Here is a 57,671-nt window from a genome sequence, read left to right as displayed (position 1 = left end):
TCCAAAACCTTAGTCGCTGGAAGTCCATACTCAGGGTCCAAGAGCATAGAAGATGCGAATGGTGTCAATTCTTCAGCCACCAAGACCTTCAATTCTTCCATTTGAGCCACTGTTGGTTCTGTGTCTTGGTACTGAGCCATGAGGCGTTTCAAAGCGCCGCGTTGGTCAAAGGCCAAGGCTGAGATCACACCATCTTTGGTGCTCAATTTTTCTAAATAGTTGCGTTTTTGTTCTGTTAATACCATCTTATACCTCTTTTACATTTATCTGTTGATACAAATCATCATAGCGATGAATATTGATATGGCCTGTCGTTGCTTCTTGAGCATTCAACATGCCAAGGACATTGGCTTTGGTTAAAAGTGCTTGGTCGTCTTCCTGATGATAGAGAGCTGAGGCAATCCCAGCAACTGTCGAATCACCAGATCCCACTGGATTAACCACTTCAATTTTTGGAATATCCACTTTATAGAAGACATCACCATGTTTGGCAAAGGCACCGTCAGCTCCTAGGGAGACGATGACCCAGTCAATCCCTTTAAACAAGTTAGATTGAAGGACCTCTTTTAATTGATCCAGATCCTTGGTCACCTCGTAGCCCAAGAGTTGAGACAATTCTTCATTATTGGGCTTGATAACCGTTGGTTTAATAGGAGCTGCTAGAGCTTTTTCCAAGGAAACACCTGAACAATCAAGAACAACTGGTTTTCCTGCCTTCTTAGCACGCTCGACTAATTTCACATAATAATCAACTGGTAAACCAGCTGGTAAACTTCCTGAGATAGCAACAACTGCTACATCTGGAAGCAAAGCTTCAAAGTGAGCCAGAAAGGCTTGCCCTTCTTCTTCAGAAACAGACGGACCTTTTTCCAGGATTTCAGTTTGTTGACCTTCGTGAAGAATCGCAATACAATTCCGGGTCTCCCCTTGAATTTCAAAGAATTCTTTGCCGATTTCCTGATCCAGATGGTCCAAGATAAATTGGCCTGTTGAACCACCAATCAGACCAGTCGCTGAGACAGGATCTCCAATCTCTGCTAGGACCCGTGTGACATTGAGTCCCTTACCACCTGCGGTTTTGCTTACCTTGTCAACTCGATTGACCGTATCCAAGTGTAAAGTTTCTAATGGATAGGAAATGTCGATTGAAGGGTTCATGGTTACCGTTAGTATCATAGACTCACCTCTTAGTCGTGGTATTCCCCACGGTCCCATTTTTCAAGGAATTCTGTGAAGAAATCCTCATCTTCTTGATGGTCGTTGTGGGTTTCCAAATGTTGAATCTTGGCAATCAATTTCTTGTTTTCTTCACTTGGTTTGTATTCCGCATGGATGAAGGCTTCAATGATATCACACATGAGCAACTCACCAGTTACTTTCCCACCAAAACCAATCACATTGGCATTGAGTTCTTCTTTAGCATAAAGTGCAGAGGTCATATCGCGGACCAAGGCTGAACGGACACCCGGAACCTTGTTAACCGCGTTGTTAATTCCAACGCCAGTTCCACAGATACATACACCAAGATCTGCTTGACCACTCACTACTGCTTCCCCAACCTTCTTCCCAAAAATTGGATAGTGGGTCCGAGCATGGTCATAGGTTCCGAAGTCAAGGACTTCAAAGCCTTTTGATTTCAAAAATTCAGAAACAGCCATTTTTTCATTTGTGACAATATGGTCACATCCAATTGCAATTTTCATTCGTTTACTCCTCCCCTTAGCACATCTTGTTAAGCATATCGACACGGATTTGGTGGCGACCGCCGTCATACTTACCGTTTACAAAACCTTTGGCAATATTTTTGGCCAATTGATCGCCCACGATTTGAGCCCCCATGGTGATCATGCGAGAATTGTTGTGGCCACGAGTCATGTAAGCGGAACGCTCATCTGAAACTTCTGCGGCAACCATTCCTTTAATTTTAGTCGCTACCATAAATGGACCTGCACCATAAGCATCAATGACAATGCCCAGATTATCTTCTGCTTGTTTGACTTCTTTGGCAACAGCTAAGGTTACATCGACAAAGTCTTGCCCTTCTTCTGTCACGTCCACGACTTGGAAACCTTCCGATTCCAAATATTCTTTGACTACTTCTTTTAAGCGAATACCTGCTGCATCCGCACCAACTACAATTGCCATATGCTTCTCCTTTTTGCATTTCCGTCAACAAAGAAAGTTCTCCTCTTTCTTCATTCGACTTCGTTTTGTTATTCACAAACACAGTATAGCGCTATTTTTGTTTGTTGTCAACCATTTTTGTTTATTTTTTTCATTTTTCTTTATTTTTTATTATTTTTTAGCCCTAAAATGTTTGTAATAAACAAAAAAGAGAGAATCGCTCTCTCTTTTCAGTTTATTATTTATACAATCACACGTGTATATTCCTCTAATTCTTCATGTGCTTTCTCAGATGCATCGTCCGTTATCACCGCAGTTACTTTTTTCAAGGAACAGATAGAGGTAAAGTCTTCCTTGCCAATCTTGGAGGAGTCAATCAGTAGATAGGCTTCGGAAGAACGTTCTAAGGCTAACTTTTGCGTATAGGCTTCTTCAAAAGAAGAGGTCAGAACGCGTCCATCCACAATGCCATTCCCACTAAAAAACATCTTGTGGAAGTACATTCTTTCCATGATAGTGTTCGTTATCTCGCCGACAAAAGCTTGACTGGTTTCTCGAAGCTCCCCTCCTAAGAGGATTACCTTAAAGGTATCACTTTTCTTCTTTAACAACTCTTGGAAAATCGGCAGACAGTTGGTCACCACACGCAATTCCTTATTATTAATGGCTTCGGAAAGAACCTCAACAGAGGTCCCCGGCCCAAGGAAGATACTCTCACCTTCTTTTATCAGTTCGCTAGCTTTCTTCGCTACCTCACGCTTAGCCAGAATATTCTTGAGTAACTTCTCTTCATGGGGAAGCTCTCGTGAAGGGAGGAATTGGTTACTTTTGGCTCCATTTCGAACACGAATAAGGAGCCCTTGCTTTTCCAATTCAATCAAATCCCGACGGACCGTCATATCCGACACCTGCATACTTTCCATGATGTCTTGAACATAAACGGTTCCAGCCTTATTGACCAGATTGATAATCTCATTCAGTCTTTCCTGTTTTTTCATTTCCTACCTACTTGCTTCGTTTTTGTTTATTATAACCTTAAACTGTCAGAATCGCAATCATTTTTTGTTTACAATAAACACTTTTCCAAATAAGAGAACCAAAAAAGGCTTATCCTTACGGATAAACCTCTGGTTAATAACGTTTCAAGCAAGATTAAGCTTTGTTTTCGCTACCAAATACGTCGATACGTTCTTCAACTGAAGCTGTGATTGCTTCGAATCCTGGTTTCAAGAATTTACGTGGGTCGAAGAGTTTCTTCTTGTCGTATTCTGCTTCGTTTGCATCGTATTCACGTACGAATTGACGAGTTGCGTTAGCAAATGCGATTTGGCACTCAGTGTTAACGTTAACTTTCGCAACACCAAGTTTGATAGCTTCTTGGATTTGCTCATCAGGGATACCTGAACCACCGTGCAATACGATTGGGAATCCTGGAAGAGCTTCTGTCAATTTCTTCAAGTGATCAAGGTCAAGACCTTCCCAGTTTGCTGGGTATGGACCGTGGATGTTACCAATACCTGCTGCCAAGAAGTCGATTCCTGTAGCAACCATTGCTTTAGCATCTTCGATTGGTGCTAATTCACCTTTACCAACGATACCGTCTTCTTCACCACCGATTGTACCAACTTCAGCTTCAACTGAGATACCTTTAGCGTGAGCTTTTTCTACAACTTCTTTCGCCAATTTAAGGTTTTCTTCAACTGGAAGGTGTGATCCGTCGAACATGATTGAAGTGTAGCCAACTTCGATACACTCAAGAGCATCTTCATAGTGACCATGGTCCAAGTGGATTGCAACTGGTACAGTGATACCCATTGCTTCAACAAGGTTAGCGATCATGTTGCGAGCTACTTTGTAACCACCCATGTATTTAGCAGCACCCATAGAAGTTTGGATCAAAACTGGAGCTTTTTTAGCTTCTGCTGCACGCAAGATAGCTTGAGTCCACTCAAGGTTGTTTGTGTTAAATCCACCAACTGCGTAACCATTGTCACGAGCTGCTTGGACAAATTTTTCTGCTGAAACGATTGCCATTAGTTGTAGGCCTCCTCTTATTTTTTGTGGTTAAACCACTTACATTGTTTATTTTATCACTTTTTCATTGAAAATGCTAGCTTTTCCTGAACCTTTAAAGCGTTTTCTTCTCTTTCAAGCATTCTTTCTGCTAAATGAACAAGAAAAAAGACAGCCGAAGCTGCCTTGATCATCCGATGCGGAGAGAGGGACTTGAACCCTCACGACCTAAAGCGGTCACAGGATCCTTAGTCCTGCGCGTCTGCCAATTCCGCCATCCCCGCGATTGAGTACCTTACTAGTATATCAATCTTCTACTTTCTTGTCAAGATTTTTTTCAAACTTTTTTCAAACTTTGAACTTTATTAGAGGACAAGAAGAGCATTGGCTCCTTCACTTCACTCGCCTGTTCAGATGTTGACAAATCTTCCTTACTGAAGGGCTTCTTTATGGGACTAGATTTGCCTCACTGGTGGTAACCAGATATTTTTCAAATTCTAAATCAGGCATGCAAGAGGCCAAATCTTCCCTGATTCGATCGAGTGCTTCCAAGCGCATCTCTAAAGAGGTCGCTCGATTCCCCTGGATGATAAAGAGGGCATTGCGGCTAGTCTCCTCCATCTTATAGCCCTCACCATCTCTCACATCTAGCCAGGCCATAATACCCTCTTGATCTCGGTAGACCGGATCGGTTTCACTAACATGCTTTTCTGTTGATAAGATGGGCAAAAAGGTATCCTCTCTTTGACTAATCGTAAACTCGATTGGTCCCTGTATCTTATCCAAATCATGCCCTCCGATGGCTAGAAAGGAACGAAGACATTCAACATTATAGATATCAATCACACTATTGATTGTCGGAAGGAAGCCACGACTTTGGATATTCTTAATCAAAGCAAGAATAGTCGGCGGGTTCTTCTTGACACTTCGCCCCACTTCCTTCAACAATTCCATATAGCCTTGTACAACTGCCTCCTCTTTCACCGAGCTGAGATCACAATTCAAGGCCCAAGCTTCCATCTCCTTCTTTTTAGATAAAAAATCTGCAGATAGGGGAGCTTGCGGATCCACCTGTTTGGCCACTCCAATCACGACCGTCTCAATCCCCAAATCCACCAAACTTTGATCAAGTATCCAGTCCATATGCCCTTCCTCCTTCTACGCTACATCAGTCTTACACCCTTATTATACTCCTCCTTGAAGCGTTCTTCAAGTAAAGAAAGAGAGTGGGACAGAAATCGGTAATTCGTTAGAATTCGATTTCGTCGTCCCACCCCCGCACAGTTGAGTAGGGCTATAAAAGCTGATGAAATCAGCGTAGTAGAGCCCACTCAACCACTGCGTTCGACAATCCAAATAAACATAGAAAGAGGCTAGGAATTTTGTCCCAGCCTCTTTGGATTATTCTTCTTCTTCGTAAGACTCTTCTTCGTCTTCTTCGTCACTTAACTCAACTTCCTCATCCAACTCATCTGGTGAGATTTCATTAATTTCAGCATCATAGGCTTCCACTTCATCCTTCTCATCTTCTGGGTTTTCATCATCGTAAGTAAGCGCTGGATCTGCTTCGTAGACATCTTCGTCTTCTGGATCATCCGCATTGTAATCGATCGCGTCTTCGTCGCCATCCATAAAGGCATTGACACGTTTTTTCTTACGTTTTTTAGGTTCTTCGTCTTCATCTGTTTCTTCAAGAGCGATGATTTCTTCATCTACCTCATCGATCGCATACCATGAGCGAAGTCCCCATTTGTTATCCCCTAGTGGGATAAAGCTTCCATCCACATTCAATTCCGTATAGAATAATGGAAGAGCTTCACGAATTTCACTGTTTGATTTTTCGAGGTAGTTTTGAATTTCATTGACCAGGTCATTGAAATACATTTCATGATCACGGCCACGTGACTCTAAGATCGCACGAGCTACTTCAATCATTGAAAGTTCACTTTTTTCTTGTCCAGCAAATACTTCTAATTCCAAGGTAGATCTCCTTCATTTTTATCTCAAGGCAACACTCTTTTTCATTAAAAAAGAGGATACCCCTAGAATACATCATTTATCGTTACACTCTATTGTACGATAATTTTCCCCTTTCGTCAAAGGAAAATTCCGCGCCAATAAGAAGAGAAAAGCCGGGACACATGGCCTCAGCTTTTCCTCTTATGACTTCTTTCCATCAAGATGGAAGATCATCTTTTTATTTTACTTTCGCAGTGCTTGTGATCACTTCAACAGCTTTCTTCACAGCGATATCGTGTTTCAACATTTCTGGTGAAAGCAAGCTACGAACTTGTTCAACTGGCATGTTGTAGTCTGCTGCCAATTGTTCGATTTCAGCAGTTACTTCTTCGTCAGTTGCTTCGAAACCTTCTGCTTTGGCAACTGCTTCTACGACAAGGTTTGTCTTAGTACGTGCTGCTGCGTCTGCTTCATATTGTTTGTGAAGATCTTCTTGAGTTGTACCAGTGATTTGGAAATACATGTCTGGAGAGATTCCTTGACGTTGCATGTTTCCAAGGAATTCATTTACAGCACGGTGTACTTCTTCATGAATCATTTCTTCTGGAAGGTCAACGATTTCTGCGTTTTCTACTGCAAGGTCAATCGCTGCTGACTCAACTGCATCTTTGTAAGCTTCTTCTTTCGCTTCAGCCAACTCTTTGCGGTATTTTTCTTTCAATTCAGCAAGAGTTTCAACTTCTTCATCGATGTCTTTTGCCAATTCATCGTCAAGAGCTGGTACTTCTTTTGCTTTTACTTCGTGGATCGTTGTCACGAATTTTGCTTCTTTACCTGCAAGGTCAGTTGCTTGGTAGTTTTCTGGGAAAGTTACGATGACATCAACTGTTTCACCAGCTGAGTGTCCAACCAATTGGTCTTCGAAACCTGGGATGAATTGACCTGAACCAAGTCCAAGTGAGAAGTTATCTCCTTTTCCTCCGTCAAACTCAACACCGTCAACAGAACCTACAAAGTCGATCACCACTGTATCACCTTCAGCTGCTGGTCCTTCTTTGATGACCAATTCAGCCAAGTTGTTGCGTTCGCGTTCGATACGTGCATCTACATCTTCATCTGTTACTTCTTTAGAAACTTCTACAGATACTTCAAGGTCTTTGTAAGCACCCAATTTTACTTCTGGTTTTGTAACAACATTTGCTGTCAATGTCCAATCTTGACCTTTTTCCATTGATACAACGTCAAAAGTTGGTTGAGCAACTACTTCAAGTCCTGCTTCTTTTACTGCTGCTTCATAAGCTGCTGGAAGAAGATCGTTCAAAGCATCTTGATAAAGTGATTCTTCACCAAAACGTTGGTTGAAGATCGGACGTGGAAGGTGACCTTTACGGAATCCTGGTACGTTCAAGTTTTTCTTAACAGACTCAAACACGCGGTCTAAAGCTGGTTTAATTTGGTCTTGACTGATGGTAAAAGTCAATACTCCGCGGTTTGTTTCTTTGTTTTCAAATGATACAGACATTCTGTCTCTCCTTAAAATAATATAGTCATTCCTAATAATTTTACCATAAAACTTCGAAAATGCAAGTTTTTGGGCATCCTGGTTTTGTGAAAACTGCTTCTTTTTAGAGAAATATTATAGTGGTTTCTGGAGACCAAAAGATTTTCAATCCCTTTCCAATCTCAAAATTTGTCCCGGAACAAAAAAACCAGTCCATGCCTTGAACTAGTTTCCTTCCTATTAGGATTTTCGAAGTGGATCTTCTTGGTAAGAAGCACGCGCCCCACCGATTAACTTCGGACGACTCGCTAGAGCCGTTACATGAGCACCACCCAGTTCTTTCAAGACTGGACGAACGGGTACTTGCACATGCTTGACATGCATGCCGATAGAGGTATCTCCAATATCCAAACCAGCCTGAGCTGTGATAAATTCAACTTCGACTGGGTCTTTCATATAACCGAAGGCTGCCAACTGTCCGGCACCACCCGCATGGAGGCTCGGTAGTACATTGACGATTTCTAAGTCTTTCTTTTCTGCTAGTTCACGTTCGACCACCAGAGCGCGGTTAAGATGCTCACATCCTTGGACAGCTAAGTAAATCCCTTTGGGAGTTAGGGTATCTAGGATGGTTTTCACAATGACTTGTCCAATCTCTAGGCTTGAGTTCTTCCCGATACTTGCGCCAGCGACTTCACTGGTGGACAGGCCTAATACGAGGATTTGTCCCTGATGCAGATTGGCCTTGGATAAAAGATCCAGCAAAATCTCCTGGGTTTCTCTTTTTATTTGCTCTAACTCCATCCTCTAATTCCCCTTCTTTGGCAAGAAATGGTACAGAGCATATCCCAGAGCCATCCCAACGAAGTTTTGAACCAGATTATGAGGAACCTCTTCAATGGCCGCTACCCAGGTATTTCCTAAAAAGAGCGCTGATGATAGGGCATAGCCGCCTACCATGATAACCGTTCCTAGAAGCAGACCGATGTAACGGGCTTTTCCTTTAAAGCCAGCAAAGTAGCCTTGAGCTCCGTGGAACAAGAGACTAAAGAACATCCATTGAGGATAGCCAGAGAGGAGGTCTAAGAGAAAGGCTCCAAGACCACCGACCACTGCTCCTTCTTTGCGCCCCAGATAAAAGGCGGTAAAATAAACGCCTAAATCCAGCAAGGTCACCATCCCGGTTGGAGTTGGCAACTTGGTGTAATAGCCCAGCACAACTGTCAAGGCGGTTAAAATGGCTAAATGCGCGATTACTTGGGTACGGTTATTGGTCATATTGAACTACTCCATATTGATCTGATTTTTGAATGGCTTGGTAGACGAACGCTTTTGAAGCCTTAACAGCTTCTAACGTTGCCTTCCCTTGAACTAACTGGCTTGCAATGCTAGAGGCAAAGGTACAACCAGCTCCTGTATTATTCTTTTCTAAAACGTCTTCTTCGAAGACCGTAAAGTCTTGGCCATCATAAAAGACATCGATGGCTTTTTCCTTGTTGAGGCGATTGCCCCCTTTGACCACGACAGTCGCTGCTCCCAATTCATGGAGCTTACGAGCAGCCTCCTTCATATCATCGAGCGATTGAATCTTTCTTTGGGTCAAGATCTCAGCCTCTGGTAAATTTGGTGTGATGATGGTCACATAAGGGAAGAACTTGATCAATTCGTCTCGAAGGGCTGACACTTCCACATCATGGGTTTCCTTGCAGACCAAGACAGGATCCAGCACCACAGGGATACCTGCATGGGCTTTGACATAGGTCAGGGCTAAATCTGCCACTTCAACATTTGGCAAGAGGCCGAGTTTAATAGCAGAAAAAGGAACGTCTTTGAGAGAGCTGAGCTGTTGAGCAAAGGTCGTCGGATCCACTGGAATCACTTCAAAACCATGCTCGGTCATAGCGGTCAAACAAGTCACTGCTACAAAACCATGCTGTTTGTTGGTCGTATAGGTCGCAAGGTCTGCGTGAAGACCTCCTCCACTAAAAATATCATTTCCTGAAATAGCTAGAATCAATTCATTACTCATACCGAATCTCCTTTAAATATAAGCCATTTGGCGCTGCTGTCGGACCTGCTAGATTGCGGTCCTTTTTTTCTAAAATCAAGTCAATTTGCTCTACCGGCATTCGTCCATTGCCAATCTTTAGCAAGGTTCCCACCATATTGCGGATTTGCTTGTAGAGAAAGCCATTACCTGAAAAGGTAAAGAGAAGGCGATGATTTGCCCTATCCTCAACCAAGCGAGCCTCTGTAATCGTGCGAACCTTGTCTTCCACACTGGTACCCGAAGCAGTAAATCCAGTGAAATCATGGGTCCCCTCCAACTTTTGGATGGCTGCTTGCATCTTGGCCACATCCAAGGGGTAGGGATAGTGGGTGGCATAGTGGCGCATCATGGGGTTCTTGGGGCGACCATAATCCACGATGAATTCGTAAGTCTTGCTGTGCTTCTTGTAACGTGAGTGAAAGTCATCTGCTACTTGCTCCACCCGGATGAAATCAATATCCTCTGGGGTCTGGGTATCGAGGGCAAAGCGGAGCTTCTCCTCATCCCGTGGCTGAGGGAGATCAAAATGGATGACCTGCCCAAGGGCATGGACGCCTGCATCCGTCCGGCCCGCGCCATGGATGGTCACGGGATTTCCTTGATTCAGACGCATTAAGGTCTTCTCGATTTCTTCTTGTACACTACGGGCAAGCGGTTGGCGTTGGAAACCTGCAAATAGCGTTCCATCGTAAGAAATAGTTGCTTTGTATCGTGTCATGTTTTTATTTTATCAAGTTCATCAAAGCTGAACAAGGCAGAAAAGCTATGACTGTCCGGGTACAGTTTTGAAGTCAAAAAAAGAACCAAGTCTTTCCTTTTCCATCTCTGGAAAATAGAAAAACTTAGTTCAATCGGGGGGCTGATTAGTCTTCTTTCCGTCCTTTGAGACCCATACCTGTTGCACCAAGAACAGCTCCAAGTAAGGCCAAACCTAAGATAGACTCTTGTCCAGTCTCAGGAAGTTGATGGCTAGACGGTGTTTGGTCTTGCACCGGTGCTGGCTTAGCCTCTTCCACTGGTTTTTGTTCTGAAGAGACTGGAGCTGGTTGAGCATTCACAAGTGGCTTCACTTCAGGAGCTACTGGTCTTACTTGATGATGACTTCCTAGATCGACTTGAGGTAAGTCTGGTTGAGGACTTGGACCATCCTGTAAACCTGGAGTCGGAGTGATCACTTCTGCCTCCTTGGTGCCCACTTCCACAATCTCAGAAACAGCTTCTTTCGAAACTTCTGTTCCTACCACTTGGCGGCTCTTATCAAGAGCAGAGACCGCAACAAATTCACGATTCTGGCCTTTGACACCTGCTTGAACCACTTTTCGTTCACCCTTGGCCAAGTCTGGATTCGTACGTTCGACGACTTCAAAATCTAGTTCTTTTTCAACGATTTCCAAGCTTGGTTTGTCTTCTACCAAGGCTCTGACATCATTTTCTTCTTGACTTCCCACTTGGGTGATTGGTTTCAACTGGCTGAGAGCTTGCGTTAGGCTTGTCACTTGCTCATCTACCTTTTCTTGATGGGCACGACTGACAGTCCAGTTCAATGTATCCAAGACTTTTGCAAGAGCTGAACGAGATTCCTCTGTATAGATGGAAAGATCTGTTGGAACGCTTGCAAGGGCCGCACGAAGGGCTGTATAGTTAGCTTTGAAATAGTCTTTGTTATGGTTGGCAAATGCTTCCATGACCTGGAAGACTTCTTCTTCCTTGTATTCATTGGCCGGTTCATCTGCCCAGATTCCCAACATACTTCCGGACACCGGTAATTTCACATCAGGGTATTTGGTTGAAGCTAATTGTTCAAATGGAACAGTTTCTGAATGTTGGATAGCTTTATCGAGTGGATAGCTTTGATCTCCCCTGTGGCCCAAAACATAGTACCAGTCACCGTTGGTATTGAGGAATTTGTAGCCCTTGTCTGCTAGGTACTGTGGTGATGCGAGGTTATAGCCCCACCATCCTTTAGACCAGTAAGAAATCAAGACATCCTTGTCAAAGGCAACATCATCTTCGTCTCCATAGTAGAAGCCATCGTTAAAGGCCATTGGTTGCAGACCTTTTTCGCGAGCCATAGCTGCGAGACTATTGGAATAGTCCGCAAACTTACCATAGAGCTCATACCATTTGAGATAGTACCAGCCTTGGGCATTGGTGGCATCATTGGCATATTCGTCTGTTCCATAGTTAAAGATCTTAGACTTGCCTTTGAAATTGTCCATGTACTTGCCAATTAGAGCCTTGGTAAAGTTGACGGCTTCTTCGTTGGTTAGATCCATGGTTGTCTTGGAAACTGTATCAAAGGTTGCTTGTGGATGTTCGATACCCAGTTTTTCCATCGCTACCAAGATGGCATCCATATGACCTGGACTATTGACTGCCGGGATTAAGCCAATCCCTTTTGAGCTAGCATAAGCCAGTAACTCATCCATTTCTGCTTGGGTCAAAGCTTGACCATTTGGATCGTCATAGTAGGCCTTGGTACCTTCGAGAAGCGCCTGTTTTACGTCATCGCTGGCATAAGTCTTGCCATTGGCTTCAACCGTCATATCATCGAGTACGAAGCGCATGCCATCATTTCCGACAAGGAGGTGCAAGTCAGAATATCCCAGCTCACTGGCCTTATCCACGATTCGTTTCAACTGATCCAGCGAGAAGTATTTGCGTCCTGCGTCAATGGAAATTACCTTGCTCTTGGCTAGTTTTTCAGCAGCTTCCTTGTCTGCCAACTCTTTGGCATAGCTTTCTGTATGGACTAAGGCCTCTTGAGCGGCTTTGAGAGAAGCAATCAGTTCTTTAGCTTCTGCTCGTGTCGTTTCTGCTCCCACTCCTTCTAGTGCCTCTTTTGCTGCTGTAAAGGCTACTAGCGATTCTGGAGTGTAATGGTCCAAATCAGTTGGAGCTTCCGCAAGAGCTTTTTCGACGATTTCAGGGTCCGCTACAAAGTAGTCTGCGTTCTTATCCGCAAAAGCCTGCATGAGCTTGAAGAGAAGCTCTTTTTTGTAGGTTGCAGATGGCGTATCTGCCCAGGCAGCTACCATCCCACCGATAAATGGAACCTTAGCCCCATCATTCTTTTGAACAACATCAATCGCTGATTTAGAAATCCCTTCGAGACCTTGATCGAGATTGTACCAACCTGATCCAGCCTTATCCCGACCGAGAACATAGTACCAAGCATCATTGGTATTTAGGATTTGATGGCCTAGTTCAGACAAGAATTTTGAAGAAGCCACATCATAGCCGTTCCAACCACCTGTCCAGTAGGAAACAATGATATCTTTATCAAAGGTTCCGTAGGAGGTGTCGCCATTGTAGTAGATACCGTCGTTGAAGGCCATTGGTTTCATCTTGTGTTTTTTCACAATAGCCGCTAGATCATTGGCATATTGGATGAATTTTTCGTAGCCTTTATCTGGATAGCCTTCATCTGGCCAATGCTTGCTAGCTTGGAGAACCTGCCAACCATGAGCATCCGTTGCATCATTGGCATATTCGTCCAAACCTATGTTAAAGATGTCTGTCTTGCCACTGAAATAAGCCGCATACTTGTCCACCAAGGCTTTGGTGAAATCTAAGGCTTTTTGGTTGTCTAAATCAACGGTCCGTTCTGACTTTTTCGTGCCAAAGTAATTAAAGTGAGGGTTTTCGATCCCTAATTGCTCCATAGCGGTTAGGATTGCATCCATGTGCCCTGGGCTATTAATTGTTGGAATCACGCCTATATTCTTGGATTTGGCATAAGCCAAAATGTCATCCATTTGAGCCTGCGTCAAGGCTGTTCCATTAGGATCGTCATAGTAAGCTTTGGTTCCTTTTTCAACTGCCTCTTTGACCGCTTGACTTGAGTAGGATGCATCTCCTGCTTGCAAGGACATGTCATCAAGGACAAAGCGCAAACCATCATTTCCCACTAAGAGATGTAAATCGGTATAACCTGTCTTGCTGGCTTCATCAATGATTTCCTTGATTTGATCAGGTGAGAAGTACTTGCGACCCGCATCGATAGAGATGACCTTTTTCTTGGCCAATTTTTCTTCTTGCTCTGGATCTTTAGCGGGTGTTTCAGTCGTTGCTGTTACTGGTTGAGCTGCTCCATCAGCTTCTGTGACAGAGATCGCTTCTTCACGAATCAAGCGATCAAGATCAGATGCGCGCAATTCTCGATCAGGTAAGGTCGGTTGACTTTGATCAACGATTGGAGCAGGAACAATTGGTTTTTCTACTACCGGCTGAGCAGCTTCCTCCGTAGCGGAGAGAGGCAAGTCTCCTTCACTTGGCTGTGTCGGTAGAGTCGTTGCAGAGCTTTCTGTAACGCTTGGCGTATCTGCTGCTACAACTTGACCGCTAGCAAAAAAGCCAACTAGTACCGAAGCAACTCCTACAGCATACTTGCGAATAGCATAACGTGGTTGATGTGATTTCATCAGGACCTCCTAAAATTTGTTGTGTGTAAACGCTTACTTCCAGTCTATCTAGAAAGCAGGCCCTCGTCAAGCCTTCTTTGAAAGGTTCTTTAATTAAGAGAAGAAGCTATAAAATTTTATCCCTATATTTCATTAAAACTAGCGGACAAAAAAGAGCTTGGCTCTTAAAACCAAACTCTTTATTGATGTATTCTAAAAACAAAGGCTCTGAGTACCTGATTTCTGTCTCTCGGAGCAGTGGTTGATTGCTCAAAACACTATTTTGAGCTGGCAGATAGGGATTGCGTAGCAAGGCCCTTCCTCATAAACTGTGCGGGGGGACTAAAAAGGTCCTGTGGACCTTTTTTGCCTGAGCCTTAAAACCGAAAAGCGAAGTAGAAATCAAACTCTTCGAGTTACTGATTTCTGTCCTGCTCCCTATATTGCCCAATCTCCGTTGCGGAAGACTGGGACGCGGGTGCCGTCTTCTCGGATACCGTCGATATCCATTTGGCTTGAGCCAATCATGAAGTCAACGTGGACGTCTGAGCGGTTGAGCCCGGCTGCTTCGAGTTCTTCTTCTGTGAATTCTGCACCACCTTCTACGCTGGTGGCATAGGCTGCCCCGATGGCCAAGTGGTTAGAGGCATTTTCATCAAAGAGAGTGTTAAAGAAGGTAATGCCTGATTGGGAAATTGGGCTTGGGTCTGGTACGAGGGCACATTCACCCAAGGCACGCGCTCCCTTGTTTTTGAAGACCAAATCTTTCATGACTTGATCGCCCTTTTCAGCTGTGATATCCACAATTTCTCCATTTTCAAAGGTCACTTTGATGCCTTCAATGATGTTCCCATTGTAGCTAAGCGGTTTTGTAGAAGTGACATATCCTTCTGCACGACGGAAGTCAGGAGCTGTGAAGACCTCTTCTGTCGGCATGTTTGGCAAGAAACCTTCGCCTTGGGCATTGATGGCTCCAGCAGATTCCCAGACGTGGTTTTTTGGCAAGCCAAGGGTCAAATCGGTTCCTGGTGCCGTGTAATGAAGGGCTGAGAATTGTTCTTTATTAAGTGTATCTGCCTTGCTCTTCAAAATAGCAGCGTGCTCTTCCCAAGCCTTGACTGGATCTTCTTCGTACACCCGGCAGGTCTTGAAGATTTGATCCCAAAGGAGATCCACTGCTTCTTCGTCGCTCGCCGCATTTGGGAAGACCTTTTTCGCCCATTCTAAACCAGCTGCTGCAGCAACGGTCCAGCTAACCTTGTTGGATTGAGTAGCGATGCGCATTGGTTTCATGGCCATTCCCAAAGCCTTGGCAGAAGCAGAAAGTTTCTCTGCATCAACGCCGTTCAAGGCACCTGGATCAGAAGAACGGACACCCAAACGACTCGCCTTGTGTTCCAAGAGGTAGTTCATCTCTGCAATCTTGTAGTCAGGCACGTTGTCCAAGCGATCCATCGGTGCATGGAGGAATTTTTCCCGGGTAGTAAAATCATCTGCCCATTGGACAATGACTTCGTGTGCCCCCAAGGCATAAGCTTCCTTCACGATTAGGTGGGCCAATTCTCTTTGTTCCACATCGATGTTCAAAGCCAAGGTATGGCCAGGTTGCACATTGATGCCGTTCGCCACCAACAATTTCGCGTATTTTTCTAAGTTTTCTTTAAAATTTGGTAAAACCATGTTCAATCCTTTTCTATATTAATCCTTTAAGAGTGACAAGAGGTTTGCTACCACGACAGTGGCGCAGACCAGGCCAGTTACTTTTAAAATGGTATCAGTATCTAGCTCTAATTGATAATTAAATGTTTTTTGAGCAGGTTTATCCTCTGCAAATATTTTTACTCTCATCGTTCTATTCCTTGCTTAGCATCCTCCTCACCTAGATAAAGCCCTCGTGCCTCTGGACTATTGGTAAGAATATCGAGATAAGTTTCATAATCATCAGACAGAGGCTTTCCCAAAGAGATATCTAGCTCTGGATTCACATTTTTCCCGTAGAGAAAGCAGAGATAAAGACGTTCATTGAGCGTCGGAAAGACTTCAAGTGACATGAGCTCAGCCTGACCGACCCGCTCCCAATCTTGCTCTTGGATGTCTGGTAGGATATAGGCTTGGAAGAGGCCCATTAGAGGATTATCCTCTGGTAGGCCACTTTCCTTATCCGCCCGAACCAAGGAAAGCCGTTGGCCAAAACCAGCTACTTGGCGCTCCCGTCCCTTCACCGAAACCGTAATCGGATGCCCTCCCATATGGCTATAAATCCATTCTTTAGGCAGCCGATAATCTAAGAGAGGGTCAAGATCTTTGACAATCGTTACAGGACTAGAGCGTAGAAACTGACGAGTGACTGCTTTACAAAAGAGAATATTCTCCTCTTTCAAGGTCACTCCCTTCCAGCTATTTTCCTGCTTGAAATGGTTAAAAAACACCAGATAGGGCTCTCGCACCATTTGCGCTAAGACATAGACACCATTTCGTAAGCGAATGGAAATGACTTTCCCTGACTTCCAAGGCGTTGCTCTTTTTTTCTTTTCTATCATTAGCCAACCTCAAACCGAGCGAGGATCGTTGAATCCATCAGAACAAATCACTATGACTTCCTGTCCTCAGCAAGTTTAAAATCAATTCATCCTTGTCCACTTTATACACCAAAAGCCAATCCGGCTGAATATGACACTCACGAACATCTTGAAAATGCTTGGAGTTTGTCAGTTGATGGTCACGATATCTGACAGGAAGTTCTTTTTCTTGAATCAGAAAATGCAAGACTTCTTCTAACAAATCTTCCTTCAATCCACGCTTCATTGCCAACTTAAAATCTTTTTTAAACTGTTTATGATAGCGAATCTTAAGCACGCAAGTCCTCCATCAAGTCTGAGACAGATTCAAAAGACCGACTCATATTCCGGTTTTGTTCTACATCCGTGACCACTTGAAGCAATTTCCTGTTTTCATCTATCTTAACATCAAACGGTAGACCCTGATATTGAATAGCCTGACGGAGGAAAATGTTGATGGCTGTAGTCATATCCATCCCTAAATGGTTAAAAACCTGTTGAGCCTGCTCCTTGACCTCACTATCCAAACGAATACTCATACTCGTCTTTGACATATTCTCACCTTCTTTCTATTGATTATTGTAACAAAAAAGAAGGTTATTGTAAATCTATTGGATATACAATAGCCTTTTGAAATTAATGATCGAGGCAATTCTTATGACTTACTTTCTATGAATCTTTTGACCATAGGTAAAATTTCTTTTTCAAGTCCTTTTATTTGATATGATTCCCATTTAGTTTTTTCTGTTATATTAGCCATTATTTGTAACTTTAGACTCTGACGATCAAAAATTCCTTCCCACTGTTTATATTTTGCACTCGGGACTAAATTTCCAAATTTTGAATTTTGACTATCTGTAATGATACAAAGGTTCCCAAAAGAGTGTAAGAATTGATCATCCATTTTCTCAACTTTTTCATCACTATTTGGATGTTGTGGGAACCAATGCTCTATGGAACGACGATAAGCAAATTTGAAATGATCAAATTTAACACCTTTATACTTCCTTCCTAACTCTTCACGATTTTTCCATAAGATGTAATCAATAAAATTAAATGCATAAACAGGAATGTCACCATATTTCTTAATAATATCTTCCTCGGTGAACAATCTTCCCTCAGCATATCTCACAGCCATTTTTTCAAGAAAATCCTTAAATCGAATAGCAAATTCTTGATCATTTAGTTCCTCAATATTCTCGAAGAGGAATTGCAAAATTTCATATAACCAACGACTATCACGATTGGCTGTGAAAGTCACAGCAAACATAGATTGAAGAAGAATAATGTTTTGGTTAATTTCCGAATCTGAAAATGTATTCTTAGTAAAGCGTTCTTCAACTATGTAATGCTCTTTCGCTTTTCCGTTAGGTTGATATTCATAATAAGTTCCCTTCTGCAAAAACCATTCATCCTTATTTCTGCTTGAAGAATCCATATTTGAATTTCTAACGATGTAATTATCAAAAATATGTTTTATTTTAAGAAGAAATTCACTGAATTCAATAATCCAAGTCTTATTTTTATTTTTTATATCAAATAGAGTTAAGAGTTTCTTATCATCTAACTGAACCTCACTGGTATCCTTACCTTCCCAAATTGCCAATACATGGAGTAAAAACGTCGGAAAATCAATAACTTGGGTATAGTCACCAAAATCTTTTTCTGATTCTGTAATTTTTTCATTGACCTTTATTCCTAATATATCTGATAACTTTCTTCTTTCATTTTGATAAAAATCAATGTCATCATAAATATTATGAAAGGAGTAATTTGAAAAGTGCCATCCGAAAATACGTTCACGCTCCTGAAAATTATCTGCCCTCTTCCGCCTCATCTTAAATTGACTTGCTACTGGCTTATCAAACTCTGCGCAAGCATCCCAGATTCTTGCAAACTTTTGAGCCATTTCTTGATCTATACCGAACTTAGCCATCATTTGCGCCTTAAGAATCTCATGAGCCTCTAGTTGTTCTCCTCGAGAATTGAAACGTTCGAAATAAAGATTCAAATCTAAATCTTTAGGAAGAATACTACGAAAAATGATGACTTTATTAAAAAGATAATCAACGAAGGGCTGAGGTTCAAGTTGGCGCTCTCCTAGCACTTTTTTCAAGGCATCTTTAGCATGTCTGTAACCTCTAGTTAATTCATTTTCATCGTCCTCAGAAATTTTTTCATTGATAAATAGTTTTTGAATATTATCGTTTGATTTCTTCCGAGCTGGGAAGGTAAGATTGACAGCTTTCAATCTATCAAAACCAAACTCATGCTTCAAAGCTAAGGCAATCAAATTAAGTGCTGTTGTCCGTTGTTGCCCATCTATTATTTTGAAAAGATCATTCTCTTCATTAACAACTAATGTTCCAATATAATAATTGTCTCTCTTTTCTTGAAAAGCATCTGCCACATCGTTCAATAATTGTTCAATTTCATCATAAGTCCAAGCAAAATTTCTCTGATAAAGAGGAATAGCATAGGTATCTTCATTTAACAAACGGTTAACGGATAAGCTTATATGTGTTTCTACCATTTATCTTTTTCCTCTTCTATAATTTGTTCCATCGTATAATTTTCAAATAATTCTCTATCTATCTTAACCATGAAATCATTCGGAGTCACAGCATGGGCTAAAACTTGAAATAGTTTTTGAACTTCTCTTTGTCTGAACTTCCCGCCTGCAGCGTAGTTTCCTACAGTAGCGTCATATATGGCTCGAGACTTCACACGGGGGTAGTAAGCCCAAATAAACAAGGTTTCTACTATTTCCTTTGATAGCTTATCTTTTCCAAATCTCTCCGCAAAGAGAGAACAAATGTTTAGAAACAGATTGTGGCACTTGCGATAGCGCCCCTTTGAACTATTGTAAATTTTTAACATACCTTCAGGGTAATCTGAACCATTTTCTTCACTCTTAGGATCATTAAAAATTCCTAACTGTTTATTTAAAACATCTATATGATCTTTAATCATTTGATGAACAGATTCAATATATTCAAAAAATTTGCTTCCATCTATGATTGGCATAGTAATTGACATAGGGAAGTTTTCAATATGACGATATAATTCTAGGTATGGAAAATTCTGATTTAAATCAACACCTTTAAAATCGTCAATAAAATCTTCTGTAAAACGCAGATAAGAACCATAACGCTTGTTAGTTAGTCCTGTTTCTCCCCTAGACCAACGTCTCATACGGAAAAGATGCTTATCAAATAAATCTTTCAGACTTAAATCGTCATCTTCCACAAACTGCTCCCATTTCTCAACAATTTTTTCATCTTCTGAGTCTTGTTGACGCAGATGATAGGCTTTGAGTAAATCATGAGGTTCTAAAGATTTTCCACGATTATTCTGAGAATCAAATAATTGAAAGGCTTCTGCCAAACGTTCCTCTGGCATGATGATACAAGAAATAGAACAATTTTCCAATAAAAATTCGCAAATATCTTTTGCCTGGCTTGTACCAACCAATTGAGTTAAATTTTCCCACTCGTTATAATTTTCGCTTGCATGATAGCAGGATATCTCTCCAAATTCAGCACCTAAAAGTTGATTAGCACCTTCATAATTCTCTAATTTCTCTAATAAATGAAGAAATAAAGAAATAGAAATTAGCCGTTGTTGCCCATCTACAATATCTAAGTATCCATTATTATCATGCAAGATAACAGAGCCAACTTGATATTCCTTTTTTTCCATAGCATCTCGTAAATCATAAAAAAGATTACGGATATGCTTTCTGTTCCACTTATAAGGTCTTTGATAAGAAGGAATCCGCAAATTACCTTCTTTCAATAGTTCTCCAACCTTTTTAGAAGTAAATTGAATACCCATTTCATCCGCCTTTATTGTATTTTAAAAAAACTACAAATTCATATGAATCTATAGTTAAGAGTAGCTAATTCTTTGGAATAACACTTGTATTAGGAATATTTTTTGAATACTGCTCTGCTGCTTCCTTTGTCCAAAATCCTTGTGCAATCATATTACCAAACTGATCAATAACAATCCATTCAGTCATATCTACGCCTCCTTCCAACTTTTTTAATCATATATTAATCATTTATTATCAGAGATAGTATAGCATGTACAAACTATGAAATCAATATTATATAGAAAGAACATAATATTATTTTTCTCAATTTAAAATCAACTGCAATAAACTCTCTCTATTTGAGCATACAAGTATAGAAAAATAGGAGTAAGGCAGTACGATTTTTAGTAAATTTCGTTCTGTCCTACTCCTGAAAAGATAATGTAACATTCTTCCAAACTTAGAAAATGAACAATTCAATAAATTAGTTACTTCATCATGTAATTATGACTTTTGTTCATCTAAGATTGATAACTTTTGAATAAAAATCATTTATCTATCAAAACAAATCATCAAAGAGACTGAGCTGGTTGTCTTCTGGCATATTACCAAGGATTCCCATCTCGTCCATCTTTTCTACCAAGGTTGAGGAGACGCCTCCACGTTTGCGCAACTCTGTTTTAGAAAGGAATTCTCCTTCTTTGCGAGCTCGTACAATCTGCTTGGCTACGTTCTCTCCCAATCCATCCATGGCGACAAATGGTGGGATAAGGGTGTCTCCATCGATGATGAATTCCGTCGCATCACTGCGGTAGAGGTCTAGCTTCCCAAACTTGAAGCCACGCTCCCACATCTCATTGACAATTTCAAGAGTGGTGTAGAGGTCGATTTCCACATTGGAAGCTTCGTTGTTCTTACGTTTTTCAGCAATCTCCTTCATCCGCGCTTTCACGGCTTCTAGGCCTGCACCCATGGTCTTGATATCAAAAGCCTTAGCCCGAATAGAGAAGTAAGCACAGTAATAGTAGAGAGGATGGTGCACTTTGAAGTAAGCTACCCGTAAGGCCATCATAACGTAGGCTGCCGCATGGGCTTTGGGGAACATATACTTGATTTTTCCACAAGACTCGATGTACCATTCAGGGACGTTGTTAGCCTTCATAGCCTCGATATAGCCATTGCGCTCCTCTTCAGGAATCTTGAGCCACATGCCTTTCCGCACCCGCTCCATGATGGTAAAGGCCATTTTTGGATCTAGGCCAGCGTGCATGAGGTAAACCATGATGTCATCCCGACATCCGATAACGGTCGATAGGTCGGCAATTCCCGCCTTGATCAAGTCTTGGGCATTTCCCAACCATACATCGGTACCGTGAGACAAACCAGAAAGCTGGAGCAACTCGGCAAAGGTCGTCGGATGGGTTTCATCCACCATTCCCCGAACAAAGTTGGTCCCAAACTCTGGGATACCCAGCATACCGGTTGAGGTACCAATTTGCTCTGGTGTGACTCCTAAGATATCAGTTCCTGAGAAGAGAGCCATGACACCAGGATCATCCATAGGAATATCGTTTGGATCAATGCCTGATAAGTCCTGAAGTTTGCGAATCATGGTCGGATCATCGTGTCCCAGGACATCGAGCTTGAGGACGTTCTCATCGATATCGTGGAAGTTAAAGTGAGTGGTTTGCCATTCGGCTGTCACATCATCTGCTGGATACTGAACAGGGGTGAAGTCATAGACATCCATGTAGTTAGGAATAACAACGATTCCCCCTGGGTGCTGACCGGTCGTCCGTTTGACCCCAGCGGCACCTTGGGCCAGACGTTCTACCTCTGCATCCCGGTAGTACTTGCCAAAATCACGCTCATAGCCCTTGACAAACCCATAGGCTGTCTTGGCCGCAACCGTACCTACTGTTCCTGCCCGGAAGGCGTATTCTTCCCCAAAAATATCACGGACATCCAAGTGGGCACTCGGCTGGTCTTCCCCTGAGAAGTTCAAATCGATATCGGGTACCTTGTCCCCATCAAAACCAAGGAAGGTCTCGAACGGAATATCTTGGCCGTTTTTGCTAAGCTGGTGTCCACAGTTTGGACAGTCCTTATTGGGCATATCAAAGCCTGAACCATAAGAACCATCCGTGATAAACTCACTGTACTGACACTGACCACAGACATAGTGAGGCGAGAGCGGATTGACCTCGGTAATCCCAATCATGGTCGCTACGAAACTGGATCCGACGGATCCCCGTGAACCCACCAAGTAACCCCGTTCATTGGAGCGATGCACCAAGAGTTGGGAAGCCAGATAGATCACGGCGAAGCCATTCCCCAGGATAGAGGTCAATTCTTTTTCAATCCGTAAATCAACAATATCAGGTAGCGGATTGCCATAGATTTCAAATGCCTTCTGATAAGTCAATTCGGCAACTGTTTCTTCGGCCTTGTCAATAAATGGGGTATACAAGTCTCCTTTAACCACTTCAACGGGTTCAAAGATTTCTGCCAGAGCATTGGTATTTTCAATGACCAATTTTCGTGCTAAATCTTCTCCTAGAAAGGCAAATTCATCCAGCATTTCATTGGTTGTGCGGAAATGGGCTTTTGGCAGGGGTGCTGGTTGAGCGTTTTCTCCATGGCCGATAGTCCGGTTGATGATAGCCCCTTGCCCGAGACTGCGGACAATGATTTCTCGATAGATCTCATCCTCGGGCTCAAGGTAGTGGACATTTCCTGTCGCTAGGACTGGCTTGCCAAGGCGATCTCCCACCTCAATCAAACTCTTGATGATGGTCTGGAGCTCATCCATATCCTTAACCTGCTCTTTGGCAATGAGGGGCGCATAAATGGCTGGAGGCATCACCTCAATAAAGTCATAATACTTGGCTACTTCTACTGCGGCGTCAACTCCTTGAGAGACGACCGCATCAAAGACCTCTCCTTCAGAACAAGCCGATCCCAGGATCAACCCTTCCCGATGGGCATCTAAAACTGTCCGGGGAATCCGAGGAACGCCCTCAAAATATTGAGTATTGGAAAGAGAGACCAATTTGAACATATTTTTCAAGCCGTTTTGGTTCTTGACATAGATGGTTGCGTGTTTGACCCGTGCCTTTTTGTAGGAATCCGGACTAATTAGATCCAAATTCAGCTTAGCTAAATTAGTCACGCCATGTTTTTCGGCTACATCCTTGATAAAGATGAAGAGCAAGCGGCCCGTCGCTTCCGCATCATAGTTGGCCATGTGGTGGTGTTCCAAGGCAACCCCAAACCGCTTGGTCAAAGGCCCCAAACCATGACGCTTGTACTCTGGATAGAGGTTCCGAGCAAACTCTAGTGTATCAATTACTGGCTGAGTGATTTTGGGAAGGCCATGACGCTCATAGTTGGCATTCATGAAGCCCACGTCAAAAGTGGCATTATGGGCAACCAAAACCGCATCCTGACAGAATTCCTGGAACTCCTCCAAGACCTGTTTCAAAGGTTTGGCATTGCGAACATGATCATCGGTAATACCTGTCAGGTCCGTTGTAAAGGCGGAAATGGGATGCCCTGGATTGATGAACTCATCGAATTCGGCAATAATATTGCCCTTGTGCATTTTAGAAGCGGCAACCTGAATCAGGTCATTGTAAATCGCTGAGAGTCCTGTCGTTTCCACGTCAAAAACCACATAGGTTGCTTCATGAAGGTCTAAATCAACTTCATTGTAAGTAATCGGCACGCGGTCTTCGACAATATTGGCTTCCATCCCATAGATAAGTTGGATACCAGCCTTTTTAGCCGCCTTATAACCATGAGGGAAGGACTGCACATTGCCGTGATCGGTAATGGCAAGAGCCTTGTGGCCCCATTTGGCTGCTTTTGCGACTAACTCCTCTACCTCAGGTAGGGCATCCATGGTCGACATATTGGTATGGGCATGGAACTCGACCCGACGCTCACCTTCTGGCATCAGATCCTTGCGCTCATAGTGGACCACTTCTTGAACATCCTGGACATTCATGGTCAAATCTCGTGTAAAGTTATTGACCTCGATATTCCCACGGACCCGTAACCAAGAGTTTTTCTTGATCATGTCAAACTTCTGAGCTTCTTCTTCGTTTTTAGCCCATTTTTGAAGCGAAAAACTGGAAGTATAGTCGGTCATCTTGAAATTGATCAAGACCCGACCTGTCCGAGTCACCTTTTGCTCAACATCAAAGACCACTCCTTCAAAGACAATGCGGTTCTCTTCTGTCGTGATATCGATCATAGGAGTGACCTCTGCCTTATCCAGCTTGGGCTTAGCCGCAGCCTTTTTGGCCTTGAAATCAAAGGCTGGTTTTTCCTCTGCGGGTGGTGGGGCCATTTGAGACAAGGACTCCATGGCCCGCAGAGTTTCTTCGTTAGCTGCTTGGAAGATTTGATCCTTCTCAGCCTCGAAGGCTTGCTGGAGTTCTTCTGTCAACTGGTCATCCGACTCGACCCGACACTGGAAATGAGGAAAACCAAACTTGGTCAATTGACTCGAAAGATTAGGCAGATGGTTTTTCCGGTGGTGCTCCGTATCCACAGATGAAGGGCCACTAATGATCAACTCTTCTCCTTGAGAGCGGACTTGTAGGTGCTGATACATGCTCTTAAAGCCCTGACTCGCACAGGGACCATCTTCAAAAGCCTCCTGATAATAGGCTTGCAAGAGCTCCTCACTAAAAGTTGGATTCTTTACCTGAATCTCAAACACCGCTCGATTTCCTGTCTTTGAAAACTCCTCAGCCAAGCGGTTTTTGAGCTCCTGAAAAATCGTGATGGGAAGAATTTCGGCAAAAACAAAACGAAATTCCCAAACACGACTGAGCTTATGGACGATGACCTCTTGGATTTCAGCCCCTTCAAAAGCGTCTGATTCACGCATTTCCAAAGGCATTCCCAACTGATTCATTAAGATTTCAAACTTGTTTGACATGATATTTCCTCGTACAGTAGTGACCCTATTTTACCATAAATCGGCCTGTTTTTCGACAGAAAAAGAATGGAGCCAGATGCGAGCTCCTACACAATTAGCGAGTCATTTTTCACGGGGCTCAGTTATGATATAATAGAACAGAATATTTATTAAAAGGAGCCCTCACTGTGAAGAAAATTTTACTAACCGGTGCCTGTCTGCTGACCCTGACTGCCTGTAGCACGCCTAGTCAGAATCAGCTAGAAAACAAACTCAAGCAAACTCAGAGTCAACAGAAAGCCAAAGAAGAAAAGGTGAAGACGAAAACTTTTTCAAGGGCAGTAAGTGCTGATGTCGTCACTAAAATCAAAGTCTACTATCTAAAAGATAAGGTGACTGCTTTTTCTTTCATTCATGAAAAAGAGATCCCTGAAGAGGAACAAGATAAAAGCCGCGAAGAGTTAGCTGACTATTATCAAGAAGACATGGAAAGCAGTCCCTACTTTGAAGCAATGAACAAAGCCAAAGGGATTGAGTTAAAAGTTCTAATTTCTGCAGATAAAAAAACGGTTCGACAATTTGTCACTTTTGATTTGGCCAAGATGGATGTAGATGAAGTGGCCGCGGCTTTGGGCGTGACAAACAAAAAGGGGACCCTCTTTGAAAAACTAAAAGATAAACCTGAAGACTTTTTTAAAGCTATCGAAGAACAAGGTTTGACAGAAGAAGAATAAAGCTTTCTAATTCATTTTTGAACGTTTACCTATTCGCAATTTTCGTCTATTTTTAATCCGAGTTCCTTACTCTAGTTCTATTTGCTATAAATTTAAAGGAGTTTTTATGCGCCTCACTAAAAAAACAGTTCTGATTGCTATCGCTTCTCTTGCCGTTTTAGGCCTATGTCTATGGGGAGGAAGTTTGTATCTCACTAGGCAAAATGCCCTGAAACGATTCGATGAAAATTTTATTCACTATCAAGCAAAAAGTGATGACCATCAAACCTTTATTGCACAAGACATCAACAGAAAAGAAGTCTATAATTTATCCTATTCTCCTACTAAAGAAACTGTTGCCATAACGAAAACAATTAAAAAAGGGGATATCTATTCTTCTGATTACCTTTACGGACCAACGACAGTCTATGATATCAAACAAACCGCTGATCACTATACCATCATCACTTCAGGACATCCCATCCTCGTCGACTTTGGAACGACTTCAGTCAAGGTAACTTATAACAAAGACAGTTTTGAAATACCTTACTCTGAGTTGTCTTTTGGAGAGTCTTTCCCTAGCGAAGAGAACTAGATCGCTACTTCTCTAGATTACCACTCTTGAACACTGAACTAACCAAGCTATTCGCTATGGTTAGTTTTTTTTGCAAAAAATTGTTTTTAACCTATTCAGTTCGAAGGTAAATTATTCCGAATAGCAATAATTCTCTTAGCGCTTCGAAAAGTCAGGATTACAGCTGTTTCTTCAGCAAAAGAAAACTGCCAGGTAAAACTGGCAGTTTAGCTTATTTATTTAAAATTGAAAGGGTTTCAAGCAGGTTGTCTGCATGCACTTCAATCGTGTCGCCTGAAGCTTTGATTTTCACTTCTACGACACCGTCAGCTGCTTTCTTCCCAACAGTGATGCGGATTGGCAAGCCAATCAAGTCACTATCGCTAAATTTAACACCGGCACGTTCGTTACGATCGTCCACCAAGACTTCGTAGCCAGCCTTGACCAATTGGTCTTCGATCTTGCTAGTCAATTCAAGACTTGCTTCGTCCTTGACATTGACTGGAATCAAGTGCACATCAAATGGCGCCAATTCTTTAGGGAAATTGATCCCCCAAGCGTAACGGTATTCCCCTTTAGGCGTTTTGTTAACAAAGAGGCGAGCGTGTTGTTCCATGACTGCTGAAAGGAGACGGCTGACACCAATACCGTAACAGCCCATGATGATTGGTACAGCACGGCCATTTTCGTCCAAGACATCTGCCCCCATACTTGCTGAGTAACGAGTTCCAAGTTTGAAGATGTGACCGATTTCGATCCCACGCGCAAAGTTGAGAACGCCTTGTCCATCAGGAGAAATTTCACCTTCACGAACTTCACGGATATCCACATACTCAGCAGTGAAGTCACGACCTGGGTTGACACCCATCAAGTGGTAGCCATCTTCGTTGGCACCAACAACCGCATTGCGGCTATCTTGCACCTTGCGGTCAGCAATAATCTTAACATTTTCCGGAAGATTGACTGGGCCAAGAGAACCAAAGTCCGCTCCCAACAATTCTTTCACTTCGGCTTCGGTTGCAGGTTCCAAGAAGTCTGCTCCAAGGTGATTTTTCAATTTGACTTCATTGAGTTGGTCATTGCCGACGAGTAGGGCTACAACTGGCTCCTCGTCTGCGATATAAACCAAGGTCTTGATGGTTTGCTCTTCAGAGATGTTCAAGAAGGCTGCGACTTCATCAATTGATTTAACACCTGGTGTTTCCACACGAGCCACTTCTTCTTCAGTCACAACACGGTTGCTTGGTTTGTAGGCGTTGGTTGCCATTTCCAAGTTGGCTGCATAGCTTGACTCACTTGAGTAAGCAATCGTATCTTCACCAGAAACCATCCATTTGAGCAATTCTGCCTTGATTTCTTCTTGCACTTCTGCAGGAATCTCGTCAAATGATGCAACAGACTTGTCTAACACCACCCAACGGTCAAGGTCTGTACGAGAAGGAGTAATGGCCATAAATTCTTGGCTATCCTTACCACCCATAGCTCCACCGTCACCAATGATGGCTTTGAAGTCCAAGCCACTGCGAGTGAAAATGCGTTCGTAGGCTGCCTTGTACTCATCATAAGTTACATCCAAGCTATCGTAGTTAGCGTGGAAGCTATAGCCATCTTTCATGATGAATTCACGGGTACGAAGAAGGCCATTACGTGGACGTTTTTCATCACGATACTTAGGCTGGATTTGGTACAAGTTCAGTGGCAATTGCTTGTAAGACTTGACAGAATCACGGACAATTGCTGTGAACGTTTCTTCGTGAGTTGGACCCAAGATAAAGTCTGACTTCTCACGATTTTTCAATTTGTACAAGTCTTCCCCGTAAGTTTCATAACGGCCAGATTCGCGCCAAAGATCCGCACTGAGAAGGGCTGGAGCCAACATCTCAACGGCACCAATCTTATCAAATTCCTGGCGCATGATCTTCTTAGCTTTTTCAATCACACGATTTGCAAGTGGCAGATATGAATAAACACCTGCTGATACTTGACGAACATAACCAGCACGGAGCATCAAAGCGTGGCTAATGACCTGCGCATCACTTGGCATTTCGCGAAGTGTTGGAATAAGCATTTTACTTTGTTTCATTCAGATTCATTCCTTTTCTATTTCAAAAATAATTTCATTATATCGTTCCAAGTCACGGCAATCATCAAGATAACCATGACCGCTACTCCAGCAAGGGTCAAGTAGGTCTCTACCTCCTGCTTAAGTGGTTTCCGACGAACCAGCTCGATCAGATTGATCAAGATTTTTCCACCATCCAAGGCCGGAATGGGGATCAAGTTAAAGATTCCGATATTGATGGACAACATGGCCATCAGGGACAGGATAGCTGGAAGTCCTAGCTCCGCTGCTTGCGAACTCGCTTTGTAGATCGCTACCGGACCACCCAACTTGTTCAAACTAAAGTGGAAGATAATATCCTTCAAGGCCGTTAAGATACGACTTGCTGTGTACCAAGTATCTGTCACACCTGAGAGAAGCTTATCGAAAAAGCCGGTCTTAACGGCATTAATCACACCGATATAATAGCGTCCACCATCTTCTTCTGGTTGGACCGTCACTTTTTGAGTCTTCCCGTCTCGTTCATAGGTGATCGTTACTTCTGGATTTTTTCCTTGGTTACGGGTTGCCTTCTGGACTGAATCTGTCAATTCATCCCAGTTGGAAACCTTGTATTCATTGATCTGAACAATCTGGTCATTGTCTTTTAGACCAGCCTTAGCCACTACTCCTTGAGGAACAACTCGAACATGGTTGCTGTAGTAGTCCACTGCTCCTCCCTGCATAAAGGCCAGGAGCGAGTACACAACAATACTCAGGATAAAGTTGTTCATCGGACCAGCAAAGTTGGTAATCAGTCGTCCCCAGATACTAGCGTTTTGATACTGCACATCCAGAGGGGCAATCCGTACTTCTGTCCCATCTTCCTCAACGATGGTTGCATCATGGTGGACAGGATAGGTTTTGGTCTCTTCGATGACGATTCCTGTAATCTGAAGTTTATTCTCAAAATCAAAATCTGTGACATTCATGGGGAGAGCTGTCTGGTCGATATTTTTTCCAGAAAGGTTGATCCGAACAACAGTTCCCTCAGGGTTCAAAGTCAGACTGACAGGCGTTCCTGTCTTAATCTCTGTCGTATCTTCGCCCCATCCTGCCATACGAACATAGCCGCCCAGCGGAAGGATTCGAATGGTATAGGCTGTTCCGTCCTTGCCCACATGCGCAAAAATCTTTGGCCCCATCCCAATCGCAAACTCACGGACCAAGATGCCTGATTTCTTTGCAAAATAGAAATGGCCAAACTCATGCACCAGAACAATGACGCCAAAAATGATAATAAAGGCAATAAATTGCATATACGCTCCTTCGTTTTATCTGATGATTATACGATTATTGTTTAAAATAGACCAAAGAATAGCATCAGTGGGAAAACAAAAATCAAGCTATCAAATCGATCCAAGACACCACCGTGACCAGGGATAAAACGGCCAGAGTCTTTCACTCCAAAATGGCGCTTGATGGCACTTTCGACGAGGTCACCAAACTGAGCTGCTATACTGAAAAGAATGGTAAAGAGAATCATGGTTACCCAACCGTAAGATCCCGCAACAGTACGATCTAGGATCATAAAGATCATCGTCACAACGACTGCACAAGCAATCCCGCCTAGACTTCCTTCAACAGTCTTATTAGGTGACACTCTTGGCAAGAGTTTTTTCTTACCGAACTGGCTCCCAATAAAGTAGGCCCCTGAATCCGTAGCCCAAACAATAAAGAGGGCCAAAAGAATTTTATCCACACCTGCTAAGCGCGCCTGAATCAAGGCGTGGAATCCAAAGCCGACATAAAAGCTAGAGGCGATTGGATAGACAACCTCATCATAGGTATAGCCTTGTGCTAAGACAGTTGTCCCCATCAATAGCAAGACCAAGAGCCCGTAGGCGATGAAATTGCCACCTGCTGGCAAGAAAGGAAGGTAACTCTCTAAAGGCAGGGCTAACACAAGAGCTGCTAGCATAGCCAAGGCTCCTTCGATGGTTTCGGTCTGCAAGCCTTTCATCTTCAACAATTCATGAACACCCAACATAGCGATGAGTCCCACTACAATCTGAAAAACAACTCCTCCAACAAGGACGACTGGAATAAAGAAAGCTAAGGCGATTCCTCCAAAAATCACTCGCTTCTGTAAATCTTTTCTCATCTATTTCTCTCCTATACACCACCAAAGCGTCGATGACGATGGCTGTATTCTTCTATTGCATCATGCAAGGCCTTTTCTCCAAAATCTGGCCACATCACATCGGTAAAGTAAAGCTCACTATAGGCCGCTTGCCAAGGCAAAAAGTTACTCAAGCGAAGCTCCCCACTAGTCCGAATAATCAGGTCAGGATCTCGCAAGTCCTTGGGTAGACTATTGGTATACAAATAATTGGCAATGGTCTCTTCTGAAATATCGCCTGGATTCAAGTGCGCATCGAGAACTTCCTGGGCGATTTGTTTGACTGCTTGGGTCAGTTCCGCCCGTCCTCCATAGTTCAAGGCAAAATTCAAAATCAAGCCTGTATTGGAGTGGGTTAACGCCTCTGCCTTTTCCAGAGCCTCTAAGGTTTCCTTAGGAAGACGAGAAACCTCACCAATCATCTGGATCTTCACATTATTTCTATGAAGTTCTGGAACAAAGCGATCGTAAAATTCAACTGGAAGATTCATGATAAAACTCACTTCCTGTTGAGGACGCGTCCAGTTTTCAGTTGAGAAAGCATAGACCGTTAGAGCTTTCACTCCCATCTCCTTGGCTGCGATGGTTACTTCTTGCAGAGCCTCCATGCCTGCCTTGTGGCCAAAGACACGAGGTTGCATCCGTTTTTTGGCCCAACGACCGTTCCCATCCATAATGATTCCAATGTGCTTGGGCACTTCTAGGGGAACACTTAACTTTTCTTTCTTTTTAAAACGAAACATGTTTTTCTACCTATTTCACTGTTTTTATCGCTTCATTATATCATAAATCCGCTTAAAATGGCAGTCTAGCCCCTTTTCTAGAGGGTATATATCTAAAAATGAAAAAAGCGACCTTTTGATCGCTCTTTCTTATTATTCACCGTCGATGATAGAATCTGAGTCACCAGCGCCTTCAACTGCACCAGCTGTCACCCCTTCTGAAACTGGCAAAACTGTTTTAATAGCTGTCAATTCAAATGTGAGGTATACGCCATCCACATCCAAGACAACGGTTTTCCGTTCAGTGTCTACTTCATCAACTGTTCCATACAAACCACCGATGGTAATCACTTCATACCCTTTTTGAAGCTTGTTCAAGCTTTCCATCCGTTTTTGGTATTGTTTCTTTTGGCTACGGCTCATGAAGAACATCATTCCGACCATTAGCGCAAGCATAAATAGCAAGGTTGTACCACTTTGCATACCATTTCTCCTTTTTAAATCATATATGCTCTACTATAGCAAATTTTATAGGCATTTTCAATACGAACCCTTGATTTTCAAAAAATAAGTCGGTAGATTGAGGTGGTCTGCCCTCTATTCGATTCGAACATCTTTTCTAGTAATTCCTTTTTTAGAAAAAGAAAAAACCATAAAAAATAGGTTTTTGCTAATCGATTGCAATTCCATATTTTTCATGATTTTTATCATACCATTCAATCAACAACATGGCTGTTTGATAGGTAATGTTTTTAATTTTACTGGTTCCTTTTGTCAAGGTAGCTAGACTCATCTTACTAATATCTGTCTCAGTCGCTACTCTATAACTTGTCACCTTTCCATCCACCATCAATTGAACGACAGCTTCAACTTTCTTATAATCTTTTGTCGAATAAATATCAATTGGATTTTTCATAAAATCATCCTATCCCCTTAAATTTAGTCTTTTATATATTATATAATTTATTTGTTCATTTATAAGAAAATCTTGCTTACAGACGCTTTCTAAGGCATTTTCATACTGTATTTTGCACCAATTTATGAAAAATCATACCTATTTTTTATCATTTTTCACTTTCTGGGAAAAAAAACGATAAAACTATACCTTATATATTTTTCTTTTGTTGACATAAAAAAAGGCTAAGAATTTTTTCTTAGCCTCCTTTTTCAAACTGATTTTCTCTCGTTTATGGTGCTAGATGCCCTAGTTATTCTTCTGAGTTTCCACTCTCTTTAATAACCAATTCTCCATCTTCCATATCTGCTAGCAAGTGTTTAGCATCAAGATTATCCAAGTGGAAGTCTGTCACTTTATCTCGGATTTGTTGTTCAACCACACGACGGAGTGGACGAACACCCATAACTTCATCATATCCTTCTTCAGTCATGTATTCTTTGGCAGCATCGCTCACTGTCAAGTCGATGTCTTTCTTAGCAAGAGTTTTGTTCACTTCTACTAACATCAAGTCAACAATCTTAGAAAGGTCTTCCTTGCTCAAGTGTGAAAATTCAATCACAGCGTTGAAACGGTTCAAGAATTCTGGACGGAAGAATGGTTTCAAACGATCCATGAGTTCTGGCTTGTCCGCATCTTCTGTCAAGTTCGCTTCGTAACCAAAGCCAGCGTTTGAAGTGGCGATAATCACTGTATTCTTGAAGTTGACCGTGTTCCCTTGACCGTCTGTCAAACGACCATCATCCAAGACTTGAAGAAGAAGGGTGATCACTTGAGGATCCGCCTTTTCAATCTCATCAAGAAGGACGATAGAGTATGGATTACGACGGACGCGTTCAGTTAATGTATTGTTGTTGTCATCGTAACCTACATAACCTGCAGTTGTACCGATCAATTTAGATACGGCTGTACGGTCGCTATATTCTGACATGTCCAAACGGATGATGGCATCTTTGGTACCAAACATATCAAGGGCCAATTGTTTAGCCAACTCTGTTTTACCAACACCAGTAGGTCCGACGAAGAGGAAGCTACCGATTGGACGGTTACCTTCATCAAACCCTGCACGGTTCCGACGGATCGCTTTTGAAACAGCTTCAACGGCTTTGTCTTGACCGATAACTTTCGTTTGCAAACGGTGACCCATATCTTTCAAACGTTCGATGTCCGTAGCCCCCATTTGAGAAACAGGAATACCAGTCATCCGTTCGACAGACTCAGCTACGTCATTGACAGTTGCAGTCACCTTGTGATCTTCTGTATGGTTAGCAATTTGTTTTTCCAATTCTTCGATCCGAATTTTTGCATTAAGGGCTGCTTCGTAATCTTCTTTTGCAGCAGCTTCTTCTTGTTTAGTTTTTTCCGCTTGGATTTCGTGCTCAACCGCATGTACATCTGTCACTGGGTGTTGTGCTGCCAAGTGAGCAGCTGTCACATCGACCAAGTCAATGGCCTTATCCGGCAAGCTACGTTGTGGAATGTATTGAACAGAGTAATCAACAGCAGCTTTCAAGACTTCATCTGGCAAGACCACATTGTGGTGTTGTTGATACAGTTCACGGATTCCTTGGAGGATCTTGAAGGTATCTTCAGCAGATGGAGCATTGACCTTGACTTCGTTGAAACGACGTGCAAGAGCTGCATTTTTCAAGATAGTGTTGCGGTATTCATCTTGAGTCGTTGCCCCAATCACGGTCAATTCACCACGTGAAAGAGCTGGTTTCAAGATATCCGCAAGACCTTTAGATCCACTATCACCACCGATTGAGCCAGCACCAAGGATTTGGTGAATTTCATCAAAGAAGAGAATGACATTTCCCATGGCTTTGACTTCTTGGATCATATTTTGGATATTTTCTTCAAAGCTACCACGGTATTGCGTACCAGCTTCTAGACCAGAAATATCGATGGAAATAATTTCTTTGTTCTTGATGGCTGCTGGAACGTCACCATTCACGATAGCTTGGGCCAAGCCTTCTACAACGGCTGTTTTACCAACACCCGCATCCCCTACAAGAACAGGATTGTTCTTAGTACGGCGAGAAAGAATTTCAGAAGTTTCTTGAATTTCTTTATTACGTCCAATAACTGGATCTAGCTTACCTTCACGAGCTTCTTCGGTCAAGTTACGACCAAGCTTCGCAAGGATCCCATCTTGTTTCATGCCTTTGCCTTGTTGGTGTTGCACGGGCTCACTTCCTTCAGTTGGAAGTTGACCAGTTTGACGGTAAATGGCGAATTCTTCAGGTGTTACTTCACGACCATTGATCATGTAGCGACGGCTTTCAGAACGAAAACCACCCATGTTTCCCATTAGTTGATTGAAAAGATCATCCATATTGTTAAAGTTGTTGTTCATAGTTATTACCTCGTTTTACATAATTTTAATTTATTCTTGAAAATGAGTAGCCGATTTGGCTACTTTATGTTTTTTACATAATTTTATTTTACTTTTAAATGAATAGCCTCGAGGGCTAGGATCTTGTATTTCTTCTTTTATCAATTAGTTTTCTATATTTTGGAAATAGCATATTACCATCTCCTTTCCACTATTGATCTTGTAAACTCTTGAGATTTTCCAACCTCTTTTTGTTTACATAAATTATTATAACTCAGACTGATTTTTTTGTCAACACTTTTTACATAATTTTTTTGCATTTTTTAAAAAAATTTTCCGAATCAAAAAAACACACCCTTACCAGGGTGTGCCTCTTATCAAATCATGTATTCGACGCTGTAGGTGGCATCGGATAGAATCCGTGAAAGGAATTGTTTGGTTCGTTCTTCTTTTGGACTGTTGAAGAATTCATGGGGTTCGTTTTCTTCGATGATGTGTCCACCATCCATAAAGATGACATGATTGGCCACATCACGCGCAAAGCTCATCTCATGGGTTACGACAACCATGGTCACTCCTTCTTGGGCTAGTTGCTTCATAACAGCTAGTACATCCCCGACCAACTCTGGGTCCAGCGCTGAGGTCGGCTCATCCAGCAAGATCACGTCGGGTTTCACTGCGATGGCACGCGCAATCCCGATCCGTTGCTGCTGACCACCTGACAATTGAGAAGGATAGTAATCCTTATAAGCGAGGAGGCCGACTTTTTCAAGGGCGGATTCTGCCCGTTGGATGGCTTCTTCTTTTGGAATCTTCTGAGCCACAATCAGGCCCTCTAAGATATTTTCAATCGCTGTTTTATTAGCAAAGAGATTGTAATGCTGGAAGACAAAGGCTGTCTTTTGGCGGATTTCTAGAATTTCTTTTTTGCTGAGCTTTGAGAGATCATACTCTTTTCCACCCAAAGTCAAACGGCCTGTGTCTGCCTTTTCCAAGTGATTGAGGCAGCGAAGGAAGGTTGTTTTTCCTGATCCAGATGGACCCAAAATAACGACGACATCCCCTTGGTTGACCTTGAGATTAACATCTACCAAGACTTGGTGGTCCTTAAATTTTTTCGATACGTGTTCTACTTCTAACATCTTCTCATTTCTCCTTCTTCTATGCGAGTGTCAGGCGTTTTTCTAAGAGGTTGAATCCCCACTGAATCACCCCACAAATGACAATATAAAGAATAAAAATCACTAAATAGGATTCAAAATATTGATAGCCATAAGAGGCTTCGACCTTGGCAATGGCGGTGATATCCTTGATGGTCATGACAAAGACAAGGGAGGTTCCTTTGACCAAGTTGATGACCAGGTTACACAGATTAGGCAGGGCCGCACGCAAGGCTTGTGGAAAAACAATGCGGATATAGGCTTGGCGGTTGGTCAAGCCAATGGCTTGCGCTGCTTCTAGCTGGCCCTTATCCACCGTCAGAATGGCTGACCGTAAAATTTCAGCTAGACTTCCTGTCGTCATCAAGCTAAAGATGATAAAGGCATAGTAAATGGGATTGATCTCAAAGACATTAAAGTGACTGCCTATGCTCTTAAAAAAGCTATTTAAGAGACTGGGAAAGAGACTATAAAAGAAGAGAATCAAGAGAATTGGAGGTGTCGCGCGGATAAAGGCTAAGTAAACCACTGAGAAACTGCGAACCCCTTTGACCTTATAGATCTGGCCGAGTGCCAAAAAGAGGGCTGGAAAAAAACTCAAGAGAATCGATACGACCATGATCAGAAGGGTCACTGGAACGCCACCCAAGGTGGCTAGAAACGTTTTACTAATAAAATTGAAATCCATAAGCTACCTTTCTGTTACACTGAGTCGTTTTTCAAGCAATTGAGCGGAGAAGGAAATCACAAGGGCAATAGCCCAGTAGATCACTGCTACGGCTGTATAGGTCTCGAGGGAATAATTTCCAAGATTGCGACTGATCAAGTTGTTTCCTGCTCCCATGATATCGATAAAGCCAATGGTATAAGCCAATGCCGCATCGCGCATGAGGTTCAAGATGGCAGTCGTCATATTTGGAAGAGCCACGCGAAAGGCTTGTGGAAGGACAATCCGCCAAATAGTCTGAGCTGGTGTCAAACCAATACTCAAGCCCGCTTCCATCTGACCTTTTGGAATGGCCAAATAGGCTGCCTTAAAGACCTCAGAAATCATTGCCGCAAAGAGAAGAAACATGGCAATCAGGACAAAGACAAACTTGGACCAGTGGTCAATGTCAATGCCCAACCACCAGTTCAAAAATTGGGGCAGTCCATAAAAGACCAAAAAGAGCAAGACAATCGGAGGGGTACAACGCAAGGTAAAGACATAGCCTTTGGCCAGACCTGCTCCTACCTTCTCTTCTGATACTTGTGCCCAGGTCAAAACCAAGCCAAATGCCGAACCTAGAAGCGTCGTTAACACCATCAAAGCTAGGGTCGCTGGTAGGGCTTGGACCAAGGTTGGGAGAAAAGTCCAGACCTTGGAAATGTCGTATGAGACCATGTTTCTTTTCCTTTCTGTATCCGTATAGAAATAAGGAAGCTGGGGCTATGCGCACCCAGTTTCTTCTTATTTTTCTTTATCTACATAACTGAAGACATCTTCACCGAAATATTTTTCGGATAGTTTAGCAAGCGTCCCATCTTCTTCCAATTCTTTGATGGCCTTGCTGTAGGCTTCCGCAAATTTTTCGTTTTTCTTATCCTTATGAATCAATGGGTAAGTTGGAATTCCTTTGTAGGCAAACCAGCTCAGTTTGTCTGCATATTGGTGGTAAGAACCATCTTTATCTGTGACAGCTTTTTCAAAGGAAAGTTTGATGTCAAAGAAGCCGTCGTAACGTCCTTCCAGAACCCAAGCATAGGCATCTGCGACTTTGAAAGATTCTGCAGCTGTTAATTCGATTGGTTGGTCCTTATGCTTTTCATTGTATTCTTTGATGACATTCCATTGGGCATTTTGTGGTGAAATTGGAACCAATTTTCCTTTTTCTTTAGCAAAATCATCGATGTTCTTGTATTTATCCGCATCTTCTTTCCGTACGGTAAATCCGATGATACTGGCTCCGATTGGTTCTTTTGGAATGATAAATTTCTTGGCGCGTTCTTCGGTATACCAAGCTCCTTTGGTTCCAATATCGTATTTACCAGATTCTAGACCAATCAAGAGGTCGTCGTCACTCGTTCCAGTATACTCAAACTTGTAGTCTGGTAGCTTTTCGTCAATAGCTTTGAGCACAGCTACTTCATAGCCATCTGATTCCCCTTTTTCATCAACGAAATCATACGGCACGTAGTTTTGCGTGTGGGCCACTTTCAAGGTTGTTACTTTATTAGATCCTGTTGATTCTTTGCTGTCGTTTGCGTGGTTCAAGCTTCGACCAATAATCGTTGCACCTGCAAGGGCAAGAACAGCCACCCCACCGATAATCCATGTTTTTTTACTCATATTCTCTTTTCTCGCTTTCTATTTTCCTTATTCTGCTGCAGCTTCACGAACCCATTCGATTCGTTCTTCATCAATGTCACTTGGGATAGTACAATCCGCACCGATGACCAAGCCTGTGGTTCCTGTCTCTGCTATGATGCGTTTGGTTTCTGCTTGGATGGCAGCCTTGTCTCCTGTGTAGAGAAGACCAGTTTTGCCATTTTCAAAACCACCGAGAACCGTGCGTCCACCGAAGATTTCGCGTCCTTCTGCTAGGCTAATCCCTTCGGGTCCGACTGCCCAGTTAATGACTGGGGCTGGATAGTCTGTGAAGAGATGGATATCATTGCGAGCTCCTTCGTAGCCACAGATATGAAGAATATTTACGCCACCGGCTTCCTTAGCTGTCTCTAAGACATGGAGTTCACTAGGCGCGATGACTTGTTTGTAAACTTCCTGACTGACACGCGCATCTTGGATGCTTTGAACACTGAGGTAGATCCCGTCTGCTCCAGCTTCTTTAATGATTCGTTGGCTCAAACTTGCAATATCTTGGCCAATGGTATCCAATACTTTTTTAAGAGTGGCTGCATCTTGATCGATAAAGTTGGCGATCAAGTCATCTCCACCTGACACTTCTCCGACCAACCATTTGAAGTAGGTCACTGGAGCAAAGATGTTGTAGATTGCTACAATGTCCTCTTCAAAACCAGCGCGAATTTTTTTGACCAATTCTACCTGCTCTGTGATCCATGGATGATCTGCTCCAAGGGGTTCAATCCCTGCTAAATCCGAGATGTTTTCAAGGCCCTTGTAAATAGCTGGGTTTGGATAAGCAAAGTAGCCATCACTCATGAGTTTGACAAAGTCTGGTTTGACCTTGTGTAGGAAGTTTTTATGACCATTGAGGTTTTTTTCAATAATTTCAGGATTGGAAAAACCTTTCAACCATTCTTCTTCCCTTGTAAAGTGATGCCAAAAGCCAACTGGCACACGGTCAACCGCTTCCCCTCTGAAAGCTTTTAAAACTAATTCTCTTTTTGTGGACATGTTCTTACCTCGTTCTATTCTTTTCTTGCTAGTTATCTTAACACTTGGACTTTTATTTGACTAATATATATTTTTTATCAAGCCCTTCATCTTTTTTTATCACTGATCTTCTAGGAGCAGGACTCCTGCTAGATCAGACGGGCGAATGAGGGAGAGACTATGAGCTGGAATTTTCTCCAGTCTTTCCACATCCGGATCCGTTTTGCTTTCCTCTTGACTGCTAGCGGCAGCAACTTTTGCGAGTCCTAGGACTAGGAATAAAGCTACCAGCATCAGACACCAAATATTGATTTTTTTCATCTCCCTCTCCTTTCTCTTTTATAAGACAGCTGCTTGGCGCACCCAATCAAGACGTTCCAATTGGAAATCGTCTGGCACGGTGCAGTCTGCTCCAAGGATCAAACCGCGACTTCCAGCTTCTGCCACCAAGCGACGGGTTTCTTGCTCGATAGTTGCTCGTTCCCCTTGGTAGAGCAAGCCTTTCTTACCATTGACAAAGCCACCCAAGACGGCGCGATTGCCAAAGAGCTTGCGCCCCTCTGCTAAGCTGATCCCTTCATGATGGGTCGCCCAGTTGATAACCTGAGCTGGATAATCCTTGAAGAGTTCCACTTCATTGCTAGCTCCTTCAAAGCCACAGATATGAAGGATATTGATGCCACCCGCTTCATTGGCCGCTTCTAGGACAGCGATACTGCTCGGTTCAATAATCTTGCGGTATTCTTCATCTGTCACGCGCTCATCTTGGATCTGCTGAGTTGAGAAGTAAATCCCTTCCACTCCCGCTTCTTGGATCAAGCGGCGACTAAGAATAGCGATATCTTCAGCAATGACATCAAGTACATGGGCCAAGGTTTCTGGATCTTCCTTGATAAAGTCCGCAATCACTTGATCCCCGCGAGAATGATCTGTCCGGAACCAGCGTTTCAAATAAGAAATGGGCGAGAAGATGTTGTAGAAAGAAGCAATCTCCTCATGAAAATGAGAACGAATTTCCTTGACCACTTCAATTTGTTTTTCAATCCAAGGATGATGCTCTCCGATGGGCTGAATATCCTTTAATTCTTGGATTGATGTGATCTCTCTCGAATAAAGAGCACTCGGATAGCGGAAGAAGCCATCGCTCATAATCTTGACAAAATCAGGGGAAATTTCTTCAACATAGTGTTGGTGTCCTTTGATACTCTTTTCAAGTACGGCTGGATTGTCTAGCCCCAATTCTTTTTCTTCTTGGGTCACATAATGGAGCCAAAATCCTACAGGAATTCGCTCTACTGCTTCGCCTCGAATGGCACGAAGAACCAATTCTTTTTTACTCATACCGTGAAACCTCCTCAATCTCTTCTCCAAAAGGAAGACTGATTGCTGCCCTTCTGAAATTTGTAACCATGATATCACCTCGAAAAGTAGCTGACTAATATATTTTCCCTATCAAGGCCTTAAAATTTCTTTATTGAGGTAGGTATCAAAAAAAGCGCAAGCCCTTGAAAATAAAGCCTTGCGCGCATTCTGATCTATTATTTTATTTTTGAAGAAAGGAACCTACTTTGAAAATTACTTGACCCCGTTATAAGAATCAACTATACCCCTCCTTTTCATTCTCCTAAAATATGGTATACTAAAGAAAAAGGAGGTGCCTATGTCTTCCATTCGTTTAATTGTCAGTGATATTGACGGAACCATTCTGGACCAGCAGCATCAGGTCGATCCCGACCTCATCGAACTCATCCCCAAGCTCCAAGAAAAAAAGATTCCTTTTATCTTGGCATCGGCTCGTTCTCCTATCGGGATTGCTCCTATCGCAAGAAGATTGGGCGTCCACCAGGAACCAATCGCTTGCTATAATGGAGCTCTCATCGTCAAGGGAGAAGAGATTCTATTTGAACACAGCCTGAACAAAGATGAGATCCGCACCTTCCTCCATCGTGTGGAAGAACTAGATTCCAGCATTTCGATTAATTGTTATAGTGGGTCAGTCTGGTTTAACTCCAGAGAGGACCAGTGGACCCAAGTTGAGGCTTCGATTACTGGTGAGACGCCACAGATACAGCCCCTTTCTCAGACCCTCTCTGACGATGCTCTCCATCTACATAAATTGCTCTTGATCGGCGATACTCAGAACATTCAAGAACTCTATCAGAAGCTGGATCCACAAGAATTTCCTCAGACTGCTTTCTACCTTTCAAAGGAAAACTACCTAGAAGTCACCGCCAAGTCCGTCTCAAAAAGAGATGCTGTCCTTGAACTGGCTGCTTATTACCAGGTCCCTTTAGAACAGGTCATGACCATCGGGGATCACTTCAATGACCTCCCCATGATTCGTCTGGCTGGACTTGGAGTTGCCATGGGAAATGCTCCTGAAGCCGTCCAAAAGGAAGCTCAAGTTGTCACCAGTAGCAACCAAGAGCACGGCGTAGCACAAGCTATCCAAGAGTATGTCTTACCACCATCAAACAAATAACCTATGAAGTTTCTTCCTTCATGGGTTTTTATTACCCTTCTTTCATGACAAAGTAAGCACGCACTTTTGGTGCGACTTGCGTTCCAAAAAGTTCAATAGCTCGAAGAACTTGATCATGTGGCATAGAACCAAGCGGTAAGTGCAACATAAAGCGATCCAAGCCTAAATCCTCAATCATACGGATCATTTTTTCTGCTACTTGATCTGGATTTCCCACAAACATAGCGCCATTTGGCCCCACCTGCTCAAGATATTGCTCATAACGCAATTCCTGCCAGTGCGGACGGTCTTTAGAAATCGCATCCACCACTTGCTTGGTCGGATGGAAATAATCTTTCACTGCCTGCTCGCCATCTTCAGCAATCCACCCCCAAGAATGGGCTCCCACTTTCAAGTCTTTGTCAGCATGACCCGCTTCGCTTCCAATCTCACGATAAGCTTGAATCAACTTTTTAAAATAGCGAGGATTGCCACCGATAATCGCATAGACAATCGGCAAACCAGCACGGGCAATCTTGATGGTTGACTCAACGTTCCCTCCTGTCGCTACCCACAGAGGCAATTTTTCCTGAACTGGACGTGGATAGACTTCTTTTCCAGCAATGCTTTGGGTCAATTGTCCACGCCAGTTCACTTTGGTGCTTTCATTTGCCAGCTGAAGCAGGTCCAATTTTTCATCAAAGAGGGCTTCATAGTCTTTCAGGTCATAGCCAAACAGAGGAAAGGACTCGGTGAATGAACCACGCCCAGCCATAATCTCCGCACGTCCGTTTGAAAGGGCATCGATGGTGGCATATTGTTGGAACAAACGGATGGGATCCATACTCGAGAGGATGCTGACAGCACTGGTCAAACGAATCTTCTTGGTATTCACCGCACCAGCTGCAAGGACAATCTCTGGCGCTGATACCGCAAAGTCCTCCCGATGATGCTCCCCAATGCCATACACATCCAAACCAACCTTATCAGCCAACTCTATCTCTGCCACCAACTGACGGATTCGTTCATCATGACTGTATACTTGTCCAGTCCCATTTAAGGCTGTTGTTTCACCAAATGTTGAAATTCCTAATTCTACCATACTGATTTACTCGTTTCATTATTAGTTATTTTGGGATTTTATCACTAATTAGTTATAATTGCAAAAAATTTGCTTATTAAAAAAAGGCTGGGACAAAAGTCCTAGCCTCTCAATTGTTTTTGGATTGTCGAGCAAGACGCAGTGGTTGAGTGGGCTCTACTACGCTGATTTCATCAGCTTTTACAGCCCTACTCAACTGTGCGGAGGTGGGACGACGAAATCGAATTCTATCGAATTACCGATTTCTGTCCCGCTCTCTCTTAGATTATTCTACTGTTACGGATTTAGCAAGGTTCCGTGGTTTGTCTACATCAAGTCCACGGTGGAGGGTTGCAAAGTAAGCGACTAATTGTGTTGGTACGACCATTGAGATTGGTGAGAGGTAAGGGTGTACGGTCGTAAGAACGATATCGTCTGTATCTTTGGCAACATTTTCTTCTGCGATGGTGAGGACCTTAGCACCACGCGCTGCCACTTCTTGGATATTTCCACGAGTGTGGTTAGCAAGAACTGGGTCTGACAAGAGGGCCAAAACAGGTGTTCCATCCTCAATCAAGGCAATGGTTCCGTGCTTGAGCTCTCCAGCCGCAAAACCTTCACATTGGATGTAAGAAATCTCTTTGAGCTTGAGACTGGCTTCCATGGCTACATAATAATCTTGACCACGTCCGATGTAAAAGGCGTTGCGTGTTGTTTCAAGAAGGTCACGAACCTTAGCATCAATCAATTCTTTTTCTGAAAGGGTTGACTCGATAGACTGAGCCACGATAGACAACTCATGAACCAGGTCAAAAGCTTTGGCTTTTTCATTGCCATTTGCTTCACCAACCGCTTTTGCAAGGAAAGCAAGGGCTGCGATTTGGGCTGTATAAGCCTTAGTTGATGCTACAGCAATTTCAGGACCTGCATGAAGCAACATAGTATGGTTGGCTTCACGTGAAAGGGTTGATCCTGGCACGTTTGTCACTGTCAAGCTTGGGATTCCCATTTCATTGGCCTTAACCAAAACCTGACGGCTATCAGCTGTTTCACCAGATTGACTGATAAAGATGAAAAGTGGTTTCTGGCTGAGAAGTGGCATCCCATAACCCCACTCAGAGGAGATACCCAGTTCAACTGGTGTATCCGTCAATTCTTCCAACATCTTCTTAGAAGCAAATCCTGCGTGGTAAGATGTTCCAGCTGCAAGGATGTAGATGCGGTCTGCCTCTTGAACAGCCTTGATGATAGCTGGGTCTACGACTACTTGACCAGCCTCATCTGTATAAGCTTGGATGAGTTTACGCATTACCGTAGGCTGTTCATCGATTTCCTTGAGCATGTAGTAAGGGTAAGTTCCTTTACCGATATCTGATAAGTCAAGTTCAGCAGTGTAGCTAACACGCTCACGGCTGTTACCATCATAGTCTTGTACTTGGACGCTATCAGCTTTCACAATTACCAACTCTTGGTCATGGATTTCCATATATTGGTTGGTCTCACGAATCATAGCCATAGCATCTGAGCAGACCATGTTGTAGCCATCTCCAAGACCAATCAAGAGTGGTGATTTATTCTTGGCTACATAGATGACATCTGGATTTTCAGAGTCAATCAAGGCAAAGGCATAAGAACCACGGATGATATGAAGAGCTTTTTTGAAGGCTTCAAGAACTGATAAGCTGTCTTCTTCTGCAAATTTTCCAATCAAGTGAACGGCGATTTCTGTATCCGTTTGTCCCTTAAAGTGGTGACCCGCAAGGTATTCTTCCTTGATTTCAAGATAGTTTTCGATCACCCCATTGTGGACCAAGACAAAACGTCCTGTCTCAGAGCGATGTGGGTGAGCGTTATCTTCTGTTGGTTTTCCGTGAGTGGCCCAACGAGTATGTCCGATACCAGTTGTCCCCTCAACATCAGCTGTCTTAGCAGACAATTCTGCAATACGACCAACAGCCTTGACCAAATGGCTTTCAGCACCACCTAGAACAAAAATTCCAGCCGAATCATAACCACGGTATTCGAGCTTTTCAAGCCCTTGAATCAAAATATCTGTTGCATTTGTGTTTCCAACAACACCAACAATTCCACACATAGTATATACGACACAGACAAGCTGTGCTTTCTCCTTCTATAAAAATGAAAGAAAATAGGTATCCATACTTGAGTTCCCTTATTTTCTTAGCCAATTTATAAAATTGGTCTAGTCTGATTCGATAGAAAAATCATCATCGGAGTCAGTATACAATGCTTTTTCCTGTTTGTCAACCTTTAAAATCCCAGAAATTGGTCTAGTTAAGGAAGGCTTAAGAAAAACCTATCAACTTTTTTAGTGATAGGTTAGGATGATTGGCTTATTTTAAGATCGTCATTGATTCCAACTTATCTAAATGCGTATCCAATCATTTCATAAGCATCACTTCATTTTTTTACCTTCTTAATCATAAAATGAACTCCTAGCAAAACAACTATCATAATAGAAATATAGGCAAACATGAACTGATTCGATAAATGTTCCCCACTAGGATTCTGCAAGATTACACCATAAGACTCTTTGTAGTTCGTAATTACTGTAGACGGTGCATGATCGAAGACTTTACTAATTGCATCTTTCATTAAAATCTGTTTTAGTAGTGCATTCACTTGTGTTAAAGGGAACCAGGTCATGACCTGTTGCAAGGTTTCTCCTACGGATCCAATTGAAAGATAAACACCAGAAATGAAGCCGATAAAGGTTCCAACTATGGTACTCAAAGTTGTAAAAGCTGAACTAGTTCGGATAAAAGTCAAAATTGGAAGAATAATAGCCGCAGATAAGATCGTTCCTAAGGAGGTAACCCCCAAAATTGATAAGTAATCAGTCATTGAATAATCAAGAAGAGAACTAAAACCATTAAACATACCAATTGCAAAAACACAAGAGAACATGGTCATAATAATCCCAAATAGAATTGCAAAAACTGCATAGGCTAATTCAACCTTAAAGTTAGATACTGGACTGACTTTAAAGTCCTCACTCAACTTCTTTTCTCTATCTGAAACCATTACGCCAAATGCACCAAGAGTACTGGTCATTGAAATAATAGTTGTTAATCCTGAGATTAACCAATAATTGACCATCTGAATGGTATCCGTAGAGGCGGTATCACTATTCAAAGCCTCCTTGATGGCATCAATCTGAATTTGTCCTAAAAAGACTTGATAAACCAAGATTAAGATGATGACTGATAAGAAGGACATAAAGAAAGCTAATCGATCTCGTGTATAGACTTTCCGATTTCTAGCAATTAATTCAAGCATTCCCTTCTCCTCCTTTTGCTTTTAGTAAGTTCAAATAAGCAGCTTCCAAATTGGAGTACTCCACATTAAATGTTTCAATAATTGATTTTCCTTGATTTTCTGAAATAATCTCCATCATTTCTTCAACTGAAACATTCTTAAATACAACTTTTTCCTCAGAAAGAACTTGACACTTATTTACAAATTTAGATACAGATAACGATTTTACTGATTGACCAGGTTTTAAAGTGACATTCAAGTTAGTGGTTGAATGCTTTTCAATAAAATTGGCAATATCTCCTGAATAATACAAATTACCTTCGATTAAAACATTTAAGATATCACAAGCAGCCATCTCTTCCAAATAATGAGTGATAAGAACGACTGTCATATTATCTTTTTTGTTCAACTGATTGATTGCTTCCCATAAATCATGACGAGATTGTGGATCTAAACCAGTTGTCGGCTCATCTAACAACAGTAAAGACGGTTGTGGTAGTAAAGCTCGGGCAATATCTACTTTCCGTTTTTGTCCTCCTGACAAACTTCCATATTTCTGCTTTTTAAGAGTTGCCACGTCTAAATAAGATTGCAAATCTGTAATACGTTTTTGTACTTGTGATTTTGATAACCCGTACAAAGCTCCACGAGATACTAAGTTTTCCTCTACCGTTAAATGATCATCTAGACGATTGCTTTGAAATACAATACCGATATGTCGATAAAAATCTTTCGTTGACAAAGATTTTCCATCTACTTCCCAAAAAATCTCTCCTGAACTAGGCTTAAAATTTTTAATTAATAAATTAAAAAGTGTTGTTTTCCCTGCGCCATTTGGTCCAAGAAGTCCATAAAATTTACCTTCCTCAAGAACTAAATCAATTCCTTTCAAAGCCTCAAAGGAACCGTAGCTTTTCTTTACATTGTGTAATCTAATTTCCATTTTCTGACACCAAGATCCTTTTTTCTTTCCTTGTAATCTCAGTATACCTATTTTCTATCCTCTAACGTGAGGACATTCATGTCCAGTCTAATCATCAATTTCACCAAAAAGAGGCTAGGACAAAAGTCCTAGCCTCTCAATTGTCTTTGGATTGTCGAGCAAGACGCAGTGGTTGAGTGGGCTCTACTACGCTGATTTCATCAGCTTTTACAGCCCTACTCAACTGTGCGGAGGTGGGACGACGAAATCGAATTCTAACGAATGACCGATTTCTGTCCCACTCTCTCAATGTTTATTTTATATTTTTCAAGAACAACAGACGAAAGGAAAAATGCTCCTCTATACCTCAGTGTAGTTTAGACCTTTTTTTGCAAGGTCCTCTTTCCATTCTTCTTGCATGTTTCTCTTCACTAGATCCTCAGATAATAAGTCAGCCATTAAGCATACTTTTTGATAATCATCTTTTGCTTTTTCTAGGTCATCTTCTATAAATAAAGCAACTTTCCAATTTAATGCATAAACAAAAATATTATCCTGAAAATCATGTCTCTTTGTCATAATATCATTTAAGGCTTTAACAATGTCTGGCAATCTGTCGTATATCCCATAATGGGCTAACACACCTGCAGCTGAGATAAGAGTGTTTTGTAGCATTTCCAATTCTGATAAGGGGAAATAATCTATCGCAAGTAAGATTTTCTCTACTAAGTGTATAAATTCATCTTGATCAAAGGCTCCCAAAGCCAAAGAAAGCAAGCGCAATTTGATAATCTCCACATCGTTGAGACTTAACTCTTTTTTCTTCATGGCTTGCTCTAGATACTCATCTAATAAACCTTGATCAAAAGAAGGATTTTTGGATCCAATCATATCAACCGTAGCTTGGGCGACCTGGACAGACAGTTTTTCTTCCTCTGGCAGATTATCAAAATAGTTTTCGTAAATATCCTCAATAATTTCTTCATGCCGATGAAGACGATCTTGATCTCCATAATGATATAACGTCCGTAGTTGATACTTCAAATTCAGATATTCTGCAGGTAATTCCAAACTAGTTTGATTTGTCAAAGCATCCAAAGAAACACCTAGTTGCTCAGCAATATACTTCGCTGTTGCAATCGTTGGCAAAGACTGACCCTTTTCAATTCGCTGGAGTTGGCGCGTCGTTAATAGGTCCTCAATACCACAGATTGCTTGTCTACTTAATCCCTTACTTTCACGTAGAGTTTGTACTTTTTGTCCTAGTTCTGTTTTAAAATCCATCATACAAGCTCCTTTTCTTCTGATTTCATTATAGCACATATTGAAGTTGAAGGGTTTTGAACCTTTTCCAGCACTAAATGAAAAATCGGAAATGAAGAATGCCGTCAGAAACATCTGCATCTGATGGAGTTCCACACTTCCGAAAATAAAACTAGTCAGTCATTTACTGAAATGAACGGGCCTATCGTACTTAGATAACAGAATCCTCAAAAACTTACTCTTCAAATCCATTCTGCTGGCTCAATTCACGGAACCAATGACCGGATTTTTTCAGGCGTCTTTCTTGAGTGGCTAGGTCTAATTCGACAAGGCCGTAGCGGTTTTTATAGCCATTGAGCCAAGACCAGCAGTCGATAAAGGTCCACATAAGGTAGCCCTTACAGTTGGCCCCATCTTGGATAGCTCGGTGCAATTCACGCAGGTGGTCTTTGACGAAGTCAATCCGGTAGTCATCTTGAATTTCCCCGTTTTGACGGAATTTTTCTTCCCCTTCAACTCCCATTCCATTCTCTGTTAGGAGCCACTCGATGTTGTTGTAATTTTCTTTGATATTTTGGGCAATATCGTACAAGCCTTGCTCATAGATCTCCCAGCCTCTATGTGGGTTGATCTTTCTTCCTGGCATGACATAGGGTTCGTAGAACTGCTCGACCAACATAGGAGACTCTGGGTTTGGCGCATAACGGGGCGCAGAGACACGCATTGGTTGGTAATAGTTGACCCCTAAGAAGTCGACTGTATGTTCTTTGATCAGCTCTAAGTCATTTGGATCCACCTCTGGCAAGAGAGCACGCTCCCGCAAAATCTCTACCAACTCTGGTGGGTAAGTCCCAAGAACAGACGGATCGAGGAAGGATTTAGCTTGGAAGAGCTCAGCGATTCGTGCCGCCTTGACATCTGCTGGATGCTGACTCCGCGGATAGGCTGGCGTCAAGTTTAAGACCACTCCAATTCGATAGTTTGGATCCACCTCATGACAGGCCTGAACAGCAAGGCTACTTGCCAACTGGGTATGGTAGGCAACTTTAACTGCTGCAGCGGCATCCACCTTGTGTGGGTAATGGGCATCATAAAAGTAACCAAACTCTACAGGAACAATGGGTTCATTAAAGGTGATCCACTGATCGACCAAGTCTCCATAGGTTTCAAAGCAGAAACGAGCATAGTCGCGATAGGCGTAGACCGTCTCCTTATTTTCCCAGCCATCTCCTTCTTCTTGCAAGGCAAAAGGAAGGTCAAAGTGATAGAGATTGACCATCAAGTGAATACCTTTGGACTTGATGCATTCAAAAACTTGGCGGTAAAAAGCCACTCCTGCTGGATTGGCTTCTCCACGACCCTCAGGGAAAATCCGAGACCATTGGATGGAGGTCCGAAAGGCAGTATGCCCCGTCTCGACTAGAAGCTCAATGTCTTCCTCCCAGTTTTCATAAAAGGTCGAAGTTAAGCCAGGTCCTTCTTGGAAGCGAAAGCGATGAGGCTCTACCTGATACCAGTAGTCCCAGAGGTTGTCCCCCTTACCATCTCCGGCAAAGCGCCCTTCTGTCTGAGGACCAGATGTCGAAGTCCCCCATAAAAAATCTTGTGGAAAGTTGATCATGTGTTTATCCTCTCTCATTGTCTTCCTCTCTATTATACTCCCTTTCAGCTCTCTTCCTAGTGACTATTTTCAGTCATTTTTACGCAGATTATAGAAAAAACACGCTAGCTATCAGAAGACCCGATTTCTAACGTGTTTTGTTTCTATTATAGTTGATTAACGACATAATCAAAGAGAGCCTTGTCTCCTTCACTTATCTGATAACGCAGTTCTGGATGCCACTGAACCCCGAGAAAGGCTGTCCCGTGGGATGATTGCACTGCTTCGATGATCTGATCTTCAGGACTAACAGCAATCACTTCTAGATGAGGGGCTAGATCCTTGATCGCTTGATGGTGGTAGGAATTGATCTGACCAACTTCTCCGAATAAGTCCCGCAAAACAGTCCCTTCAACTGTTTCGATTGAATGACTAGTTTCGCTGGCAGGATTTTCCTGCCAGTGATGGTCGATATCTTGGTAAAGTGTCCCGCCCATGGCTACATTGTAGAGCTGCATGCCTCGGCAAACCGTAAAGATGGGCTTCTTTGCAGCTACTGCTTCCTTGATCAAGGCCAACTCGAAAAGGTCACGCTCGAGCAAGTAATCATCGCTAACAATCTCCTTCTCTGCTCCATAAAACTGAGGAGAAACATGCTGACCACCTGTGATGATCAGCTTGTCAATCAAGGAAATATAGTGCTCAGCCGTTGCTGGGTCTCCAATCGGAAGGATCAGAGGGATACCTCCTGCTTCTTGAACCCCCTGAACAAAGCCTGTCGGTGTATAACTGAGGTACATTCCATCCTCTTCACGGAAAGGGCGTTGATTGCCCGTAATCCCAATCACTGGTTTCTTCATCGCTCATTCTCCAATCTCTTCATAGCTAATATAGTTCCTTATTTTATCATACTCTGAAGGTGACTTTCAACTTTTTTCTAGATTTTTCAAATAAGGAGAAGTTTTCTAGAATTTTTACGAATAGTATAGATGAAGAAGAAATTTTCTTCAAAGAAAGGAGAAGATAGATGAACACAATTTCTATTCATTCTGATGACATACTATCAGATCATGAACTAGCCTCTATTCAAGGTGGATTTATCCCAGCTGTCATTGCAGGGGTAGCTACATGGAAAATTGCTGCAACTGCTGTCAGTAGTATCGGACTCGTTTTTGCTGCAGGAGCAGGACTAGGATATCTAGCTAATCGTCCATAGGTAAGAACGATGAAAAAAAGACGCATATTCCATATCATCACGATATCTACTTTACTTTTTTCTAGAATCTTTTTAGCAGTTCTACAAATCTTACACGACCTTCACTATCTCACACTCCCATTTGAAACTTATGGAGTGAGTGATTTACTTTCTGGGATTCTTGTTATTTGGATCCTCATCATTGCATATCGGGGAATCAGAAAGGAGAAAAGCAATGAACAATTTACAACTTTTAACAACTGAAGAATTAGAAAACACAAAGGGCGGTGTCGGCCTAGCTGAAATCGTTGCGATTTCAGGAGTTGCGAACTTTTTCGTATCCGTCTTTAATGCAGGGTATAAATTCGGAGCTGACTTAGCCCGACGTCATTAATATAGAAAAACAGTTGAAATAATTTTCAACTGTTTTTTATTGGTTATTTCACAACAATGTTGACAAGCTTGTTCGGTACACTAATTACTTTCACAATTTCCTTGCCATCAATCTCTGCTTTGACTTTTTCGTTAGCAAGTGCTACTTCTTGCAACTCTTCACGTGAAAGGTCTTTAGCAACCATGAGTTTGGCACGGACTTTACCTTTGATTTGAACGACGATTTCGATTTCGTCTTCAACCAATTTGCTTTCATCCCATGTTGGCCAAGCTACATAAGAGATAGACTCACCTGTTTCTGCGACTGTTTGCCAGAGTTCTTCTGCCAAGTGAGGCGCAAATGGAGCAATCAATTGGATAAATCCTTTGGCGTAATCCACATAGAGTTTATCTTCCTTGTTAGCAGCATTAACAAAGACCATGAGCTGAGCAATGGCTGTGTTGAATTTCATAGACTCGATTTGCTCAGTAACAGATTTAACAGTTTCGTTATAAACCTTGTCAAGAGCGCCATTGTTTTCCGCAACGATTTCTTTACTTGTAATCAAACGGTAAACACGGTCAAGGAATTTACGGCTTCCTTCCAATCCTTCTTCAGACCAAGCGATTGAAGCATCAAGTGGTCCCATGAACATTTCATAGACACGAAGGGTATCAGCACCGTATTGTTCCACCACATCGTCTGGGTTCACCACGTTCTTGAGGGATTTAGACATCTTAGCCGGTGCTTGCTCCAATTCTTCCCCTGTTTCCATGTGGAAGAATGAACCATCACGTTTTTCAACCTTGTCAGTCGCCACAAGAGCACCACGGTGGTCACGGTAGCTAGTTCCCAAGATCATTCCTTGGTTAAAGAGTTTTTGGAATGGTTCCTTAGTTGGAACGACACCGAGGTCATAGAGGAATTTGTGCCAGAAACGAGCGTAAAGCAAGTGGAGCACGGCGTGTTCTGCACCACCCACATAGATATCTACTGGCAACCATTGTTTGAGGAGGTCCTCATCGGCCAATTTCTCTGTATTGTGTGGGTCAATATAGCGGAGGTAGTACCAGCTTGAACCTGCCCATTGTGGCATGGTATTGGTCTCACGACGACCTTTGACCCCATCTTCACGAGTCACTTCCAGCCAGTCTGTCAAGTTAGCCAATGGGCTTTCACCAGTACCTGAAGGGCGGATATCCTTGGTTACTGGCAAGACAAGTGGCAAGTCACTTTCTGGAACAGCTGTCGAAGTTCCATCTTCCCAATGAATGATTGGGATTGGTTCACCCCAGTAACGTTGACGACTAAAGAGCCAGTCACGAAGACGGTAAGTGATTTTTTCTTGACCAAAGCCTTTTTCTTCCAACCAAGCCACGATTTTGGTAATCGCTTCTTCTTTGTTAAGACCGTTCAAGAAGTCTGAGTTGACGTGAAGGCCATCTTCTGTGTAAGCAGCCTCTTCAACGTTGCCACCTTCCAGCACTTCTACGATTGGAAGATCAAACTGTTTAGCAAATTCCCAGTCACGCTCATCGTGGGCAGGTACGGCCATAACAGCACCTGTTCCGTAGCTAGCAAGAACATAGTCAGCAATCCAGATTGGGATTTCTTTACCATTGACAGGGTTTACGGCATAAGCGCCAGTCCAAACCCCTGTCTTTTCCTTGGCAAGGTCTGTACGAGCCAAGTCTGATTTAAGGCTAGCTTGGTGTTTGTAATCAGCTACAGCCTCAGCTTGTTCAGGTGTTGTGATAGCATCTACCAAGTCATGCTCAGGCGCCAAAACAGTGAAAGTCGCACCAAAAAGGGTATCTGGACGTGTCGTAAAGACGGTGAATTCCTTGTCTGTTCCTTTCACTTTGAAAGTGACATTGGCACCAGTTGATTTACCAATCCAGTTGCGTTGCATGTCCTTGATAGACTCTGGCCAATCAAGGTCATCCAAGTCATTGAGCAAACGCTCAGCATAGGCAGTAATTTTAAGCATCCATTGGCGCATTGGTTTACGGACAACTGGATAGCCTCCACGCTCAGACGTTCCATCAGGAAGGACTTCTTCGTTGGCGATGGCTGTTCCCAATTCTTCAACCCAGTTTACTGGCACTTCAGCTTCATAAGCCAAACCTTTTTCGTAAAGCTTAGTGAAGATCCATTGTGTCCATTTATAGTAGTTTGGATCTGTAGTATTGACTTCACGGTCCCAGTCGTAAGAGAATCCAAGCGCATTGATTTGACGTTTGAAGTTGGCAATGTTTTCCGCTGTAAAGTCAGCTGGGTCATTCCCTGTATCCATCGCATATTGCTCTGCAGGCAAACCAAAGGCATCCCATCCCATTGGGTGAAGGACGTTGTAGCCTTGTGCACGTTTGAAACGGCTGAGGATATCAGTCGCTGTGTATCCTTCTGGGTGTCCTACGTGAAGACCCGCTCCAGATGGGTAAGGGAACATGTCAAGCGCATAAAACTTAGGTTTTGAAGCGTCTGTTCCTGTCTTAAAGGTGTGATGGTCAGCCCAGTGTTTCTGCCACTTAGGCTCGATTTCTTTATGATTGTAAAAACTCATGCTGTCTCTCCAATTTTCGTGATGCTCCTATTATACCATTTTTAGGGGATTTTTAAAGGTTCTATCCACCAAAAAGAGGCTGGGACAAAGTCCTAGCCTCTCAATTGTCTGCGGAGGTGGGACGACGAAATCAAATTCTAACGAATTACCGATTTCTGTCCCACTCTCTTCCCTGTTCAATATACAATCGCTCTTAAACTCCTAGTCTTCTACGTGACTTTCTAGTTCTTTTTGAGCTTTCTTATTGGATTCTTCTTTTTCTTTCTTCCATTGTTCACGCGCTTCATCGTACTCCTTGGTTGTCAAAACTTTGTCTTGCAATTCCAAGTACTTGTAGTTGAAGGTTTGACCCTTGTGTCCTGTCCAAGCAAAGGCAGCTGTGTATGGAACTGTCTTACGAACACCTGGAGAGGCACCATCTGAATGAATCGGGATTAAGAGGGCACTATCAGTCAACCAAGCCTGAGCCTTAGCATATTTTTCATAGCGGTCATTGACATCTTTTGTTTCATTATGTGCATCTTCAATCAATTGATCGTATTCATCAAAACCAGCTTCTTTAGCAGCTGCGTTATTAGTACCAGCATCAAATCCGAAGTAAGAATTTGTATTTTCACCATTCTTAGAGTTTGTGATATCTAGGTAAGAAGATGGATCGGTATAGTCTGGACCCCAACCCAAGTTGTTGTTCAAATCCCAGTCTTGTTGAGAAGCATTTTCAGCAAAGTAGGTCACTCGATTAAGATCGTCCTCAGATACCATATTCAAGTCGATGACGACATTTTCTGCTCCTAGGGTAGATTCGATCGACTGTTTAAAGGATTGAGCTTGCTTGACTCCTTCTGTATAGGTGGATGAAACAGGGAGGTCCAAATGAATCGGGAACTCTACCCCTTGGCCTTGAAGAGCTTCTTTGGCCTTGGCAAACTCTTCCTTGGCCTTGGTTGGATTGTAAAGGGTATCTTTTCCATCTTCGACAGAAACACCTTTCCATTCATCACCATATTCTTCTAAGTTTTTCTCTACAGACTCACCGAAATCTTTGCCATCAATTTGAACAAAGTTTGGAGGAGTGAAGGTGTTGCGGATGACCTTGTCTGCAGATGCTTCCCCATTGGCTTGCGCTACATAGGCCTTGCGGTTGAAGGCAAACATAATGGCTTGACGGAAGTCTTTATTCAAGATTGCTTTCTTGGTTGAGCTCTTTTGAGCATCTGTAGTTTTAGTCGTAATCTCATAAGCTTGACGGTCAATGTTGAAAGACAAGTTATAAGTAGAGGATCCTTGGTCACTGAAGACAATGTCATCTTTGTGTTTCTTCTCTACACTCTTATAGTTAGAGCCATTTGGGAAGACACGGGCAAAGGTATAGTCTCCGTTATCAAATCCACGGATCAAAGATTCTGAATCTTGTCCATCATAATAGGTCAGCTTAACCTTAGAAATTTTTACATTATCAGCATCCCAATAGGTTGGGTTCTTTTCAAGCGTCACAACAGATTTAGAGGTGATAGCTTTAATCAAATAAGGACCACAATAAAGAATACTAGAAGGGTTCGTACCTTGACCGTAGTCATCTCCCTTAGAATCTAAGAATTCTTTATTGACTGGCATCAAAATGCCCATGGTGGTTTTTGAATTCCAGAAACTTTCTGGTTGGTTCAAGGTGTATTGAACCGTATAGTCATCGACAGCTTTGATACCAACTGTTGAGAAGTCTTTGGTTTTCCCTGAGACATAATCATCCAACCCTTTGATAGATTGTTGGACGAGATAGAGGGCCGAAGATTTCTTGTCCGCTGCGTGCTGAAGCCCCGTCACAAAGTCTTGGGCCTTAACTTCTCCGAATTCTTCCCCTTCAGCGGTCACCCATTTAACCCCTTTACGAAGTTTATAGGTATAGGTCAGACCATCTTTTGAAACAGTCCAATCCTTAGCAAGAGATGGGATTAAGTTGCCGTATTTGTCAACTTCTAACAAACCATCCACAGCATTACCTGTAAATTCTGAAGTTGACCGTTTATTAGAGAGTGAATAATCCAAAGTATCCGGATCTTGCGTATATACATAACTAAAGACCTGGTTGTCCGAACTTGAAGATTTCCCTCCTTGTGAGCAGGCTACCAGTGCGCTTACAGACAAAAGCAGAGCGCCGGTGGCTAAGAGTAGCTTCCCTTTTTTCATATGGATCACCTCTGTATAAAATGTTATTCTTCATATTAAATTATAGCACTTTACGGAAAAATGTAAACGCTTAACTGTATAATATTTCAAAAGTTAGAAAAAATAGTTGTTTTGACTGCATGCAAAAAAGCAGTTTTGACTGCTTCTTTGATGATGGATAAAGGCCCCTGCCACTCCTTCCCCTTACTTAAATCCCACTGACCAGGAGGGATAAGAGGGTAAGGAAGCTATTCCAAGAGGCATGCTGAAGGATAGCCCAGTAAATCGATTTGGTATAACGCAAGACCGCACAAAATAGCAGGCCCGGTACCAAGTAGACGATAAAGCTTGGCAAATCCCAGCCATGCTGCCAGACATGCGAGAGGCTGAACAAGGAGGCCGAAACAAGCATATCCAGCTTATACTTCTGATAAGGTGCCAAAGCCGTCATGACCAAATCACGAAAAACTAGCTCTTCCACAATGGGAGCCAGCAAGCAGGCATAGACATAGCGTATCAACACCAAGGCCCAGCCTGACAAATCACTAGATATTTCTGCAAGGGCTATGGAATTCTTAGTGGGCGGAAATACCGCTGCAGAAAACATATCCCATAAAAAGTGAGCAAGAAAAACAAGCACAAACACCGCCAAATAGGAAGCTTTAAAGGTGAATTTCCCGTACAAGTCCCAGCGACGACTCTTTACCAAGAGTGTAACGGCTACCCCCCCAATCAATCCTATCAACAAGAGGAGCAAGCCATAATAAGAATCATCCGATAGGTGGCCCACTAAATCCGTTGGGAGTCCCACGTTAAAAAGCGCAAAATTGATGCAGAGAATTCCAATTGTCGCTAGTTGAAACAATCTGTCTGTCTTACTCATTGCATTTACCCTTTCATTTAATCCTTTCTACCGAGTTCCAATCTGCCTTAAGATCTAACTCTCAGAACACTTCATCCTAGAACTCTATCATGTCTTAAATACGAGCGAGCGGTGGTCGCTTCACAAATCCAGGACGTCCAATCTCAATCTTATCTGACTGACCTTGAACCACATTTGGGCGAGAACCTCCTCCTCCTACAATCTGTGCCAATTCTTTTTGACTACATTCTGTCATTTCATTTCCTCCAATTTGTATTTGTAACGCTACCTCCTGAGTCTATCAAAGATTGGAGCCTTTGCCTTTTCTTTTTTCTATATGGTTGCATTTTTCAGCTATGTGGGTGGAGAATCTCTTAATTCAGAAGTATACATCTCCAAATTAAACGAAAACGAACAACCATCAAAAAAACCATCGCCAACAGGCGATGGTTTCAGATTGAAGACAAAGTCCTTAGACCATAAGTTTCTAAGGGCTTTTATTTGTGTAAAGTCGTATAATAGAGGTAAG

General features: G+C 42.5%; 53 protein-coding genes and 1 tRNA gene (1 of these 54 running past the window's edge). 5 read left to right on the top strand and 49 right to left on the bottom strand.

Annotated elements, in window-relative coordinates; all coding sequences use genetic code 11:
* The 24 genes from lacD to ABT997_RS08800 form a co-directional block, all read right to left on the bottom strand.
* Positions 1 to 245, bottom strand: partial view of a tagatose-bisphosphate aldolase gene (gene lacD / locus ABT997_RS08915; protein ID WP_350019187.1) — the 5' portion only. The gene continues 736 nt to the left of window position 1, outside the view; only the first 245 of its 981 coding nucleotides appear in the window; its start codon is at positions 243 to 245; its stop codon lies beyond the left edge, outside the window.
* 1 nt (position 246) lies between these two features.
* Positions 247 to 1,176 (bottom strand): tagatose-6-phosphate kinase, encoded by a 930-nt coding sequence (locus ABT997_RS08910; RefSeq protein ID WP_023027664.1) that lies wholly within the window; start codon positions 1,174 to 1,176, stop codon positions 247 to 249.
* Between the two features lie 11 nt (positions 1,177 to 1,187).
* Entirely contained in the window at positions 1,188 to 1,703 is a 516-nt protein-coding gene (gene lacB, locus ABT997_RS08905; protein ID WP_350019186.1) for a galactose-6-phosphate isomerase subunit LacB, read from the bottom strand.
* A 16-nt stretch (positions 1,704 to 1,719) separates the two neighbouring features.
* Complete coding sequence (gene lacA / locus ABT997_RS08900) at positions 1,720 to 2,145, bottom strand: galactose-6-phosphate isomerase subunit LacA (protein WP_350019185.1); 426 nt, start codon at positions 2,143 to 2,145, stop codon at positions 1,720 to 1,722.
* 221 nt (positions 2,146 to 2,366) lie between these two features.
* A complete protein-coding gene (locus ABT997_RS08895; RefSeq protein WP_350019184.1) occupies positions 2,367 to 3,122 on the bottom strand; it encodes a DeoR/GlpR family DNA-binding transcription regulator in 756 nt (251 codons plus the stop codon).
* Between the two features lie 154 nt (positions 3,123 to 3,276).
* The gene (locus ABT997_RS08890; RefSeq protein ID WP_006595009.1) at positions 3,277 to 4,158 is read right to left on the bottom strand and encodes a class II fructose-bisphosphate aldolase; all 882 of its coding nucleotides are present in this window, start codon (positions 4,156 to 4,158) and stop codon (positions 3,277 to 3,279) included.
* Between the two features lie 177 nt (positions 4,159 to 4,335).
* A tRNA-Leu gene (locus ABT997_RS08885) sits at positions 4,336 to 4,421 on the bottom strand.
* A gap of 163 nt (positions 4,422 to 4,584) precedes the next feature.
* On the bottom strand, positions 4,585 to 5,280 hold the full coding sequence (locus ABT997_RS08880; protein WP_350019183.1) for a B3/B4 domain-containing protein: 696 nt from the start codon (positions 5,278 to 5,280) through the stop codon (positions 4,585 to 4,587).
* A gap of 258 nt (positions 5,281 to 5,538) precedes the next feature.
* Entirely contained in the window at positions 5,539 to 6,117 is a 579-nt protein-coding gene (rpoE, locus tag ABT997_RS08875; protein WP_048691524.1) for a DNA-directed RNA polymerase subunit delta, read from the bottom strand.
* A gap of 217 nt (positions 6,118 to 6,334) precedes the next feature.
* Positions 6,335 to 7,618: a trigger factor gene (gene tig / locus ABT997_RS08870; RefSeq protein ID WP_048717652.1), complete on the bottom strand. Its 1,284-nt coding sequence runs from the start codon at positions 7,616 to 7,618 to the stop codon at positions 6,335 to 6,337.
* Positions 7,619 to 7,837: 219 nt separating this feature from the next.
* Complete coding sequence (locus tag ABT997_RS08865) at positions 7,838 to 8,401, bottom strand: TIGR01440 family protein (protein WP_350019182.1); 564 nt, start codon at positions 8,399 to 8,401, stop codon at positions 7,838 to 7,840.
* Between the two features lie 3 nt (positions 8,402 to 8,404).
* Complete coding sequence (locus ABT997_RS08860; RefSeq protein ID WP_350019181.1) at positions 8,405 to 8,875, bottom strand: ECF transporter S component; 471 nt, start codon at positions 8,873 to 8,875, stop codon at positions 8,405 to 8,407.
* A complete protein-coding gene (locus tag ABT997_RS08855) occupies positions 8,865 to 9,626 on the bottom strand; it encodes a bifunctional hydroxymethylpyrimidine kinase/phosphomethylpyrimidine kinase (RefSeq protein ID WP_350019180.1) in 762 nt (253 codons plus the stop codon). The genes ABT997_RS08860 and ABT997_RS08855 overlap by 11 nt, the downstream gene beginning before the upstream one ends.
* Positions 9,619 to 10,365 carry a tRNA pseudouridine(38-40) synthase TruA gene (gene truA, locus ABT997_RS08850; RefSeq protein WP_350019179.1) on the bottom strand — a complete coding sequence of 249 codons (747 nt, stop codon included), beginning with the start codon at positions 10,363 to 10,365 and terminating at the stop codon, positions 9,619 to 9,621. Before truA ends, ABT997_RS08855 begins: the two co-directional genes overlap by 8 nt.
* 145 nt (positions 10,366 to 10,510) lie before the next feature.
* Complete coding sequence (locus tag ABT997_RS08845) at positions 10,511 to 14,071, bottom strand: family 20 glycosylhydrolase (protein ID WP_350019178.1); 3,561 nt, start codon at positions 14,069 to 14,071, stop codon at positions 10,511 to 10,513.
* A gap of 417 nt (positions 14,072 to 14,488) precedes the next feature.
* Positions 14,489 to 15,730, bottom strand: coding sequence for an aminopeptidase (locus ABT997_RS08840; protein ID WP_223356118.1), 1,242 nt, complete (start codon positions 15,728 to 15,730; stop codon positions 14,489 to 14,491).
* A gap of 18 nt (positions 15,731 to 15,748) precedes the next feature.
* Positions 15,749 to 15,898 (bottom strand): hypothetical protein, encoded by a 150-nt coding sequence (locus tag ABT997_RS08835; RefSeq protein WP_167470860.1) that lies wholly within the window; start codon positions 15,896 to 15,898, stop codon positions 15,749 to 15,751.
* On the bottom strand, positions 15,895 to 16,590 hold the full coding sequence (locus ABT997_RS08830; protein WP_350019177.1) for a hypothetical protein: 696 nt from the start codon (positions 16,588 to 16,590) through the stop codon (positions 15,895 to 15,897). The genes ABT997_RS08835 and ABT997_RS08830 overlap by 4 nt, the downstream gene beginning before the upstream one ends.
* 37 nt (positions 16,591 to 16,627) lie before the next feature.
* Entirely contained in the window at positions 16,628 to 16,906 is a 279-nt protein-coding gene (locus tag ABT997_RS08825; RefSeq protein WP_156676704.1) for a type II toxin-antitoxin system RelE/ParE family toxin, read from the bottom strand.
* A complete protein-coding gene (locus ABT997_RS08820; RefSeq protein ID WP_120701289.1) occupies positions 16,899 to 17,162 on the bottom strand; it encodes a type II toxin-antitoxin system RelB/DinJ family antitoxin in 264 nt (87 codons plus the stop codon). The genes ABT997_RS08825 and ABT997_RS08820 overlap by 8 nt, the downstream gene beginning before the upstream one ends.
* A gap of 101 nt (positions 17,163 to 17,263) precedes the next feature.
* Positions 17,264 to 19,141 (bottom strand): DUF262 domain-containing protein, encoded by a 1,878-nt coding sequence (locus tag ABT997_RS08815; protein WP_350019176.1) that lies wholly within the window; start codon positions 19,139 to 19,141, stop codon positions 17,264 to 17,266.
* On the bottom strand, positions 19,135 to 20,445 hold the full coding sequence (locus ABT997_RS08810) for a DUF262 domain-containing protein (protein WP_350019175.1): 1,311 nt from the start codon (positions 20,443 to 20,445) through the stop codon (positions 19,135 to 19,137). Before ABT997_RS08810 ends, ABT997_RS08815 begins: the two co-directional genes overlap by 7 nt.
* Before the next feature lie 64 nt (positions 20,446 to 20,509).
* Positions 20,510 to 20,632 carry a hypothetical protein gene (locus tag ABT997_RS08805; protein WP_256263241.1) on the bottom strand — a complete coding sequence of 41 codons (123 nt, stop codon included), beginning with the start codon at positions 20,630 to 20,632 and terminating at the stop codon, positions 20,510 to 20,512.
* Between the two features lie 352 nt (positions 20,633 to 20,984).
* Positions 20,985 to 25,376, bottom strand: a complete 4,392-nt coding sequence (locus ABT997_RS08800; protein WP_350019174.1) for a PolC-type DNA polymerase III — start codon at positions 25,374 to 25,376, stop codon at positions 20,985 to 20,987.
* Between the two features lie 167 nt (positions 25,377 to 25,543).
* On the opposite strand from ABT997_RS08800, the gene ABT997_RS08795 reads away from it, so the two are divergent.
* Positions 25,544 to 26,089 carry a DUF1307 domain-containing protein gene (locus ABT997_RS08795; protein ID WP_350019173.1) on the top strand — a complete coding sequence of 182 codons (546 nt, stop codon included), beginning with the start codon at positions 25,544 to 25,546 and terminating at the stop codon, positions 26,087 to 26,089.
* 106 nt (positions 26,090 to 26,195) lie between these two features.
* The gene (locus ABT997_RS08790) at positions 26,196 to 26,663 is read left to right on the top strand and encodes a hypothetical protein (protein ID WP_350019172.1); all 468 of its coding nucleotides are present in this window, start codon (positions 26,196 to 26,198) and stop codon (positions 26,661 to 26,663) included.
* Positions 26,664 to 26,874: 211 nt separating this feature from the next.
* Here ABT997_RS08790 and ABT997_RS08785 read toward each other — a convergent pair whose 3' ends face one another.
* The 14 genes from ABT997_RS08785 to ABT997_RS08720 form a co-directional block, all read right to left on the bottom strand.
* On the bottom strand, positions 26,875 to 28,725 hold the full coding sequence (locus tag ABT997_RS08785) for a proline--tRNA ligase (protein ID WP_006595029.1): 1,851 nt from the start codon (positions 28,723 to 28,725) through the stop codon (positions 26,875 to 26,877).
* A gap of 17 nt (positions 28,726 to 28,742) precedes the next feature.
* Positions 28,743 to 30,002 carry an RIP metalloprotease RseP gene (rseP, locus tag ABT997_RS08780; RefSeq protein WP_195324300.1) on the bottom strand — a complete coding sequence of 420 codons (1,260 nt, stop codon included), beginning with the start codon at positions 30,000 to 30,002 and terminating at the stop codon, positions 28,743 to 28,745.
* A 41-nt stretch (positions 30,003 to 30,043) separates the two neighbouring features.
* Complete coding sequence (locus tag ABT997_RS08775; RefSeq protein ID WP_006595031.1) at positions 30,044 to 30,847, bottom strand: phosphatidate cytidylyltransferase; 804 nt, start codon at positions 30,845 to 30,847, stop codon at positions 30,044 to 30,046.
* A gap of 11 nt (positions 30,848 to 30,858) precedes the next feature.
* Positions 30,859 to 31,608, bottom strand: coding sequence for an undecaprenyl pyrophosphate synthase (uppS, locus tag ABT997_RS08770; protein WP_350019171.1), 750 nt, complete (start codon positions 31,606 to 31,608; stop codon positions 30,859 to 30,861).
* A 132-nt stretch (positions 31,609 to 31,740) separates the two neighbouring features.
* Entirely contained in the window at positions 31,741 to 32,070 is a 330-nt protein-coding gene (gene yajC / locus ABT997_RS08765; protein WP_006595033.1) for a preprotein translocase subunit YajC, read from the bottom strand.
* Positions 32,071 to 32,257: 187 nt separating this feature from the next.
* Positions 32,258 to 32,503 carry a hypothetical protein gene (locus ABT997_RS08760; protein WP_006595034.1) on the bottom strand — a complete coding sequence of 82 codons (246 nt, stop codon included), beginning with the start codon at positions 32,501 to 32,503 and terminating at the stop codon, positions 32,258 to 32,260.
* A 292-nt stretch (positions 32,504 to 32,795) separates the two neighbouring features.
* Positions 32,796 to 34,901 carry an ATP-dependent Clp protease ATP-binding subunit gene (locus tag ABT997_RS08755; RefSeq protein ID WP_006595035.1) on the bottom strand — a complete coding sequence of 702 codons (2,106 nt, stop codon included), beginning with the start codon at positions 34,899 to 34,901 and terminating at the stop codon, positions 32,796 to 32,798.
* Positions 34,902 to 35,257: 356 nt separating this feature from the next.
* Positions 35,258 to 36,022 carry an amino acid ABC transporter ATP-binding protein gene (locus ABT997_RS08750; protein WP_350019170.1) on the bottom strand — a complete coding sequence of 255 codons (765 nt, stop codon included), beginning with the start codon at positions 36,020 to 36,022 and terminating at the stop codon, positions 35,258 to 35,260.
* Positions 36,023 to 36,041: 19 nt separating this feature from the next.
* Positions 36,042 to 36,728, bottom strand: coding sequence for an amino acid ABC transporter permease (locus ABT997_RS08745; RefSeq protein WP_006595037.1), 687 nt, complete (start codon positions 36,726 to 36,728; stop codon positions 36,042 to 36,044).
* Between the two features lie 3 nt (positions 36,729 to 36,731).
* Complete coding sequence (locus ABT997_RS08740) at positions 36,732 to 37,424, bottom strand: amino acid ABC transporter permease (protein WP_350019169.1); 693 nt, start codon at positions 37,422 to 37,424, stop codon at positions 36,732 to 36,734.
* 66 nt (positions 37,425 to 37,490) lie between these two features.
* The gene (locus ABT997_RS08735) at positions 37,491 to 38,369 is read right to left on the bottom strand and encodes a transporter substrate-binding domain-containing protein (RefSeq protein ID WP_006595039.1); all 879 of its coding nucleotides are present in this window, start codon (positions 38,367 to 38,369) and stop codon (positions 37,491 to 37,493) included.
* Positions 38,370 to 38,396: 27 nt separating this feature from the next.
* Positions 38,397 to 39,398 carry a uroporphyrinogen decarboxylase family protein gene (locus ABT997_RS08730; RefSeq protein ID WP_006595040.1) on the bottom strand — a complete coding sequence of 334 codons (1,002 nt, stop codon included), beginning with the start codon at positions 39,396 to 39,398 and terminating at the stop codon, positions 38,397 to 38,399.
* Between the two features lie 99 nt (positions 39,399 to 39,497).
* The gene (locus ABT997_RS08725; RefSeq protein WP_006595041.1) at positions 39,498 to 39,698 is read right to left on the bottom strand and encodes a hypothetical protein; all 201 of its coding nucleotides are present in this window, start codon (positions 39,696 to 39,698) and stop codon (positions 39,498 to 39,500) included.
* 18 nt (positions 39,699 to 39,716) lie between these two features.
* Positions 39,717 to 40,718 carry a uroporphyrinogen decarboxylase family protein gene (locus ABT997_RS08720; protein WP_006596959.1) on the bottom strand — a complete coding sequence of 334 codons (1,002 nt, stop codon included), beginning with the start codon at positions 40,716 to 40,718 and terminating at the stop codon, positions 39,717 to 39,719.
* 319 nt (positions 40,719 to 41,037) lie between these two features.
* Here ABT997_RS08720 and ABT997_RS08715 point away from each other — a divergent pair, with 319 nt between their 5' ends.
* On the top strand, positions 41,038 to 41,859 hold the full coding sequence (locus ABT997_RS08715) for a Cof-type HAD-IIB family hydrolase (protein WP_350019168.1): 822 nt from the start codon (positions 41,038 to 41,040) through the stop codon (positions 41,857 to 41,859).
* A 31-nt stretch (positions 41,860 to 41,890) separates the two neighbouring features.
* Here ABT997_RS08715 and ABT997_RS08710 read toward each other — a convergent pair whose 3' ends face one another.
* The 7 genes from ABT997_RS08710 to ABT997_RS08680 all read right to left on the bottom strand — a co-directional run bounded on the left by ABT997_RS08710 (position 41,891) and on the right by ABT997_RS08680 (position 50,843).
* Positions 41,891 to 42,940 carry an LLM class flavin-dependent oxidoreductase gene (locus tag ABT997_RS08710; RefSeq protein ID WP_006595044.1) on the bottom strand — a complete coding sequence of 350 codons (1,050 nt, stop codon included), beginning with the start codon at positions 42,938 to 42,940 and terminating at the stop codon, positions 41,891 to 41,893.
* A gap of 265 nt (positions 42,941 to 43,205) precedes the next feature.
* The gene (gene glmS / locus ABT997_RS08705; protein WP_350019167.1) at positions 43,206 to 45,014 is read right to left on the bottom strand and encodes a glutamine--fructose-6-phosphate transaminase (isomerizing); all 1,809 of its coding nucleotides are present in this window, start codon (positions 45,012 to 45,014) and stop codon (positions 43,206 to 43,208) included.
* Positions 45,015 to 45,340: 326 nt separating this feature from the next.
* Entirely contained in the window at positions 45,341 to 46,219 is an 879-nt protein-coding gene (locus ABT997_RS08700) for an ABC transporter permease (RefSeq protein ID WP_350019166.1), read from the bottom strand.
* Positions 46,212 to 47,141: an ABC transporter ATP-binding protein gene (locus ABT997_RS08695; protein ID WP_350019165.1), complete on the bottom strand. Its 930-nt coding sequence runs from the start codon at positions 47,139 to 47,141 to the stop codon at positions 46,212 to 46,214. The genes ABT997_RS08700 and ABT997_RS08695 overlap by 8 nt, the downstream gene beginning before the upstream one ends.
* Before the next feature lie 339 nt (positions 47,142 to 47,480).
* Positions 47,481 to 48,407, bottom strand: a complete 927-nt coding sequence (locus ABT997_RS08690; protein WP_233436522.1) for a helix-turn-helix domain-containing protein — start codon at positions 48,405 to 48,407, stop codon at positions 47,481 to 47,483.
* Positions 48,408 to 48,618: 211 nt separating this feature from the next.
* Positions 48,619 to 50,004 carry a glycoside hydrolase family 1 protein gene (locus ABT997_RS08685; RefSeq protein WP_164978302.1) on the bottom strand — a complete coding sequence of 462 codons (1,386 nt, stop codon included), beginning with the start codon at positions 50,002 to 50,004 and terminating at the stop codon, positions 48,619 to 48,621.
* A gap of 146 nt (positions 50,005 to 50,150) precedes the next feature.
* Positions 50,151 to 50,843, bottom strand: coding sequence for a gamma-glutamyl-gamma-aminobutyrate hydrolase family protein (locus tag ABT997_RS08680; RefSeq protein WP_048788718.1), 693 nt, complete (start codon positions 50,841 to 50,843; stop codon positions 50,151 to 50,153).
* 167 nt (positions 50,844 to 51,010) lie between these two features.
* On the opposite strand from ABT997_RS08680, the gene ABT997_RS08675 reads away from it, so the two are divergent.
* Positions 51,011 to 51,199, top strand: coding sequence for a class IIb bacteriocin, lactobin A/cerein 7B family (locus tag ABT997_RS08675; protein WP_048690331.1), 189 nt, complete (start codon positions 51,011 to 51,013; stop codon positions 51,197 to 51,199).
* Positions 51,200 to 51,413: 214 nt separating this feature from the next.
* Positions 51,414 to 51,572, top strand: coding sequence for a class IIb bacteriocin, lactobin A/cerein 7B family (locus ABT997_RS08670; protein ID WP_048717604.1), 159 nt, complete (start codon positions 51,414 to 51,416; stop codon positions 51,570 to 51,572).
* Positions 51,573 to 51,615: 43 nt separating this feature from the next.
* On the opposite strand, the gene leuS is transcribed toward ABT997_RS08670, so the two are convergent.
* The 4 genes from leuS to ABT997_RS08650 all read right to left on the bottom strand — a co-directional run bounded on the left by leuS (position 51,616) and on the right by ABT997_RS08650 (position 57,398).
* The gene (gene leuS, locus ABT997_RS08665) at positions 51,616 to 54,117 is read right to left on the bottom strand and encodes a leucine--tRNA ligase (protein ID WP_350019164.1); all 2,502 of its coding nucleotides are present in this window, start codon (positions 54,115 to 54,117) and stop codon (positions 51,616 to 51,618) included.
* 201 nt (positions 54,118 to 54,318) lie between these two features.
* Entirely contained in the window at positions 54,319 to 56,301 is a 1,983-nt protein-coding gene (locus ABT997_RS08660; RefSeq protein ID WP_343094199.1) for a peptide ABC transporter substrate-binding protein, read from the bottom strand.
* A gap of 187 nt (positions 56,302 to 56,488) precedes the next feature.
* Positions 56,489 to 57,163 carry a CPBP family intramembrane glutamic endopeptidase gene (locus tag ABT997_RS08655; RefSeq protein ID WP_006595055.1) on the bottom strand — a complete coding sequence of 225 codons (675 nt, stop codon included), beginning with the start codon at positions 57,161 to 57,163 and terminating at the stop codon, positions 56,489 to 56,491.
* 94 nt (positions 57,164 to 57,257) lie between these two features.
* Positions 57,258 to 57,398 carry a bacteriocin gene (locus ABT997_RS08650; protein ID WP_006595056.1) on the bottom strand — a complete coding sequence of 47 codons (141 nt, stop codon included), beginning with the start codon at positions 57,396 to 57,398 and terminating at the stop codon, positions 57,258 to 57,260.
* Between the last annotated feature and the right edge of the window lie 273 nt (positions 57,399 to 57,671).

This window comes from Streptococcus australis, assembly GCF_040226615.1.
In the GTDB taxonomy this organism is placed as follows: domain Bacteria; phylum Bacillota; class Bacilli; order Lactobacillales; family Streptococcaceae; genus Streptococcus; species Streptococcus australis_E.
Note: the sequence above shows the minus strand (reverse complement) of the source record. Positions and strands in the feature narration are given on the sequence as shown.

Bases quoted from the DNA above. Each gene is read 5' to 3' on its own strand.
- ABT997_RS08695 (WP_350019165.1), bottom strand. From the start codon at position 47,141: ATGGAAATTAGATTACACAATGTAAAGAAAAGCTACGGTTCCTTTGAG.
- lacA (WP_350019185.1), bottom strand. From the start codon at position 2,145: ATGGCAATTGTAGTTGGTGCGGATGCAGCAGGTATTCGCTTAAAAGAA.
- ABT997_RS08680 (WP_048788718.1), bottom strand. From the start codon at position 50,843: ATGAAGAAACCAGTGATTGGGATTACGGGCAATCAACGCCCTTTCCGT.
- ABT997_RS08725 (WP_006595041.1), bottom strand. From the start codon at position 39,698: ATGAAAAAAATCAATATTTGGTGTCTGATGCTGGTAGCTTTATTCCTA.
- ABT997_RS08755 (WP_006595035.1), bottom strand. From the start codon at position 34,901: ATGAACAACAACTTTAACAATATGGATGATCTTTTCAATCAACTAATG.
- ABT997_RS08845 (WP_350019178.1), bottom strand. From the start codon at position 14,071: ATGAAATCACATCAACCACGTTATGCTATTCGCAAGTATGCTGTAGGA.
- ABT997_RS08775 (WP_006595031.1), bottom strand. From the start codon at position 30,847: ATGAGAAAAGATTTACAGAAGCGAGTGATTTTTGGAGGAATCGCCTTA.
- ABT997_RS08655 (WP_006595055.1), bottom strand. From the start codon at position 57,163: ATGAGTAAGACAGACAGATTGTTTCAACTAGCGACAATTGGAATTCTC.
- uppS (WP_350019171.1), bottom strand. From the start codon at position 31,608: ATGTTTCGTTTTAAAAAGAAAGAAAAGTTAAGTGTTCCCCTAGAAGTG.
- ABT997_RS08895 (WP_350019184.1), bottom strand. From the start codon at position 3,122: ATGAAAAAACAGGAAAGACTGAATGAGATTATCAATCTGGTCAATAAG.
- ABT997_RS08650 (WP_006595056.1), bottom strand. From the start codon at position 57,398: ATGACAGAATGTAGTCAAAAAGAATTGGCACAGATTGTAGGAGGAGGA.
- ABT997_RS08735 (WP_006595039.1), bottom strand. From the start codon at position 38,369: ATGAGTAAAAAAACATGGATTATCGGTGGGGTGGCTGTTCTTGCCCTT.
- truA (WP_350019179.1), bottom strand. From the start codon at position 10,365: ATGACACGATACAAAGCAACTATTTCTTACGATGGAACGCTATTTGCA.
- ABT997_RS08745 (WP_006595037.1), bottom strand. From the start codon at position 36,728: ATGGATTTCAATTTTATTAGTAAAACGTTTCTAGCCACCTTGGGTGGC.
- ABT997_RS08815 (WP_350019176.1), bottom strand. From the start codon at position 19,141: ATGGTAGAAACACATATAAGCTTATCCGTTAACCGTTTGTTAAATGAA.
- ABT997_RS08730 (WP_006595040.1), bottom strand. From the start codon at position 39,398: ATGTCCACAAAAAGAGAATTAGTTTTAAAAGCTTTCAGAGGGGAAGCG.
- ABT997_RS08860 (WP_350019181.1), bottom strand. From the start codon at position 8,875: ATGACCAATAACCGTACCCAAGTAATCGCGCATTTAGCCATTTTAACC.
- lacB (WP_350019186.1), bottom strand. From the start codon at position 1,703: ATGAAAATTGCAATTGGATGTGACCATATTGTCACAAATGAAAAAATG.
- ABT997_RS08750 (WP_350019170.1), bottom strand. From the start codon at position 36,022: ATGTTAGAAGTAGAACACGTATCGAAAAAATTTAAGGACCACCAAGTC.
- leuS (WP_350019164.1), bottom strand. From the start codon at position 54,117: ATGAGTTTTTACAATCATAAAGAAATCGAGCCTAAGTGGCAGAAACAC.
- ABT997_RS08800 (WP_350019174.1), bottom strand. From the start codon at position 25,376: ATGTCAAACAAGTTTGAAATCTTAATGAATCAGTTGGGAATGCCTTTG.
- ABT997_RS08675 (WP_048690331.1), top strand. From the start codon at position 51,011: ATGAACACAATTTCTATTCATTCTGATGACATACTATCAGATCATGAA.
- ABT997_RS08865 (WP_350019182.1), bottom strand. From the start codon at position 8,401: ATGGAGTTAGAGCAAATAAAAAGAGAAACCCAGGAGATTTTGCTGGAT.
- ABT997_RS08855 (WP_350019180.1), bottom strand. From the start codon at position 9,626: ATGAGTAATGAATTGATTCTAGCTATTTCAGGAAATGATATTTTTAGT.
- ABT997_RS08660 (WP_343094199.1), bottom strand. From the start codon at position 56,301: ATGAAAAAAGGGAAGCTACTCTTAGCCACCGGCGCTCTGCTTTTGTCT.
- ABT997_RS08670 (WP_048717604.1), top strand. From the start codon at position 51,414: ATGAACAATTTACAACTTTTAACAACTGAAGAATTAGAAAACACAAAG.
- ABT997_RS08685 (WP_164978302.1), bottom strand. From the start codon at position 50,004: ATGATCAACTTTCCACAAGATTTTTTATGGGGGACTTCGACATCTGGT.
- ABT997_RS08740 (WP_350019169.1), bottom strand. From the start codon at position 37,424: ATGGTCTCATACGACATTTCCAAGGTCTGGACTTTTCTCCCAACCTTG.
- ABT997_RS08720 (WP_006596959.1), bottom strand. From the start codon at position 40,718: ATGAGTAAAAAAGAATTGGTTCTTCGTGCCATTCGAGGCGAAGCAGTA.
- tig (WP_048717652.1), bottom strand. From the start codon at position 7,618: ATGTCTGTATCATTTGAAAACAAAGAAACAAACCGCGGAGTATTGACT.
- rseP (WP_195324300.1), bottom strand. From the start codon at position 30,002: ATGCAATTTATTGCCTTTATTATCATTTTTGGCGTCATTGTTCTGGTG.
- ABT997_RS08805 (WP_256263241.1), bottom strand. From the start codon at position 20,632: ATGACTGAATGGATTGTTATTGATCAGTTTGGTAATATGATTGCACAA.
- yajC (WP_006595033.1), bottom strand. From the start codon at position 32,070: ATGCAAAGTGGTACAACCTTGCTATTTATGCTTGCGCTAATGGTCGGA.
- ABT997_RS08835 (WP_167470860.1), bottom strand. From the start codon at position 15,898: ATGAGAGTAAAAATATTTGCAGAGGATAAACCTGCTCAAAAAACATTT.
- ABT997_RS08830 (WP_350019177.1), bottom strand. From the start codon at position 16,590: ATGATAGAAAAGAAAAAAAGAGCAACGCCTTGGAAGTCAGGGAAAGTC.
- ABT997_RS08880 (WP_350019183.1), bottom strand. From the start codon at position 5,280: ATGGACTGGATACTTGATCAAAGTTTGGTGGATTTGGGGATTGAGACG.
- ABT997_RS08710 (WP_006595044.1), bottom strand. From the start codon at position 42,940: ATGGTAGAATTAGGAATTTCAACATTTGGTGAAACAACAGCCTTAAAT.
- ABT997_RS08700 (WP_350019166.1), bottom strand. From the start codon at position 46,219: ATGCTTGAATTAATTGCTAGAAATCGGAAAGTCTATACACGAGATCGA.
- ABT997_RS08820 (WP_120701289.1), bottom strand. From the start codon at position 17,162: ATGTCAAAGACGAGTATGAGTATTCGTTTGGATAGTGAGGTCAAGGAG.
- ABT997_RS08890 (WP_006595009.1), bottom strand. From the start codon at position 4,158: ATGGCAATCGTTTCAGCAGAAAAATTTGTCCAAGCAGCTCGTGACAAT.
- ABT997_RS08910 (WP_023027664.1), bottom strand. From the start codon at position 1,176: ATGATACTAACGGTAACCATGAACCCTTCAATCGACATTTCCTATCCA.
- ABT997_RS08790 (WP_350019172.1), top strand. From the start codon at position 26,196: ATGCGCCTCACTAAAAAAACAGTTCTGATTGCTATCGCTTCTCTTGCC.
- glmS (WP_350019167.1), bottom strand. From the start codon at position 45,014: ATGTGTGGAATTGTTGGTGTTGTTGGAAACACAAATGCAACAGATATT.
- ABT997_RS08785 (WP_006595029.1), bottom strand. From the start codon at position 28,725: ATGAAACAAAGTAAAATGCTTATTCCAACACTTCGCGAAATGCCAAGT.
- ABT997_RS08760 (WP_006595034.1), bottom strand. From the start codon at position 32,503: ATGAAAAATCCAATTGATATTTATTCGACAAAAGATTATAAGAAAGTT.
- ABT997_RS08690 (WP_233436522.1), bottom strand. From the start codon at position 48,407: ATGATGGATTTTAAAACAGAACTAGGACAAAAAGTACAAACTCTACGT.
- ABT997_RS08810 (WP_350019175.1), bottom strand. From the start codon at position 20,445: ATGGGTATTCAATTTACTTCTAAAAAGGTTGGAGAACTATTGAAAGAA.
- ABT997_RS08715 (WP_350019168.1), top strand. From the start codon at position 41,038: ATGTCTTCCATTCGTTTAATTGTCAGTGATATTGACGGAACCATTCTG.
- ABT997_RS08840 (WP_223356118.1), bottom strand. From the start codon at position 15,730: ATGGTTTTACCAAATTTTAAAGAAAACTTAGAAAAATACGCGAAATTG.